Origin of the sequence: Streptomyces sp. NPDC058812 (genome assembly GCF_042744565.1) — a bacterium.
Lineage (GTDB): Bacteria > Actinomycetota > Actinomycetes > Streptomycetales > Streptomycetaceae > Streptomyces > Streptomyces thinghirensis.
Genome location: NZ_JBHYOB010000022.1, coordinates 24,893 through 81,034, shown reverse-complemented (window position 1 = coordinate 81,034; position 56,142 = coordinate 24,893). Strand labels below are relative to the sequence as shown.

Here is a 56,142-nt window from a genome sequence, read left to right as displayed (position 1 = left end):
GCGCACACGGCGTCACCCGACCGCTGCGCCTCGATCTCGTCAGCGCCGGAACCTACGCCGTCACCCCCTCGGAGCCGGAACCGAACGCCGAACTCGTCTCCCTCGCCGTCGCCGCCCGTGTCATCGGCCAGGAGCACGGCAACATCGGCTGCCGCCACTTCGACCTCCCGGCTGCCCCGGACGAGGCGTCGCTGCGCACGCTCGCCGCCGAGCTCGTCGGCTTCCGCAGGCCCGAGGTCGCCGTCACACTGCGCGGCTCCACCCGCTGGGTGGCCGACATGGAACCGGTACGCGCCGACTGGTCGGCCCAGGCCCGTTCCCGGCTGCGGGACGGCGGCGCGTACCTCATCACCGGCGGCCTCGGCGAGATCGGCTCCACCATCGCGCGCTGGCTGCACCGGGAGTGCGGTGCCCGTCTCGCGCTGCTGACCCGCGAGGCCCTCCCCGCGCGCGAGGACTGGGACGGCTGGCTGGAGCGCCATGGCGAGGACGACGAGACCTCGCTGCGCATCACCCGGCTGCGGGCGCTGGAGGCCGACGGCGCGACACCCTTCCTGGTCAATGCCGACGTGGCCGACGAGCGGGGCCTGCGGGCGGCCGTCGAGCGGGTCGAGGAGCACTTCGGCGCGCTGCACGGTGTCGTGCACGCCGCGGGCCTGCCGAGCGAGCAGTGGGACCGGGCCATCACCTCCGCGAGCGTCGAGCAGTGCCAGTGGCACTTCGTCTCCAAGGCGCACGGGCAGATCGCCCTTGAGCGGGTGCTGGCCGGGCGGGACGTGGACTTCTGCCTGCTGCTGTCGTCGCTCGCCGGCGTGCTCGGCGGGCTGCGGCTGCTGGCGTACGGCGCCGCCAACCACTTCATGGACGCCGCCGCCGCGCGGGCCAACCGCGGCCTGGACCGCACGGTCTGGATCAGCGCGGCGTGGGACGTGTGGCAGCACCACCAGGACGAGAAGCGTGCCATCTCGGCCATCGGCCGGAGCATGGACGACAAGGCGATCCAGCCCGAGGAGGGTCTGGAGGCCATCCGCCGCCTGCTCAGCCTGCGCGACGTATCCCATGTGGCCGTGTCCACCTGGGACATCGGGTACCGGCTCGACCAGTGGGTGCGGGACGAGCGGATCGCCCGACCGACGGAGGCCACCCGGGCGGCCGCGTGGGAGGGCGACGACGGTGCCGGACAGGCCGGTGATCTGAGCGAGCAGGTGACCAGGCTGGTGCGGGACGCGCTAGGCGACGACGACATGCCTCCGGACGGGGACATCTTCGAGTACGGCGGCGACTCGCTGCTCATCGTCCGGCTGCTGTCGAACGTCCGCGAGTTCTTCTCCGCCGAGGTACCGCTGGCCGACGTGCTGGCGAACCCCACACCCGCCGCGCTCGCGGACCTCATCCGGGAACGCCTGGAGGACCGCGGGGACGACGGGGGACCGGCGGTACGGGACGGTGACGGCGTCGACGACCCCGCCGACGAACTGGCCGGTCTCAGCCCGGAGGACATCGAACGGCTGCTTTCCGAAGCGGAAGCAGCCGGGGAACAGGAGCGCTGACCGTGGATTTCAGCCTGATCTTCTTCTCCGGTGACGAGAAGAACAAGTACCGGTTCGTCTTCGACGCCGCCAAATACGCGGACGAGAACGGCTTCACCGCGATCTGGACACCGGAGCGGCACTTCCACCGCTTCGGGGGCCTCTACCCCAACCCCTCCGTGCTGGGCGCGGCGCTGGCGACGGCCACGCAGCGGCTCCAGATCAGGGCGGGCAGCGTCATCCTGCCGCTGCACAGCCCGATCCGGGTGGCGGAGGAGTGGTCGGTGGTCGACAACCTGTCCCGGGGCCGCGCGGGCCTCGCACTGGCCACCGGATTCAGCCCCCTTGACTTCGCCATCAATCCGGCGGGCTGGGAGGACCGCAGGCAGCGCACCTTCGAGGCCGTGGAGACGATCCGCGAGCTGTGGCAGGGAGCGCCCGTCTACGTCCAGGACGGCCTGGGCAACCACGTCGAGGTGGAGCTGCATCCCCAGCCCGTCCAGCCCGAGCTGCCCATCTGGCTCACCTGCTCGAAGAGCCCGGAGACCTTCGAGACGGCGGGCCGTCTCGGCTGCAACGTACTGACCGCCCTCATCGACATGACCAACGAAGAGCTGGAGGAGAAGCTCGACCTGTACTACCGGACCCTGGAGAAGTACGGGCACGACCGCGAGGACGCGACGGTCACGCTGATGCTCCACACCTTCATCGGCACCGACCTGGAGGAGGTGCGCCAGACGGTCTGGCCTCCCTTCAGCAGCTACCTGCGCTCCTTCCTCACCGTCATCGACTCGCAGAAGAAGACCCTCGCGCCGGGCGCGGGCGTCCGGGATATGTCACAGGGCGACCAGGACCAGCTGATCCGGTTCGCCTTCGACAAGTACTTCGAGAAGGGCGCGTTGCTCGGTACCCCCGACTCCTGCGTCTCGGTGGTCGACCGGTTCAAGGGCATGGGAGTGACCGAGATCGCCTGTCTGATCGACTTCGGAGTGGACGAGGAACTGGTCGTCCAGAGCCTTAGCCACCTCGATGAGCTCAGGAGGCGGTACGCGTGAGCGCCGACCTCGCCGCCCGCCTGGCGGCCCTCGGTCCCGAGCAGCGCGCCCGGCTGCTCGCCAGAGCGCGGGAGACCCGGTTCGCCCGGGAGCGGCCGGCCCCCGGCCAACTCCGGCTCTGGGAGGCGCACCACGGCACGGGGGGCCGGCCGGTGGACGTGGTCTGCCAGGCCGTGCACCTCACCGGTGCCCGCGTCGACCTGGACCTGCTCGAAGAGCGGATCGTGGGCTTCGCACGCACCCACGAGGCGCTGCGTACGACGTTCGAGCAGACCGGCACGGAGGGCCCCCGGCCCGTCGTCCACGCCGAACTGCCGCCCCGGGTGTCCCGGGCCCGGTGCGGGAACGAGGAGGAGGCGCACGGGCTCGCCCGGGCCCTGGCCAACGAGCCGTTCGACCTGGCCAACGGGCCGCTGCTGAAGGTCGTCCTCGCCCAGGGCCCCTCCGCCGAGGAGGCGTGGCTGCTGGTCGTCGTCCACAACCTGGTCTTCGACGCCTGGTCCTTCGAACTGCTGCTGGACGAACTCGCCCGGAACCCCGATGAGCGGCCGGCCGCCGCCGTACCGTTCAGCCGGTTCGCCCACGAACAGCGCGCATGGATCGAGAGTGCCCCGGGGCGCGCGGCCGCCGGCTACTGGGCCGGTGAGGTCGCGGACGCACCGCCGCCGCTGCCCACGGACCGCCCGCGGAAGCAGGACACCTCCCGTCCGGGCCGCCATGTGGAGTTTTCGCTGCCCCCCGAGGTCGCCCGGGGTGTCGCCGGCGCCGCCCAGCGGGAGGCGGCCACCGCGTACACGGCGTGGCTCGCCGTCGCCTGGGCCGCCCTGGCCGAGTTCGGCGGCCGCGACGACGTCCTGCTCGGCACCTTCACGGCCGGCCGGAACCGGTCGCAGTACGCCGGTGTCGTCGGCTACCTCCTCAATGTGCTGCCGGTACGCCTGCGGTCGCCCGGAGACGGCACCCACCGCTCCCGCATCCGGGCAGCCCGCGACGCGACCCGGGCCGGCCTGGCCCACGCGGCCTACCCCGGGGAACTGATCGGCACCGCACGCCGGGTGCCGGGCACCCACCCGCTGCTGGACGCCGTCTTCGTCTTCGACAACCTCGGTGAGAGCACCCGGACCGTGCAGGGGGCCCGGGTGACCACCACCGACCTGGACAAGGGCACCGCGCGCTACGACCTGACGCTCGCCGTCTATCCCGGCCCGGACGGGGTGGCGGGCTGGATCGAGTACGACACCGATCTCTACGAGGAGGCGACCGCGCGCCGGCTGGCGGAGCGCTTCGGTGTGCTGGCCGCGGCCATGGCCGAGGAGGGAGCGCAGTGATCACCCCGCGCCTCTGCGCCCCCGCGTACGAACTGGGCGAACACGCCGAGTCCGTGGCCGGTCTGCCGGAACTCCAGGACGCTCCGGAGGACGCCGTCGCGCTGAGGGACTTCGACACCTATCACTGGTCCGAGGTACCCGTCGTCGACCTGATGGCCACCGCCGTGCACCGCACACTGTCGAAGTCCGGGGTGCCCGCCGACCGGATCGACATGGTGTTGCTGGCGACCGAATCCCTGCCGCCCGGCCCGGCCGGACACCGCGAGGTGGCCGAGCTCCTGGAGGCGACCGGTATGGCCGGGGCCACCGTCACCTCGGTGGGGCTGATGGACTGCGCCACGGCCGTGGCCGCCGTGGGAACCGCCGCCTCCCTCGTACGGGACGGCACCGCGCGCAACGTCCTGGTCGTCGGCGGCGACCTGGCGGATCTGTCCACCGGAGGCGAGCGCGTCGTCGCGGGCGGTGCGGCGATCGCCAGCGACGGTGCGGCGGCGGCCCTGCTGTCCGCGACGGCCCCGGGGCTTCCGGTGCTGGCCATGGCCCATCACTCCGCTCCCCGGCTCCTCCGCGCGGACGAGTCGGCGCAACGACAGCTGATGTCCCGTGTCGACGCCTACCGCGAGCTGTTCGCCCGCCTGACCGCCCTGCACCCGGTCTCGCCGCGCCATGTGTCGGTCCTGCCCAGCAACTTCGCGCCCGATGTGATGCGCATGTACCTCTCCGGTGCGGGCTTCGGCGCCGACCGCATCGACCTGGCCAATGTGGCGCGGGTGGCCCACTGCCAGGGCAGCGATCCGCTGATCAGCCTCGCGGACCGCCTCGGCGAGGGCGGCTCCGCCGCCCCGGAAGGGGCCCGTGACGAAGTGCTCATGCTGCTCGGTGCGGGCGTCTCGCACCTGGCGGCGGTCCTCCTGGGCGCGTCACCGCTGCCGCCCGCAGAGGAGGGGTCCAGCTGAACACCCCCCTCAGCGAGGTGCACGGCGTCTCCTCCGGCGCTCTGCGTGCCGCGGCCCGCTCCCTGCCGACCGGAGTCACCGTCGTGACGAGCGGCCGGGGCGACGAGGTCCACGGAATGACGGTGAACTCGTTCGCGACGCTCTCCCTCTCCCCGCCGCTGGTGACCTTCTCCGTACAGGACGGGGCCCGCATCGAGCGGCTCATCGAGAGCTGCGCGGGGTTCGTCGTCAACATCCTCTCCACGAAGCAGGTGGGGCTGGCCCGCTGGTTCGCGTCCCGCGACCGCCCGTGGGGTATCGAGAGCTTCTCCGCGGTCGAGACCGCGGGGAACGCCGCGACCGGCGGTGTGCGCCTCGCGGGCACGGTGGGATGGTTCGTCTGCACGGTGGTGCAGCTCACCAGGGTGGGCGACCACACCCTCGTCATCGGCGCGGTGACCGACTGCGGCGCCGCGATGGGGGAGGCGGAACCCCTGGTCTTCGGAGGAGGCGGTTTCCACGCGCTGGGGTCCCCCGTACCGGAGACAGCAGAGAGAACAGCGAAAGCACAGGACAGGTGACATGAGATTCCGTCAACTCAGGGAAGACGACTACCCGGTGCTCATCGGACGGGTCGACGAGTGGTGGGGGCGGCCCATCGCGTACATGTTGCCGCGCCTCTTCCTGCGCCACTTCCATGCCACGAGCCTCGCGGCGGTCGACGACCACGGCGACGTCGTCGGCTTCCTGGTCGGGATCGTCTCGCCGTCCGAACCCGGCGAGGCCCACACCCATTTCATCGCGGTCTCCCCCGACAGGCGCCGTGACGGTCTGGGCAGGGAGTTGTACGAGGCGTTCTTCGCCCTGGCCCGGGACCGGGGGTGCCGGACCGTCACGGCGGTGGTGTCCCCGGTGAACACCCGTTCCCAGCGATTCCATCTGGCGGTCGGGTTCCTCCCCGTGTCGCTGCCGGACACGAACGACGCGCAGGACCCCACGAGCGGCACCGGACGGGAGCTGCCCGTCTGGCAGGACTGGGACGGTCCCGGCGAGGACCGCATCAGGTTCAGGTACGCCCTGTGAGCCCCGTCGTCGCACCCCACCACCGAACGTGCCGGAGACCATCACGATGAACATCCTGACCAGGGAGAGGGCCGTGCTCGACCAGGCCCTCCCCGGATTCGACAGCCGGCTCGCCGAGCTGGGCACGACCGCGGCCGAGGACCCGGAGTCCGGCGTCATCGAGGCCTTCCGCACGGCGGGCGGAGGCAACCTGCTGATCCCGGCGAAGTCCGGCGGCGGCGGCCTGGACTGTCTGGCGGGTGCACGCGTGCAGCGGGCGATCGGCAGCCGCGCGCCCTCGCTCGCCGTCGCCTCCACCATGCACCACTACAAGGTGGCCTGGCTGGCGCAGATCCTGGACGACCCCGACTCCGAGGTGCTCCGCCGGATCGTCGGTGAGCGGCATCTGGTCGCCTCGTGTGGAGCCGAGGGCCGTTCCGGCAAGCAGCTGTTCGCGCCGGGGATCGAGGTCACGGCGGCCGACGGAGGCGGCCTGCGGGTGTCCGGCGCCAAACGCCCTTGCTCCCTGGTGCGTTCGATGGGCCTGCTGTCGCTGCTGACACCGGGTCCGGACGGCTCCCCGTACGCGGGACAGCTGCTGATCGTGCTGGTTCCCGCTTCCGCCGAGGGGGTCGGGTGGGAGCCGCTGTGGGCCAACGGCGCGCTGCGCGCCGCCGAGACGGACTCCGTCGTCCTGAGCGACGTCCAGGTGCCGGACGACATGATCATCCCGCTGGGGGACCCCACGCGGTCGACCCCCCGGATCAGCTCCATCATGATCTGGTTTCTTCCGCTCATCACCGCCGCGTATCTGGGTATCGCCACCGGCCAGGTCGAGCGGCTGTTCCTGGAGGACCGCGGCTCGGCCGCCGACCGCGTCGCCGCTCTCAGCCCGCTGGAGACGGCGTTCGCCGCTGTGGAGGCGCTCGCCCGCGACGTGGACACGGAGCCGCACGGTGACAATCTGCTCGGCCGGCTGCTCATGGTGCGCTACACGGCGCAGCGCGCCATCGCCGAGGCTACCGACCGGGCGCTGGAGCTCATGGGCGGCATGTCCTTCGTCACCGGTGGGCACGGAGTGGAGATGCTGGCGGCCAGCCGTGCGCTGGCCTTCCACCCACCAGCGGAGGGCGCCATGCGCGAGCGCATGGATTCCTGGCTGAAGGGCGGCGAGCTGCGTCTGACCTGAGTCCGTCTCACCGTGCCCGGCCGACCCTCGGGCCGGCCGGGCCGATCCTCAACGGGAGTCACCCATGTACGCACGACCGGAGTACCGGACCGGCAGCCTCGACGTACAGCTCGACCTGATCGAGCGAGTCCGCTTCGGGCTGGTCACCGTGGTGCTGGACGGGGCACTCAAGGGTGCCCACCTGCCCTTCCTCCTCGACCGGGGCCCCGAGCACGGTCCCCGGGGACGACTGCGCGCGCACCTCGCCACGGCGAACCCCGTGACCGAGGCGCTGCGCCGGGGCGGTGAGGTCATGGTCGCGTTCCTCGGCGCACACGCCTACCTGTCCCCGAACGACTACGCCTCCGGCCCGTACTTCCCGACCTGGGACTACGAGGCGGCCCATGTCTACGGACGCCCCCGGATGCTCGACCGGGAAGGCCAGCTCCAGCTGTTGCGCGACCTGATAGGCCGCCAGGAGTCCGAGCGGCTCCCCGAGGAACCGTGGGCCCTGGAGCGCATGCCGCGGCAGCGCACCGAGGACTTCCTGACGAGGATCTCCGCCTTCGAGCTGCCGATCGACCGCATCGAGGCCATCGGCAAGTTCAGCCAGGAGAAGTCGGCAGCGGACATCCAGGCGCAGATCAGCGCTTTCCGAGCGCGCGGTGAAGGGCTGCCGCAGGAGATGGCGGACCTCATCGAGAGGTACAACCCGGACAAGACGGCGGTGAGCGACGAGCGCCCCTCCTGATCCGGTCCGTTCTCGGTGCGGCGGTCGACTCCCTTGACAGGGGCATGTATTCGCACCATGATCCAAACGCAATCGCGTACAAAGAGCAGGTGGATGCAACGAAATCTGTTGTGTCAGACGCCAGTTACAGCTCAATCCGCACATTGTCGATGGCTGGAGGCACGCCGCATGCTGATCCGTCCGGTGACCGACCACGAGCTTGTCGACGCGTACGGCATCCGTTTCCAGCAGGTGTATCCCGGCGGCGGCGAAGAGCTCGCCCCCTGGGGTTTCGGCCGCGCGGTCGTCGAGCCCGGCGGAGTGACGGACCCGCACGCGCACGAGGAGAACGAGGTCTTCCTCATCCTGGAAGGCACCGCCGAGATGACCATCAACGACGAGCAGCGCCCCGTCGGCCCGAACTCGGCCGTCTTCATTCCGGGTGAGAGCCGCCACCACATCAGGAACACCAGCAGCACCGAGCCGCTGGTCTTCCTGTCGATCTACTGGCCCCAGGAGCAGGGGCGCATCGACCTCTGACACCTCCGAGGAGCAGCACACACCATGGCCACGTTCAGCATTGTCACCGCGGCTCCCCCCACCCCCAACGGGGACCTCCACCTCGGGCACCTCGCGGGCCCCTACTCGGGCGCCGACATCTACGCCCGCGCCTGCCGGCTGCGGGGCGAACGCAGCGTGTACGCCACCGGCTCGGACGTCCACCAGAGCTATGTGCCGGTCAAGGCGCGTTCGATGGGTCGCGAGCCGCTGGAGATGGCGCAGGGGTTCGCGGACGAGATCGCCGCGATCTTCTCCTCAGCCGAATTCACCACGGATTCCTACGTACGCCCCCAGCACTCGCCGCGCCATCGGGACAACGTCCGGGAGTTCGTGCGCGTCCTCCACGAGAACGGCCGCCTGGAGCGGCGTACCGAGGAGTGCCTGTACTGCGAGACCTGCCGGCGCTACCTCTTCGAGGCCCACGTCACGGGCACATGCGACCGGTGCGGAGCGGTCAGCGACGGCAACTCCTGCGAGAACTGCGCCTGGCCCAACGTCTGCACCGACCTGACGGATCCGCACTGCAACGCCTGCGGTGCCACGCCCTCACTCCGCTCCTTCGAACGGCTGGTCTTCCCGCTGAGCCGGTACGCGCCGAGGCTGGCCGAGTACCACGAGAAGACCGTGCTCAGCCCGCAACTCGAAGCGGTCTGCCGGGACATGACGGAAGGAGGCCTGCCGGACATACCGATCAGCCACCCCACCGACTGGGGCATACCCGTACCCGTGGAGGGCTTCGAGGATCAGCGTGTCTACGTCTGGGCCGAGATGGTGCCCGGCTACCTCACCTCGTTCGCCGAGGCACTGGACGCCACGAGTGCCGCGGCCGGGGACTGGCGGCAGGTCTGGAACGACCCCGGTACCGACGTGGTGCAGTTCTTCGGTTTCGACAACGGGTACTTCCACGCCGTGCTGTTCCCCGCCCTCCTCATGGCGTACGACGAGTCGCTCCGGCTGCCGACCGCCCTGCTGACCAACGAGTTCTACGAGCTGGAGGCGGCCAAGTTCTCCACCAGCCGCCGGCACGCGATATGGGCGGTGGATCTGCTCGCCCAGGTCCCCGCCGACGTCGTACGGTTCGTCCTCGCGCTCGACCGCCCCGAGGACCGGCGCACCAACTTCACCTGGGACCGTTTCCGCGCCCTGGCCGACCGGGAACTCGCCGGCACGTGGCAGCCGTGGCTCGACGCCCTCTTCGCCCGGCTGGAGACCCTGGGCTCCGGGCGCGTCCCGGACGCCGCGGGCGCCACGCGCTCCCACCGCCGCTTCCTGACCGAACTGGCCGGTCTCGCCGACCGCGGCGACCGCGCGTACCGGGCCGATGGCTTCTCACCCCGCCTCGCGACCCGCGTCCTGTGCGACATCGTCAGCGGCGCCCGCGACTTCTCCGCCGCCCAGAGCAGGCTGTACGCCTCAAGGCCCGGGTCTCCGGAAGCCGCGGCGGCCCTCGCGGCCGAGGTGGCGGCCGCCCATGTCCTCGCGCAGCTCGCCCATCCCGTCATGCCGGAGTTCGCCGAGCGGCTGTGGCAGGCGCTGGGCTGCCAGGGTACGCCGGTCCGGCGGAGCGCCGAGCTGCTGCCGGCGGGGCAGCGGACGTCGGCCGGGCCGACGTTCTTCACCGCGCTGCCCGCGGACCTGGAGGTGAAGGTGATGGGCTCGTGACCGGACGGCACCCTCGCCGTCCGGTCCGGCCCGCGCTCCGATGAGGAGCGCACTCGTCGTCGGGGCCGGCGTGTTCGGGCTGTCGATCGCACGGGAGCTGGCCCGCAGGGGCCGGCGGGTGATCGTTGCCGACCGCCACCCGCCCGGCCACACCGGCCCCTCGACGGCGGAATCACGCATTCTGCGTTGTGCCTACGGAAACCGGCACTGGTACTCCGCGATGGCCCGGGCGTCCACCCGGCACTGGCAGGACCTCGAAACAGAGTCGGGACGGAACCTGCTGATTCCGTGCGGAGTCCTCAGCTTCGCCTCGCGCACCCGTTCCGGACCGGACGGCACGGACTGGGAGGAGGTGTCCCTCGCCACCCTGCGCGACCTCGGCATCCCGGCCGAGAAGCTGGTGTCGCGGGAGGTGGAACGCCGCTTTCCCGGCGTGGGCGCCGCGGACCTGGACTTCGCACTCCACGAACCCGAGTCGGGCGTGCTCCGGGCGAAGGAGGCCGTCCGGGCGCTGGCGGACTCGGCACGGCGTCACGGGTGCCGGCTGGTACGCGGCACCGCCACGCCCGAGGGCGCCGGGGTGCGGATCGACGGCACGCCCCACACCGCGGACGTGGTCGTCTGGGCGGTCGGAGCCGCCCTGCCCGGTCTGTTCCCCGGACTGACCTCGGCCCGCGAGGCACGGCAGCTCAGCTACTTCCTGGACTCGCCGCGCATGCCGTGCGCCCCGGGCGCCCCGGCATGGATCGACCGCGGCCGGGGGCTCTACGGGGTCGGGTCGCTGAGCGGCCTGGGCGTCAAGGTCGTCCCCGACGTGGAAACACCGGCCCGCCGGCCCGCGCCGGCCGCGCCACCGGACGTTCCGGCGGCCACCAGGGCGTATCTCCGGCGGCGGTTCCCCGCCCTGGGCGCCGCCCCGGTGACCGCGGTGGAGACCTGCGCCTACGCGGTGATGGCGGACGAGGAGTTCCTGCTGGGCCGGCACCCGGCCCACGACGGCGTCTGGCTGGTCGGCGGGGACTCGGGACACGGCTTCAAAAACGCTCCTGCTTGGGGGAAGTACGTATGCGACGTGGTGGACGGAACGAGAGCGGCACACCCCCGGTGGGGCCTGCGCTAGGACACGACGGGCCCCCTGGGGCGGACCGGCGGACAGGGCCCGGTGACGATCCGCTCCTGGACGCCCTCGGGCGGCTCGTCCCCGGCGATCCGCGCAGGAGCTTCGGCGCGGACATCGACGAGGCACACGACGTACTCCTGTCCGGGGCACCACGGGAGCAGAAGGAAGCCGCGTTGCTGCGGTGGTTCGGGCGCCATCAGCCGTGCGTCTTCGCCCGGGTCGCGGTGCGCCCGCACGCCCGTCCGGCGCTCGACGTGTGCTGGATCGACGACGCCGACCTGGACCGCGGAGCCCGCCACGTCCAGGAGCGGCTTCAGCAGGCCAGGACCGGGTGGAAGCGCCGGGCGGCCGACGGCCTCACCAGCAGCCTGCAGGTCATGTTCAACAGCGAGCGCCTCGCGCACGCCGTCCCGGGCCCCGAACTCGTCGAGGTCCTCCTCGTGCTGACCGGCCTGTACCTGCCCGACTGGGCGCCGGTCGAAGCCGACACCATCTGCCTCGACGGCATTCCACTGCGGCGGCCGGGCGGACAACTGGAGCTGTACGCCGCCAGCATGACCACGTTCTTCACCGGCGCGCACCTGACCCGGGCACACGACCACCGGATCCCGGGCGGCATGCTGCTGAACGTCAACGCCGTGGGGCACCACACCCGGGCGAGCTACGACGCCGGGCAGTTCACCTGCCCGGCGGCGGCTGTGGAACGCTCGCACCAGACGGCCCTGCGCTCGGTCGGCAACGGAGGCATCGGCCACCCGGACGGCCACAGCAGCACCTGGCACATCCGAGCGGGCCGGCCGAACGGCTACGGGTTCGACGGTCGACGGCGTCCCGGTTACGTACCGCCCGACGCCGACCCCGAGCGGTACGGGTCGCTCTACCACATCGACGTCACCGTGAGCTCTCAGTACGCCGACCCGGATCCCTGTACGCGGCCCGTGCCCCCCGCCGTACCCGAGGAATGGACCATGATGCTCGACTACTTCACCGCCGAGGAGACACCCGGCTACCACAACCCGGCCCTGATGCGCGGGCTGCCGATCTCGCCCGACGAGGCACATGACGCGCCGTGGAAGCCGGAAAGCCGGCCGAGCCACCGCCGCGAGTTCTGATGGCCGGCGCACCGCTGTCCGTGCCCGGACGAGAGCACGCGCTGCTGACCCTTGAGCCGGGCGCGCGGCTGCCGGCCGACGGAACACCCGGCACCGTCCGGGCGGCCATCCAGGTCCGCGGCGCCACCCAGCGCTGGGCCGAATACCTGCTGGAAGGGGGAGAACGCTCCCTGTGGCTGGCCGTCGAGCAGCTGCCCGACGGGGGCGTACGCCTCTCCCGGTGGAGCCGGACCACCGCGGACGCGGCGGGGTTCGATCCGTCGCGACCGGTGCTGCGGGGCGTCCGCCTCGCCGAAACGGAGCGAGGCCACGCCGATTTCGAGGCCACCGGAGCCTTCGACGGGGTGAAGGGCATCACCCCGGGGCGCGGACGGCTCCATTACATCGACTACGCCGGTCCCGGAGTCCGCACCTCCCTGGAGCGGTTCGCCCCCGACGCCCCCGGGCTCCTCGGCATCGGAACCGAACCGGGCACACCGGGCGACAGAACGGAAGAGCGACATGACTGACAGCCGCGCCGGCTGGCTGGACACCTTCTTCACCCACGTCTACACCGACTCCGACCTGGAGCTGCGCGACCCCGCCACCACTGAGGCCATGGTCCGCTGCGTCTCCTCCGCCCTGGACCTGTCTCCGGGCGCGGCCGTCATGGACCTGGCGTGCGGCACCGGGCGGCACAGCGTCCCGCTCAGCGCGGCCGGGTATCGCGTCACCGGCGTGGACCTCATGGAGCACTACCTCCGCCAGGCCCGCGCCCGTACCCGCGACGCCGGACAGCACGTCGAGTTCGTCCAGGCCGACATGAGGGACCTCGGGGCCCTGCCGCAGGGCTCCTTCGACGCGGTCGTGAGCCTGCACACCAGCTTCGGCTTCTTCGACACCGAGGACGAGAACCTCTCGGTCCTCACCCAGATCCGGCGGGTGCTGGCCCCTGGCGGGAGGTTCCTCATCGACGTGATGAACCGCGACTGGTTCCTGAGTCAGAGCGGCGAGTCGTTCGGGGTCGGCGCGGACGAGTTCGTCGTGCGGAACTTCGACTCCAGCGATGGGGTCACCTATCTGTACGAGGAGCGCTTCTCCCCGCTGACCAGCAGAATCCGGTGGCACATCCGATCCGCGGACGCCTCCGTGAGCGCGACCGCCGACTACCGGGTCTACAGCGCGCACGAACTCACCTCGATGCTGGCCCGCGCGGGCTTCGACGTCCTGGGCCTCCACGGCGACTACGACCTCTCCCCCTTCCACGTCCACTCCCCGCACCTCATCTGCACCGCCGCCGCCACTCCACGAGAGAAGTGAAAGACATGCAGCACACAGCCGCACACACCGCGCTGCACCGAATGATCCACATGCAGGCCGAGGCCGTGGAACGCATGGCCGGAGCGGACCTGGCCGCCCCCGCCGAGAAGCTGGCGGGCGCCCACCGCGTCCTCCTCCTGGGCACCGGTACCAGCCAGCACGCGGCCGAGCTGGGCGCGATGATGCTCGCCGACGCGGGTGTGGACGCCCGCTGGGCCTCCGCCGCCCACTTCGCCCGCTGGGGCGCGCCGTTGCGCACGGGCGACGCCGTGGTCGTCATCACCCACACCGCCGAGACGGCGTTCGCCTTGCGCTGCCGCGAGCAGGCGCGTGCCGAGGGAGTGCCCCTGGTCTCCGTCACCGGCATCGGCAGCGGCTGGCCCGACGCCGTCGAAACGGTCGAACGCGAGCAGTCCGAGACCTACACCGTCAGCTACACCGCGGCCCTCATCGTGCTCGCGGGACTCGCCCACCGGCTGGGAGCGGGACAGTACAGCCCCGAACAGCTTCACCGCACCGCCTCGGCCATCCGCTCGGTGTACGACGACGCGGGCATCGAGCGGATCGGACTGCCGGCCCGGGCGCTCGCCGTGATCGGCGCCGGCCCCTGGGCCGTCACCGCGCGCGAGGGCGCGCTGAAGATCCGGGAGGCCTCACGCACCCTCGCCGAGGGCTTCGAGGCGGAGAACTACCTCCACGGTTCGGCCGTACCCTTCGGCGCGGCCGACAGCCTCCTGCTGTTGGAACCCGGTGCCGATCCCGACGGCCTGGTCGCCGCGCTCGGCGAGGCCGCGCGGGAGGAGGGCATCGCCGTGAGCACGTTGGAGGACACCGGCGAGCCCCTTCCCCCGCTGCTGGCGCAGCTGCCCATGACCGTGCGCCTTCAGATGCTGGCCGACCGCTTCGCGGGTCTCCGGCGGCAGAACCCCGATGTGGCGATCGTCGGCGCCTGGGCCAAGACGGAACTCTGGTCCCTCGGCGCGCCCACGAGCTGACCGCACCCGGCGGCTGCGGAGCCCGACCGGACCCGCGGCCGCTCTCGGCGTACGTGGGCAGTGCCGCCATCGACGTGATCATCGCGTAGCCGTGGCCGGTCCGCAGAACCTGTGGAGCGCCCGGGGGGCCCAAAGCCCCAGAGAATCGCAGAGATACCGCCGCATCCCCTCTTGACCTGCATCAGCGCAGGTCAAGAGGGGATGCGGCACTCGCCAGTCGGACGGGGGTCCAGGGCCGAGAGGGCCCGGTGGACGAGGCAGCTCGAAGTCGCTGCCGCTGTGCGGGTGAGCGAGCGGTCGGTCCAGCGGTGGTGCCGGCCTCCCCTCGATTGTTCTCCCTGCGGCGTGGCTGGGCGCCCGGGCGAGATGCCCGATATATCACTGTTGGGTGTCCGCGCTCATCCTCTGCCACTTCGCGCTCGCGCTGTTCGCCGCGCCGCTGGTGAGGTGGTGGGGAACCCGTGCCTTCCTCGTGCTGGCCCTGCCGCCCGCCGCGACGGCCGTCTGGGCGGCCACCCGGTGGAGCACGACGGCCGCGGGCGGCGCCGACACCGCCGAGTGGGCCTGGCTGCCGGCCTACCACGTGGACTGGGCGCTGCGGCTGGACGCCCTCGCCGAACTCATGGTGCTGCTCGCCGCGGGAGTGGGCGCCCTCGTCCTGGTCTACTGCGTCTCCTACTTCGACGACCGGTCGCGGCAACTGGGCAGGTTCGCCGGAAACCTCCTCGCCTTCGCCGGGGCGATGCTCGGCCTGGTCCTCGCCGACGACCTCGTCCTGCTCTACATCTTCTGGGAACTGACGACCGTCTTCTCCTACCTGCTGATCGGCCAGACCAGTGACCACAAACGCAACCGGCGCAGCGCTCTGCAGGCCCTGACGGTCACCACGCTCGGCGGACTGACCATGCTCGTCGGCTTCCTGATCCTGGGTCACGAGGCGGGCACCTACCGGATCTCGGCGATCCTCGCCGACCCGCCGTCCGCGTCGGCGGCGCTGTCCACGGCGATCGTGCTGATCCTCGCCGGCGCCCTCGCCAAGTCCGCGATCTGGCCGTTCAGTCTGTGGCTGCCCAACGCCATGGCCGCTCCCACCCCGGTCAGCGCCTATCTGCACGCCGCCGCGATGGTCAAGGCCGGCGTCTACCTCATCGCCCGGCTCGCTCCCGCGTTCGCGGACGTCGCACCCTGGCGGCCGCTCCTGCTCGTCCTGGGCTCCGCGACGATGCTGCTGGGCGGCTGGCGGGCGCTGCGCCTGAACGACCTGAAACTCGTCCTCGCCCACGGCACCGTCAGCCAGCTCGGCTTCCTCACCGTCCTCACCGGCGCGGGCCGACACGACACCGGCGTCGCCGCCACCGCCATGATCCTCGGCCACGCCCTGTTCAAGGCCCCGCTCTTCCTGGTCACCGGGATCATCGACCACGCCACCGGCACCCGCGACCTGCGAAGACTCTCCGGGGTCGGGCGCCGGCTGCCCGCCGTGTGCGCCGTCGCCGTGGTCGCCGGACTGTCCATGGCCGCCGTACCACCGCTGCTCGGCTTCACCGCCAAGGAGGCCGCCTTCCAGTCCCTCCTGGACGGGGACACCGCCGACCGCTGGGCGCTCGCCATGACCGTCGTCGGCTCGGCCCTGACCACCGCCTACACCCTGCGCTACCTCTGGGGCGCCTTCGCCCGCAAGCCCGGTGTCCCGGACACCGGCGCGCACGCCGTCCCGCCGGCCTTCCTCGCGCCGCCCGCCGTGCTGGCCCTGGCCTGCCTCGTCCTCGGACCCGGCGTGCCCTGGCTCCAGGGGCTCCTCGGCAGCTACGCCGGGCAGTTCCCCGTACCCGCCCACCCGTACCACCTGGCGCTGTGGCACGGGGCGGGTCTGGCACTCGGCCTGTCCTGCGCGGCCTGGGCGGGCGGTGTCCTGCTGTTCCTCGCCGCGAGCCCCGTCCAGCGTGTCGGGCAGGCCCTGGCCTGGCGCTCCGCCGACCGGATCTTCGGGCGGTTCCTGCTCGGCCTGGAACGCACCGCCCTGCAGTGCACCGGTTTCGTGCAGCGCGGCTCGCTGTCGGTGTACCTCGTGACGACCATGAGCGTGGTCCTCGCCGGGCAGATCGCCGTGCTCCTCGCGGACGAACCCTGGGCCGGAGTACCCGCCCCACGGCTGTGGGACCACCCGGCCCAGGCCGGTGTCGCGCTGCTGACCGGCGCCGCCGCCGTGCTGTGCCTGGGCGTGCGGCGCCGGATGAAGGCCGTCGTGCTCGCCGGGCTCACCGGATACGGCACCGCGCTGCTCTTCGTCGTGCAGGGCGCACCCGACCTCGCGCTGACCCAGTTCTGCGTGGAGACCGTCTCGATGATCGTCTTCGTGCTCGTGCTGCGCCGGATGCCGGTGCACTTCGAGGAGAACTACAGCCGGTTGCGACGCGCACTGCGGATGCCGGTGGCGCTCGCGGGCGGCGCCGCCGTCGCCCTCGTCGTCTGGATCATGGCGGGGCACCGCCGGGCCGACAGCGCCGGGGCGGCGATGGTCGAGGAGACCGCCCACCACGGCCTGAAGGACGTCGTCGCGACGATCCTCGTCGACCTGCGGGCCTGGGACACGATGGGGGAGTCCGCGGTGCTCGCCGCCGCCGCGATCGGCGTCACCAGCCTCATCTACCTGCACCGCCGCACCGACAGCGCCGAGCAGCCCGTACTGCCGCTGCCCGGGGACCACCCGCACGCCGGCCTGCGCACCGCCTGGCGGGCGACCTCGTACGAATCGGCGGGCCTGCCCAGCGGCGACGAGGGCGCGCCGGAGCGGACCTGGCTCGCGGCCAGCTCCACCCTCGCCCCCGAGCGCCGCTCCGTGGTCCTGGAAGTCGTCGCGAGCCTCATCTTCCACCCCATCCTCGTCCTCTCCGTCTACCTGCTGATGTGCGCGGAGAACCTGCCGGGCGGCGGCTTCGTCGCGGGCCTGACCGCAGGTGTCGCCTTCATCGCCCGCTATCTCGCGGGCGGGCGGCACGAACTCGCCGACGCCGTGCCCTTCAAAGCGGGCCTGTTCACCGGGCTCGGCATGTTCCTGTCCACCGGGGTCGCCCTGGGCGGCCTGGTCGAGGGCACCGTGCTGCACGGCTGGACCTGGCACGGCCACCTGCCCGTGTGGGGCGACGCCCACCTGTCCACCGCCGTCCTCTTCGACTGCGGCGTCTACCTCCTCGTCCTCGGCGTGGTCCTGGACATCGTGCGGGCCCTCGGCGCCCGCATCGACCGGCAGATCGAACGGGCTGCCGACCGGCACGTCCCGCGCGGCGAGGCGGGCCCCGCATGACCGTGAGCCTCTCCCTCCTGGTGGCCGCGGCCGTCCTCAGCGCCGTCGGCGCCACCCTGCTACTGACCCGGTCCCTGACCCGGATCCTGCTCGGCGCGGTCGTCCTCGGCAACGGCGTCAACCTGCTGATCCTCGCCTCGACGGGCAGCGCGGGCGCCCCGCCGCTGCTCTACCCGCACGTCATCCGCAACCGGGTCACCGACCCGCTGCCCCAGGCCATCGCCCTCACCGCGATCGTCATCACGCTCGCCACCACCGCGTTCCTGCTCGCCATGGCCTACCGCAGCCACCAGGTCACCGGCTCCGACGAGATCAGCGACGACACCGAGGACCGACTGGTCGCCCTGCGCGCCGAGTTCCTCGACCGGCGCGGCGAACTGCGGGACCGCTACCGCGAGGCGCGCGCCGATCACGGTACCGACCCCGAACTCGGCGCCCGCTACCGCGCCGCACGCAGACGGCTGCGCCGGCGGGTCCGCGAGGAACGCGCCTACCAGGCCCGCGCCAACGACGTCTCCGGGAACCTGTGGAACGACATCCTCGGCGCCGACCCCGAGGACTACCGCGAGGGCCGGGAGCTGGGCACGACCGACCCGTCGGGCCGGCCGGGACCGGCACCGGCCCGCGTCGCCGGGCCCTCCAACGACCCCGAGGAGACCGGCCGCGAGCCCGACTCGCACCCCGGCGAGGACTCCGGCCACCCGCCGCCCGACCAGCCCGACGACCCCGGGGGCGCCGGCACGGAAGGAACCAGGTGAACGCGCTCGTCCCCCTCCCCGTCCTGCTGCCCCTGTGCGTCACGGGCCTGAAACTGGCCATCGGCCCCCGGCTCCAGCGGCTCCAGCGCTTCATCACCCTCGCCGTGCTCGGCGCGGTCCTCGTGCTCTCCGTGCTCCTCATGGTGGCCGCCGACCGCCACGGTCCGCTCAGCGTGCACCTCGGTGACTTCGCGCCGCCGGTCGGTATCACCCTCGTCGCCGACCGGCTCGCGGGCCTGATGCTCACCGTGTCCAGCGCCGTCACGCTGCTCGTCAACCTGTACTCGCTGGGCCAGGGCATGGCCGACCGCGACGACCGGACGCCGGTCGGCGTCTTCCATCCCGCCTACCTCATCCTCGTGGCGGGCGTCTCCTGCACCTTCCTGGCCGGAGACCTCGTCAACCTCTACGTCGGCTTCGAGATCATGCTCGTCGCGAGCTTCGTCCTGCTCACCATCGGCGGCACCGCGACCCGGATCCGGGCCGGGTCGACGTACGTGATCATCTCGCTGTTCTCCTCGGTGCTCTTCCTCGTCGCCATCGCCATGACCTACTCGGTCGCGGGGACCGTCAACTTCGCCCAGCTCGCGGGGCGGCTGCAGGACGTCCCGGTCGGTGTGCGCACTCTGCTGGAGGCCATGCTGCTGACGGTCTTCGCCATCAAGGCGGCGGTGTTCCCGCTCGCGGCCTGGCTGCCCGACTCCTACCCGACCGCGCCCGCACCGGTCACCGCGGTCTTCGCCGGCCTGCTGACCAAGGTCGGCGTGTACTCGATGCTGCGCACCCAGACCCTGCTCTTCCCCGGCCACCGCCTCGGCGACCTGCTGATGCTCGCCGCGCTCGCCTCCATGGTCATCGGCATCCTCGGCGCGGTCGCCCAGACCGACCTGAAGCGGGTGCTCTCCTTCACTCTCATCAGCCACATCGGCTACATGGTCTTCGGCATCGCGCTCGCCGGGCGCGGCTCGATCGCCGGGGCGATCGTGTACGTGGCCCACCACATCACGGTGCAGACCACCCTCTTCCTCGTCGCCGGGCTCATCGAGCGGCGCGACGGCACCACGGAACTCACCCGCCTCGGCGGCCTGGCGAAGACGGCGCCACTGCTCGCCGTGCTGTTCTTCGTGCCCGCCATGAACCTCGCGGGCATCCCGCCGTTCTCCGGGTTCATCGGCAAGCTCGGCCTGATGCGGGCGGGCGTCGACAACGGCGGCGGCTGGGCCTGGGCGCTGGTCGCCGGGTCCGCCGCCACCAGTCTGCTCACCCTCTATGTCATGGCGAAGGTCTGGAACCTCGCGTTCTGGCGCGACGCTCCGCCCGGGTCCGAGGGCGAGGGGAGGGTGCTGGAATCCGCCGAGGACGAGCCCGGCGACGACGCGAATGACGAAGACGGGGCGGACGGGACGGGCGGGGAGGACGGGGCGGAGACCGGCGCCGGGCGCGGCCTGCCGGTGCCGGCGGGTGCCGTGGTCCCGGCCGGTTTCCTGGGCCAGACCATCACCACCACCAAGCGGCTGCCCTGGCCGATGCTGGTGGCGACCGGCGCCGCCGTCGCCCTCGGCCTGCTCTACACCGTGCTCGGCGGCCCCCTCACCACCTTCACCGAGGCCGCCGCCACCGAACTCCTCGCCCGTACCCCCTACATCGAGGCGGTGCTCGGCCGATGAGCGACCTCTTCCGCGACCGTTCCCCCTACAGCTGGTCCTTCCGCGTCGGCAGCGGCAGACGCGTTCTCGACCTGCCGCTCACCGCCTGGCTCACGGTCATCTGGACTCTGCTGTGGGGCACCCTGTCCTGGGCCAACCTCGTCAACGGCGTCATCGTCGCGGTGTGCCTGTGCCTCGCCTTCCCGCTGCCCGCCGTCGACCTCGGCCTGCGACTGCGTCCGCTGGGCATCCTGCGGCTCACGGCCTACCTGCTGTACGACATGTTCTCCTCGAGCGTCGAGGTCACCCGGCAGATCTTCGCCAAGGGCCCGTACCCCGCCGCGGTCGTCGCCGTCCCGCTGCGGGTGCGCAGCGACCTCATGCTCACGGCCACCGCCGTCGCCGTCTCCAACGTCCCCGGCGGCTCCGTGATCGAGGTGCGCCGGTCGACGGCCACCTTGTTCCTGCACGTCCTCGACGCCGACGACCCCGGCGAGATCGAGAGCGCCCAGCGGTCGGTGTGGCGCATGGAGGAACTCGTGGCCCGCGCTTTCGGCACCGCCGAGGACATCGCCCTCGCCGCCCAGCCCGTACCGGAAGGGGACCCCTCGCCGTGACCACCCTGCGCGCCGTCGAAGAGGCCGTGCTGGCCGCCTCGGTCGTGATGATCCTCGTCGCGGGCGCCCTGCTGCTGTACCGCATCTGGTACGGGCCCTCGATGCTGGACCGCGCGGTCGCCCTGGACGTGGCGGCGGCGCTCATCATCGCCGGCCTCGGCGTCAAGGCCGCCCACGACGGCGACTCCTTCTACTTCCCGGTGATGCTGGTGCTCGCCTTCCTCGGCTTCACGGGCTCGGTGGGCATCGCCAGGTTCATCGCCGTACGCGACCGGCCCTCGGTACGCGGGGACGGCAAGGAGGACCACCGGTGAACGCCTGGGCCGAGGCCGCCGATCTGATCGGGGCGGTCCTCCTGTTCCTCGGCTGCCTGCAGTGCCTGCTCGGCGTGATCGGGATGCTCCGCTTCCCCGACGTGCTCTCCCGCAGTCACGCCGCCACCAAGCCGCAGACCCTCGGGATGCTTCTCGTCCTCGTCGGGGTGGCGCTCCGGCTGCGCCACGGCATCGACATGGGCACCCTCGCCCTCATCCTCTTCTTCCAGTTCCTCACCGGTCCGGTCGCCTCACACCTGGTGGCCCGCTCCGCCTACCGCACCGGCCAGACGGGGTCCCGGGGTCTGCTCCGGGACGACCTGGACCCGCAGTTGAGTGACGGGGAGCGGCCCGGGGAGTAGCCCCGCGGGGGCCGGCCGGCCACCGGGCCCTCAGACCACGCAGCCCACATGCGCCAGCGCCTGCTTCAGCAGCACCCCGTGCCCGCCCGGCATCTCGCTCTGCACCGCCGGTGACAGTGCCTCCTGCGGGCTGAACCAGACCAGGTCCAGCGCGTCCTGCCGCGGCCGGCAGTCGCCGGTCACCGGCACGACGTAGGCGAGGGAGACCGCGTGCTGCCGGGGATCGTGGTACGGCGTGACGCCGTGCGTGGGGAAGTATTCGGCCACCGTGAAGGGCTGGAGCGAGGACGGCACCCGGGGCAGCGCCACCGGGCCGAGGTCCTTCTCCAGGTGACGCAGCAGGGCGTCCCGGACCCGCTCGTGATGCAGCACCCGGCCGGAGACCAGCGTCCGGCTGACCGTCCCGTCGGGACCGATGCGCAGGAGCAGGCCGACGCTGGTGACTTCCCCGCTGTCGTCGACGCGCACGGGCACGGCCTCGACATAGAGGATCGGCATGCGGGCGCGTGCCATCTCGAGTTCGTCGGTCGACAGCCAGCCCGGCGTGGTTTCGGTCATGTCAGACATCGCTTGATCATACTTTCAGCCGTTCCTGCTTCCCGGGCGGCGCTCCGGGACTGTGACCGGTCCCACGCCGCTCAGCCGTCGTCCACCAGACCGTCCGGCAGCCGGTGGACCCGGCGCGCGTCGTCCCGCCCCGCCCAGCGCACGATGCGCAGCGCGTCCGGCAGGGCCAGTTCGTCGGCGTCCACCCGCTCCTGCGACAGCCCGGCCGGCCCCTGCCGGAAGGCCAGTGCCCCGAGGTGGTGGAACTCGGCCACACCGTAGGCGTCGGAGCTGTACAGCAGCTTGCGGAACGGAGTGATCTCCAGCGCCTCCGCGAGCTCTCGATGGCGGCGTGGAACGTGACGCCGTACCGCTCGGCGGCGTCGGCCACGGTCCGGCGCAGGACGGTGCGCCCGCACGCCGGATGCGGCTCGCCCTCCTGCGTGATCCGGTCGCCCGGCGCCCCGCCGGGCCGCGCCGTCGGGCCGCGCCGTCGGCACGACCAGCCGGTCCAGGTCGGGACAGAGGCGCAGATCGCCGTCGGGGGAGCCGAGGACGTCCGGGGCGACGATCGTGTCGTCGGCGAGAAGCGTGTCGCACACCGGCGACATGCCGACGCCCCAGGCCGCGGCCGCGGCGAGCTTCGCGGTGGGAACGGTCTTCACCCTGCCGATCCCCGTCGTGTCGACGTAGGACAGCACGGCTCCGGGCACTCCCCGGCCGGACAGCGCCCCGCAGTGCGGTGGCCCGCTCGACCTCACCCGGACGCCCGCCGGGGACGGGGTCGCTCTCGCTCACGTCTCGGCTCCTTCGCGCGTGCGCTGTCCGTCCCGCACCATTGTGCCGCCCGGTGATCACGCTGTCCGGGTTTCGCCCGAGGTGTGCAGGAGGCGGGGAGCCCTTGCGGTCAGTACTGGTTGGTGGGCCGCGGAGAAGGGGTCCCGCCGTCCAGGACGGTCTTCAGGCGCTCGGTTCCCTGCCGCACCGCCTGCTCCACGGAGGCGGCCTCGGCGCCGTCGAGGCCGCCTCCGGTGACGGTGAGGGCGGAGGTGCCGACGCGTACGGCGACGAGGTCCAGGGTGAGCGTGGCCGGATTGTCCGCGGCGGTTCCCCGCACGGTCACGTGCAGGCCTTCACGCGCGTCGCCGACCTCGGGCACCGAGGCCTCGGTGACCTGGACCGTGCGCTTCTCGCCCGCGTCGTCGGTCGCGGTGAACTGATCGCATTTCTGCGGCAGGGAGTCCATCCACTTCAGGCTGTCGTCCAGTCCGGCGCGGTCGTAGGCGGCGACCTGCTCCAGCAGACGGGAGTCGCCCTGCTCGAAACCGGTGAGCGCCGACGGCCCCGACGGTTCGCCCAGCAGACTGTCGCGGTAGAGGCCGTCGAGGAGTTTCTGGCAGTCGGCCGCGTCGGTCTTGGCGGTGAGGAAGTCGGAGACGTCGACCTCGCCGACGAGCAGCCGGTCGCGCCACTTGTCCGCGTCCTGGACCTGGTTCCAGCCGCCCTCCAGGTCGGCCTCGGTGAGCAGGGCGGCCTGCGCGCCGGACTCGGTGAGGGCGGAGGGGGAGGCGGTGGGCGAACCCGTGGGCGACGTCGCGGCGGAGCCCGTGGGCTGCTTCTTCGCCGCGTCCCTCTCGGCGGCGCGGGCCTGTGCGGCGGCGGTGTCCGAGGCAGCCCCCGGCCCGCCGCCGTCGTCCGAGCAGGCCGCCGTGGTCAGCAGCGCGCCCGCCGCCAGGGCGGCGGCCATGAGACGGACGGGGTGGGACGGACGACGGCTCATCGCGGATGCCTCCTGGGACGTGACACGGTGTCCTCAGCGCATCACCGCACCCGCGGACGCACCAGCGCACGGGGTTGTTCGGGTGACCGGCAGCCAGCGCCGGGAAGGCTCACCCGGCGCGTTCGAGGGTGTCCCGCGCGACCTCCTTGTCCACCGACGCGCGCACCAGCGCCGCCGCGAGGACGGCCGGTTCCGTCGTCCCGGCGAGGTCGAGGAGCCGGTCGGGGTCGCCAGGTAGACCGAGGTGTTCCGCGCCCTGGAGGGCCTTGCGGTCCAGGTAGGGAGCCGCCCGCGGCCAGACGCGCTGGACCTCGCGCAGGAAGATGTCCGCGCCGGTCGGGCCCACCCCGGGGAACTCCTGGAGCAGCCGCCGCACTTCGGACACCTCGCCGTCCGCCTCCTTCCGGAGCCGGCGCAGATCCCCGCCCCAGCGCTCGGTCAGCAGTTCGGCGGCGTCGCCGAGCTGGGTGGCGGTGCGCTCGTCGTAGCGCCGGTAGCCGCCCCGGCCGAGCGCGTCCACCCGCTCCTGCCAGTCGGCGGCGGCCATGCGGCGCGGGTCGCGCAGCCCGGCCTCGTGCAGGGCACGGGCGGTGGCCACGGCGACCGAGCCGCGGATGCGGGCACTGAGCAGATGGGAGAGGACCAGCAGCCGGTACAGCGGCTGCGGGGTGTCCTTCAGCCGGATGCCCGCCTCCTCGGCGTACGTCTGCCCGTGCGCGTCGACGAGTTCCCGTACGACCCGCCGTTGGTCACGGCCCACGGCTACGGTTTCAGCGGGTCGTGACCGACCGTCATCAGCCGGTGCCTGAGCCGGGTGTCCTCGGACCGGGGCTCGTTCTCCAGGTCGGTCTGCGACGTCACGGTGTCCACGACCTTGCGCATCGCGCGGAGGTCGTCCTCCGTCAGGTCCGTGCGCCGCTTCTGCAGGATCGCGAGGACGTGCTGCCCCAGTGGTGAGCCGGCGTCGTCCGGCAGCGGCTCGGTCAGCTCGCCGGAGTCGCGCACCCGGAGCCAGTCCGAGAGTTCCGCGGAGGTCATGTTCACCACGCGGTGGAAGTCCTCCCACAGCGCGTCGAGTTCGAGGGCGTCGGCCATGGGTTGCCCCTCATTTCGTCGTGCGTATGTGCGTAGTCGTGCGCATGTGCGTACTGCGCGGTCGTACGGAGCAGGGCGACGCGCTCCTCCTCGCCGGTGCCTCCCCACACACCCGACGCCTGCCCCAGTTCCAGGGCGAACGCCAGGCACTGGGCGCTCGCCGGGCACCGGGCACAGACGCCCTTGGCGGCCTCGGCGTCCCGGAGAGCCGGTCCGGCCGTGCCCACCGGGAAGAACAGTTCGGGGTCCTCATCCACGCAGGCGGCGCGGCGCAACCACTCCATGGGGGCGCGGGTGCCCATGGGGCTCCAGGGCAAACGCCCCCGCCGGGGCGCCAGGGCCGAACGCCCGTCCGCTCAGCGGGCGAGTACGCCGTCCAGGAAGCGCGTGACGTCGGCGAACACCTCCGCCCGGTTCGTCTCGTTGAAGATCTCGTGCCGGGCGCCCGGGTAGATCCGCTCGGTCAGGTCGCCGCCGCTGAGCTGTTCGACACCGACGCGGCTGCCGGGCAGCGGTACCAGCCGGTCGTCGTCGCCGTGCGCCCACAGCAGCGGGAGCCGGCCGACGTCGCCGCCCTTGGCCACGGTGTCCAGGGTCCGTACGAACGCCTCCGCCGTCGGCCGCTTCATGGGGCCGTGCCACACCAGCGGGTCCGCCGCGTACGCCGCGCCGACCGCCGGGTCCCGGGAGAGCGAGGACGGGCTGACCGGGGTGTCCGGGATCTCCTGAAGGGCGAGCAGCGTGCGCGGCAGCTCCCAGTCGCCGATGACCGGCCCGGACAGCACCAGTGCGGTCAGCTCGCCGGGGTGGCGCTGGGCGTAGCGGGACGCGATCAGGCCGCCCATGGAGTGCCCGACCATGACCACCGGAAGGCCGGGACGGGCGGTCCGGGCCAGCTCGGCCACGGTGTGCACGTCGGTGACCACGTCCTCGAAGTCCTCGATCAGCACCCGTTCGCCGTCCGACCGCCCGTGCCCGACGTGGTCGGCGCCGTACACCGCCGCACCGTGCCGCGTCAGGACGCCGGCCACCTCGTCGTAGCGGCCGATGTGCTCGCCGTACCCGTGTACCAGCAGCGCCACGTACGTGGGCCGCTCGGCGGGCCACTCGCGGGCGGTGAGCCGTCCCCGCGTTCCGGTCAGGACGTGCTCCCGGGCCTCGGCCATCTCTCCTCCAGCAGCGTCGGTGAAGGTCACCGGAGGATCTTCCCAGGGAGCCGCTCGGCGGTCTATAGTCCAAAACTAGCAGCGCTAATTAAGTGTTCGTTCGCCGCCCGGCGACCGAGTGACGGTCAGGAGTCCCCTCGTGCGTCCCGTCCACTTCGCGGCCGCCCGCCGCACCCCGATCGGCAAGCTGCGCGGCGCCCTGTCCACCGTGCGGCCCGACGACCTCGCCGCCGCGGTGATCCGGGGCCTGGTCGCCGACGTGCCCGCACTCGACCCCGCCCGCGTCGACGACGTCTACTGGGGCGCCGCCAACCAGGCCGGCGAGGACAACCGCAACGTCGCCCGCATGGCCGCCCTGCTGGCGGGCCTGCCCGAATCCGTGCCCGGCGCCACGGTGAACCGGCTGTGCGCCTCCGGCCTGGAGGCCGTCACCACCGCCGCCCGCACCATCGCCGCCGGCGAGGCCGACATCGTGCTCGCCGGCGGCTCGGAGTCCATGAGCCGTGCCCCCTTCGTGCTGCCCCGCCCCGACGAGGCCCTGCCGCACCGCATCGAGACCGCCGACACCCGGCTCGGCTGGCGCCTGGTCAACCCGGCGATGAAGGGCCTCCACGGTCTGCTGGCCATGGGCGAGACCGCGGAGGAGGTCGCCGAGCGGTACGGCATCCCGCGCGAACGCCAGGACGAGTTCGCCCTGCGCAGCCACCGCCTCGCCGCCGAGGCCCGGAAGAACGGCCACTTCGACGACGAGCTGCTCCCCGTCGAGCGCCCCGACGGCGTGGTCGTCGACACCGACGAGTGCGTCCGCGAGGACACCTCCGTCGAGAAGCTGGGCCGCCTCAAGCCGGTCTTCCGCGCCGGCGGCACCGTCACGGCGGGCAACGCCTCCCCGATGAACGACGGCGCCGCCGGCCTCCTCCTGGTCAGTGAGGAGGCCCTGAACGACCTGGGCCTGGAGTCCCTCGGCCGCTACGTCGCGGGCGGCTCGGCCGGCGTCCACCCGGACGTCATGGGCATCGGCCCGGTCCCCGCCACCCGCAAGGTCCTCGGCCGCGTCGGGTGGAGCATCGACGACCTCACGGCGGCCGAGTTCAACGAGGCCTTCGCGGCCCAGGCCCTCGCCTGCGTGGACCAGCTCGGCATCGACCCCGACCTCGTCAACCCCAGCGGCGGCGCCATCGCGCTGGGCCACCCGCTCGGCTGCTCCGGCGCCCGCATCCTCACCACCCTGCTCCACCGCATGCGCCGCACGGGAGCGGCCCGCGGGCTCGCCACGATGTGCGTCGGCGTGGGGCAGGGCAGCGCGGTGCTGGTCGAACGGCGCTAGGGCCTGTCCGGCGGATCAGGTCGCAGGAAAGGCGCGGCGACTGATCGGCGCAGGTGGGCGTGCCAGACCCCGCGTCTGCGGCATGATCCGCCGGGCAGGCCCCAGGGCCGGCCGGACGCACATCATCCGCCCCTGCTGCGGAGCCGCAGCAAGGAAGCCGCAAGGAAACGGAGCAACACCCCATGGCAACCCTCTCCGTCGCCGCCATCCTCGCCGAGAACGCCCGGCGCCGACCCGACAAGGAGGCGCTGGTCGAGGGCGACCTGCGGCTGACCTTCGCCGAGGTGTGGCAGCGGGCCCGGGCCCAGGCCGGCGCCCTCACCGGCCTGGGCGTCCGGCCGGGGGACCGGGTCGCGCTGATGGCGCCGAACACCGCCGACTTCCCGCAGGCGTACTACGCGATCGCCGCGACCGGTGGCGTCGTCGTCCCGGTCCACCTGCTGCTGTCAGCGGCGGAGGTCGAGCACGTCCTGCGCGACAGCGGCGCCACCCTGCTGCTGTGCCACCCGGCACAGGCGGAGACCGGAGCGGCCGCCGCGCGCGAGGCGGGCGTACGGGTCATCGCCCTCGGCGACGAGCTCGACGAGCTCGCGGCCGACGCCGAGCCACTGTCCTCCTACGTCACCCGCGACGCCGACGACCCGGCCGTCGTCTTCTACACCAGCGGCACCACCGGCGTCCCCAAGGGTGCCGTGCTCAGCCACTTCAACCTGGTGATGAACGCGACCGTCAACGCCTTCGACGCCAACGACACCCGACCCGACGACGTCGCACTCGGCGCGCTGCCGCTGTTCCACGCCTTCGGCCAGACCGTCTCCCTGAACTCCACCTGGCGCGCCGGAGCCACCCTCGTCCTGCTGCCGCGCTTCGACGCGGCACGCGCGATCGAGCTGATGGTGCGGGAGAAGGTCAACACCTTCCACGGCGTCCCGACCATGTTCGTCGCCCTCGCCGCCGCGGCCGCCGGGGCCGACGCCCTGCCCGGCCTGCGGGTGTGCATCTCCGGCGGTGCCTCGCTGCCGATGGCCGTCCTGGAGCGGTTCGAGGAGGCTTTCGGCACGAAGATCTACGAGGGGTACGGGCTGTCGGAGACCTCCCCGGCGGCGGCCGTGAACCAGCCGGTGTTCGGCGCCAAGCCCGGCACCGTCGGCCACCCCCTGTGGGGCGTGGACGTGGAGATCGCCCGCGCGGAGGCCGAGGGCCGCGTCGAGCTGCTGCCGCCCGGTGAGCTGGGCGAGGTCGTCGTACGCGGCCACAACGTCTTCTCCGGCTACCTGGGCCGCCCGGAGGCCACCGCCGAGGCGCTCGTCGACGGCTGGTTCCGCACCGGGGACCTCGGCACCAAGGACGACGAGGGCTTCCTCCGGATCGTCGACCGCAAGAAGGACATCATCATCCGGGGCGGATACAACGTCTATCCGCGCGAGGTCGAGGAGGTGCTGATGCGCCACCCCGGCATCGCGCAGGTGGCCGTCATCGGCCTCCCGGACGAACTGCACGGCGAGGAGGTGTGCGCCGTCGTCGTCCCGGCCCCCGAAGCGACGCCGGACGCCGCCGAGGTCACCGAGTGGTCCAAGCAGTACCTCGGCAAGTACAAGTACCCGCGCCGCGTGGAGTTCGCGGACGCGCTGCCGCTGGGCCCGAGCATGAAGGTGCTGAAGCGGGAACTGCGGGTGCGGTACGCGGCCGACTAGCCGGCTAAGGGGCCATCTGGCGAGACGGTGCTTACGGGCACCGGACAGGCGCACATAGCATCGGTGCCCGCAATGGACACCATGACGCTGTGGCACCTCACCGGCTGGGAATTCGCCGCACTCGCCTTCGCGGCCCTGCTCGTCGGCTTCTCCAAGACCGCCGTGAGCGGGGCCAACACGGTCAGCCTCGCGATCTTCGCGGCGGTCCTGCCGGCCCGCGCCTCCACCGGCATCCTGCTGCCGGTGCTGATCGCCGGTGACATCCTGGCCGTGCTCACCTACCGGCGCCACGCGCACTGGCCCACGCTGTGGCGGCTGTTCCCGGCGGTGGCGGTCGGCGTGGTCGCGGGCACGGTGTTCCTGGTGTGGGCGGACGACGCGATCGTCCGGACGTCGATCGGCGCGATCCTGCTGTTCATGGCCGGGGTGACGCTGTGGCGCCGGCGGCAGGCTGCCGACGCGGACGGGCAGCCCGACGAGGTCACCTCACGGACCGGCCGCGTGAAGGCCCGCTCGTACGGCGTCCTCGGCGGCTTCACCACGATGGTCGCCAACGCGGGCGGCCCCGTGATGTCGATGTATCTCCTCTCCGCGGGCTTCCGCAAGCTCGGCTTCCTGGGCACGTCGGCCTTCTTCTTCCTGATCGTCAACGTCTCCAAGCTGCCCTTCAGCGCCGGACTCGGCCTGATCGACGGCCGCTCGCTGCTCCTTGACGCCGCGCTCGTGGTCTTCGTGGTGCCCGGGGCGTTCATCGGCAAATGGGCTGTGAACCGGATCAATCAACGTCTGTTCGAGCGGCTGGTGATCGCGGCGACGGTGGTGGGGGGCCTCCAGCTCCTGCTGCCCTGACGGACGTAGGGCCTGTCCGGCGGATCATGCCGCGGACGCGGGCTCTGGCACGCCCACCTGCGGCGTTGTCGTCACTCGCCGACTGCCCCACGCTCGACCGCGCTCGCGCGGGGGGACCCCCTCGCGTCGACTCCCTCCTCCGCCTTGCGTCTGGACGCACCAGACCCCGCTCACCCGCGCCGATCAGGCGCCGTGCCCTTCCTGCGACCTGATCCGCCGGACAGGCCCTACTCTCGACGCCATGTCCCGCCTGCCTCCGTCCCCGCACGTGCTGATCCTCGGCGGCACCACCGAGGCCCGCCGCCTGGCCGCCGATCTGGCGGCGCGATCCGGCGTCCGCGTCACCACATCCCTCGCGGGACGCGTGACCCGGCCGGGCTCCCTCGCCGGGAAGGTGCGGACCGGCGGCTTCGGCGGACCCGAAGGGCTCGCCGCCTGGCTGCGCGAGCAGCACGTGGACGCCCTCGTCGACGCGACCCACCCGTTCGCCGAGACGATCACGGGAAACGCGGTCCGCGCCGCGGCGGCCACCGGCACCCCCGCGGTGATCCTGCGCCGCCCCGGCTGGCAGGCCGGACCCGGTGACCACTGGCACCCGGTCGCCTCCCTCGCCGAGGCGGCCGACCTGCTGCCGGGCCTCGGCCGCCGCGTCTTCCTGACCACCGGCCGACTGGGCCTGGCGGCCTTCGCGCACCTGCCCGACCACCACTTCGTCGCCCGCTCGGTGGAGCCCCCCGAGCCACCCCTGCCACCGGACACACGCGTGCTGCTGGCCCGCGGCCCGTTCACGGAGGCCGACGAGACGGCCCTCCTGCGCGACCACCGCATCGACGTACTGGTGACCAAGGACAGCGGGGGAGCGGCCACCGCGGCCAAACTCACGGCGGCCCGGAAGCTGGCTCTTCCGGTGGTGGTCGTCCGCAGGCCCCCGCTGCCGCAGGGCGCGGACGCGGTGTCCGACGTGCCGGCGGTTCTGGAGCGGCTGGAGCGGCTGGGGCTCAGCGGGCCGTGACCGGCTGCCGCACACGGTCCGGCAGGCCGCTGCTCAGGTCCTCGACCAGCAGCCGCTTGGCGATCGAGTCGACCACGGCACGCAGGTCCGTGTCCGAGGGCCGGCCGATGTCCTGCTCCACCCGGTCCTCCAGCCACGCCGACCAGGCCCGGCCGATGACCAGGGCCTCGCGGGCGCCCGCGTCGGTATGGGAGAGCAGGGAGCCGTGGCGGGTCAGGAAACCCTCCTCGGCCATGCGGTCGAAGACCGGCAGCAGCACTTCCGGCGGCAGCCGGCGGCGAGCGGCGATCAGACCGAGGCTGGCGTGCCCGACCAGCCGCGTGAACAGGTCGACCTGCATGACGGCCCAGGCGCCGGCGACGTCGAGCCGGGTGTCGCTGTCCGCGATGATCCGGCGCGCGGTGTCCAGCTCCGTACTGCCGATGATCTTTCCGACGGAGGCCTCCAGCGCCCGCCTGTTGTCGGCGTCGTGCGGTGAGGCGAAGCCCTCGCCCATGTCGGTGGAACCCAACCGGGCGCTGTCGCGAAGCTGGACCTGCTTGAGGAACAGCGCGACGAGGAAGCCGAGCGCCGCGACCGGGACCGTCCACAGGAACACGGTCTGGATGGTGTCCGTGTACGCGCCGACGATGGGTACCGACGCGTCCGGCGGCAGCCGGTGCACGCCCTCCGGACTGGTCGCCGCCCTGCTGATCGCCGCCGGATCGGCGGCGCCGGTCTCCGCGGCGGCGGACACGCCGTCCCGCAGGTTGGGGCCGAGTGCGTTGGCGTAGATGGTGCCGAAGACGGCGGTGCCGAAGGAACTGCCCAGTGTGCGGAAGAAGGTGACGCCGGAGGTCGCGGTGCCGAGGTCGGCGTAGTCGACGGTGTTCTGCACCGCGATGGTCAGCACCTGCATGGACAGGCCGATGCCCGTGCCGAGCACGAACATGTACAGCGACTCCAGCCAGGCACCCGTGGACGGCCCCATGAGCGACATCAGATACAGGCCGACGCCCATCACCAGGGTGCCCGCGATCGGGAACAGCCGGTACCGTCCGGTCCTGCTGACCACGCTCCCGCTGAAGACCGAGGCGATCAGCAGCCCGGCCACCATCGGCAGCGTGCGGACGCCCGAGACGGTGGCCGAGTCGCCGTCGACGTACTGCAGATAGGTCGGCAGATACGTCAGCGCGCCCAGCATCGCGAAGCCGACGACGAAGCTGAGGATCGAGCAGACGGTGAACACCGGGTTGGAGAACAGCCGCATCGGCAGCATCGGTTCGGCCGCCCGGGTCTCCACCCAGCAGAACAGCCCGAGCGCGATCAGCCCGCCCGCGAACAGACCGATGATCACGGCCGAGCCCCACGCGTACTGGTTGCCGCCCCAACTGCTGGCCAGGATCAGCGCGCTCGCGCCGACCGCGACCAGCGCGATGCCCAGGTAGTCGATGACGGGCCGGGCGGCCGACTTCACCACCGGGATGGTGCGCGCGGCGGCGATGGCGACGACGATCGCGATGGGCACGTTGACGTAGAAGGCCCAGCGCCAGGACAGGTGGTCGGTGAACAGCCCGCCCAGCAGCGGGCCGATGACCGTCGCCACCCCGAACACCGCGCCGATGGCGCCCTGGTACTTGCCGCGCTCCCGCAGCGGGATGACGTCCGCGATCAGCGCCATCGACGTGACCATCAGGCCGCCCGCGCCGATGCCCTGCATCGCCCGCCAGATGATCAGCAGCGGCATGCTCGTGGCCAGCCCGCACAGGAACGAGCCCGTGATGAACACGATCGCCGAGACCTGGAAGACGACCTTGCGGCCGAACATGTCGCCGAACTTGCCGACCAGCACCGTGGCCACGGTCTCGGCGAGCAGGTACGAGGTCACCACCCACGACATGTGCTCGCCGCCGCCCAGGTCCGACACGATCGTCGGCAGCGCGGTGCCGACGATCGTCTGGTCGAGGGCCGCGAGCAGCATGCCCAGCATGATCGTGACGAAGACGACGTTGCGGCGGCGCTTGTCGAGCACGGGCGGCTGGGCGGTGGCGTTCCGTGGGGTTTCCTCGGCGACTGTCACACGGTCACGATCACACCGGTGCACCGGCCACGCATGCGGGGACGGTCCGCCCGGGTGCGGCCCTCGGGGTGGCCGGCGGTCGGTCCGGCTAGCCGTCGCCCGGGTTGCGCCGCAGCAGATACGTGTCCATGATCCAGCCCTTGCGCTCCCGCGCCTCGGCGCGCAGCCGCTCGATGCGGGGCGCGGCCTCGGCGATCGGGCCGGAGGCGAGGATCTCGTCCGGGGTACCTATGTAGGCGCCCCAGTAGATGTCGATGTCCTGGTCCGCGTACCGCCGGAATGTCTGGTGGGCGTCGAGCATCACCACGACGTCGTCCACCCCCTCCGGGAAGCCCTCCGCGAGCCGCCGCCCGGTGGTGATCTGCACCGGCCGCGCCACCCGGTTCAGCCCTGTCCGGTGCCGGGCGACGAGTGAGGAGACGCTGCTGATGCCCGGTACGACGTCGTACTCGAAGGCCACCGCGCCGCGCTCCAGGATCTCCTCCAGGATGCCCAGCGTGCTGTCGTAGAGCGCAGGGTCGCCCCACACCAGGAAGGCACCGCTCTCGTCCTCGCCCAGCTCCTCGGCGATCAGCCGCTCGTAGATGCCGGCGCGGGCACTGCGCCAGTCGCCGACGGCGGGGGAGTACGCCGTGCCGCCCGCGCTCCGGTCCCGCTCGGGGTCGCGCGCCTCGACGATCCGGTACGTCCCCTCCGGTATGTGCGTCTCCAGCATGTCCCGGCGCAGCCGCACCAGGTCGGCCTTCACCTCGCCCTTGTCCAGGACGAAGAACACGTCCGTGCCGCGCAGCGCCCTGACCGCCTGCAAGGTGAGCTGGTCGGGGTCGCCCGCGCCGATACCGATCACATGAATCTTCCGCACGCCACGAGTCTGCCGTACGCCACTGACAACGTTCTGGCCGGGCTGCCCCCAGCACCGCGGCGGGGCTGCCCGCAGCGCTCCGGCGCGACTTCCCCCAGCCCTGCGGCGAGGCCGGCTTCAGCCCCGCAGCCGAGGTGCCCGCGCCCCCGCGTCCACGCTCGCGCCGCCCTCCACGTCCTCCGCCAGCTCCCGGGCCCACCCGGCGACCCGGTCCAGGTCCATCCCGTAAGGCCGCCCCCGCCCGGACGCCGAAGCCGCCCACTCGGTCACCGCGCCGGCCCCGCGCCGCAGCAGCCTGGCCCCGCCGGTGACGTTGCCGCGAGCCGCGTGCGTGAGTCCCACGGCCAGCTGGGCCATCCCCCGCCACAGCTCCCGCTCCTCCTCGGGACCAGACTTCCAGGCGTCCTCGAACACCTCGTGCGCGTGGAACGGCCGCCCCGCGTCCAGCAGCCGCTGCGCCTCGGCGACCGTCTCCCCGGGGGCCCGTACGACGCCTTCCGGCTGGCGGGGGACGCCGTCCGCGCCGTACGGCAAGGGGCGGCCGAGGCCGTCCCGGGGCCGGGCGTTGCGCGCCCGGCCCTCGTCGTCGCGGTCCCGCGCGTCCACCGGCCGGTTCGGGGCTGTGCTGTCCATGGGGCTGTCGGCAGGGCTGTCCATGGGACCGATTGTCCCCCGTCCGTGCCCGCTTAGGAGTGGCCCGGGGTGTGAGGTAAAGTTCTGACCGCGTGATCGTGCGGTTCGCCGCGTGTCAGCAGACCGGGACGTGGCGCAGCTTGGTAGCGCACTTGACTGGGGGTCAAGGGGTCGCAGGTTCAAATCCTGTCGTCCCGACGGTCTGAAGGGCCTTCACGGGCGAGAATCCGTGGGGGCCCTTCTGCTGTGCCGCCTCGTGCCGCCCCGGGTGCCGCCGGGGTCACGACCGCGGGCGTGCCCCCGCCGCGACGAGCAGGTCCACCGTCTCCGGATGCGGCCCCTTCGACGCCCAGTCGAGCGGTGCCCAGCCCGTGCCGTGGTCCTCCCGGAGGTTCGGGTCGGCGCCGTGTTCGAGGAGTGCGCGCACGGCCTCGGTGTGTCCCCAGCAGGCAGCCCCGCACAGCGGTGTGCCCTCCGAGCCGATCCCGCTCTCCGTGTCGGGCGAGGCGCCGGCCGCCAGCAGCACGCGGACGATGTCGGCGGCGCCGTTCACGGAGGCCAGGTACAGCGGCGTGGTGCCCGCGGTGTCGGCCGTCTCGGCCGGCGCTCCGGCTCGCAGCGCCGCTCTCACCCGCGTGATGTCGCCGACCAGCGCCGCGTCGACGAGACGCCGGGACAGCTTCTTGTGCCGGCGCCTGTTCACGGGGCCTCCACGACCGGCGGCTCGCCGCGCGGCAGGGTCAGGGCGGTCCGCAGTGCCGTGGCCTGCGCGACGCCGATGCGGTCGGCCAGGACGTCCTCGATGACGTCGAGGGTCGCCTGGGCACGTCGGTGGACGCGGGTGCCCTCCGTGGTGATACGGATCAGGCGGTTGCGTGCCGAGGAGGGGTCCGGCACCTGTTCCAGCAGTCCCAGGGCGAGCAGCCCGTGCACGGCCTGGTGGGCGGTCTGCCGGGTGACGCCGAGGCGGCGGGCCAGCTCGGCGACCGTGGTGCCCTCCGCGTCCAGGAGGGCGAAGATCTGCCCCTGGGCGCTGCTCAGCGGCTGTTCGCCGGCCGCCCGCATGCTCGCCGTCAGCGCGTCGTCGAGCCAGCGCTTGGCTCCGGCCAGCAGCAGGGGCAGGTTCTGTACGGCTTCCGTCATGTCTCCTCGGGCTCCTCCGGCTCCGAGCATACGGGGAGCCGCGCCAGGCGTTCGGGCGGACCGCGGGGCGCCGTCCGACTCTGCGTGGAGGATCTCCAGGGCGAGCAGGAGGAGAAGCCGCTCACCGCCGGCGGCTTCGGCTTCGTACCGGAGAACTACTTCGTGCGCGGCCGGACCGGGTGATAGAAGCGGGCATGACCAACTTGCCCCACCCCGTGCCGCCGAAGCGTCCGAGTCCGGACGGCCGCCGATGACCGCCGGCATCGACACCCCGGACCGCCGGGGCCGCACCGGACTCGACCGGGCCGGCCGGGACCTGACCGGCAACCCCCGGGTCAAGGTCCGGGACGTACGACTCCTCTCCAGCCACTGGTACGTCGAACGCACCACGACCTTCGACTTCCGGCGAGCCGACGGCACCTGGAGCACCCAGGAGCGCGAGACCCACGACCGCGGCAACGGCGCCACCGTCCTGCTCTACGACACGGAACGCGAAACCGTGCTGCTCACCCGCCAGTTCCGCCTCCCCGCCTACGTCAACGGCCATCCCGACGGCATGCTGATCGAGACCCCCGGCGGGCTGCTCGACGACGAGGGCGAGCACCCCGAGGTCGCGGTGCGGCGCGAGGTCGTCGAGGAGACCGGGCACACCGTCGGAGAGGTCCGGCACGTCTTCGACGTCTACATGAGCCCCGGCTCGGTCACCGAACGCGTCAGCTTCTACGCCGCCGCCTACGACCCCGCCACCCGCACCCACGAGGGCGGCGGCCTGGACGAGGAGGGCGAGGACATCGAGACCCTCGCACTGCCCTTCCGCCGAGCCCTGGAGATGATCCGCACCGGCGAGATCGCCGACGCGAAGACCATCATGCTGCTGCAGTGGGCGGCGCTGGAGGGCCCGTTCGCCCGCCCTGCCGGAAAGGGCTGACACCGAAGCCGCTTGACTTGAAGCGCACTTCAAACTGAAGACTCCCTCTCGTGCCCGGACGACCGGGTACGAAGGGGAGGAACACCATGAAGTACCGCACCCTCGGCACCGACCCGGCCCACCGCCGTGAGGTGAGCGTGCTCGCGCTCGGCGCGATGCTGTTCGGCTCGCTGACCGACGAGAAGACCTCCTTCGCCGTCCTCGACCGCTATGTCGAGGCCGGCGGGAACTTCATCGACACGTCCGACAACTACGCCTTCTGGACGGACGGCGGTCAGGGCGGCCAGAGCGAGGAACTCCTCGGCCGCTGGCGGCGCAGCCGCGGTATCGGCGAGGAGATCGTCATCGCCACCAAGCTCGGCGCCCGCCCCCTGGCCCCCGGCACCAGCTACACCGACAACCCCGAGGGCCTGTCGGCCAAGGTGATCCGCGAGGCCGCGGACCGCAGCCGGGACCGGCTCGGCGTCGACAAGCTGGACCTGCTGTACGCGCACATCGACGACCACACCGTGCCGCAGCGCGATACCGTCGAGGCGTTCGGTGGACTGGTGACGGAGGGCACGGTCGGACTGCTCGGCGTCAGCAACCAGGCGATGTGGCGCGTGGAGCGGGCCCGCGCCCTCGCCGCCGCGGCCTCACTGCCCGGCTACGAGGTTCTCCAGTACCAGCACAGCCACCTGCGGCCCCGCTTCGACGTGCCCGGCGACTTCTCCCCGGACGGCAGCCTCGGCCACGCCGGCCCCGAACTGCTCGGCTACCTGCGGGCCGAGCCCGCCCTGACCCTGGTCGCCTACTCACCCCTCCTGGCCGGCGCCTACGACCGCGACGACAAGCCGCTGCCCCCGGACTACGACCACCCGGGCACCCCGGCCCGGCTCGCGGTGCTCCGTGACGTCGCCCGGGAGACCGGCGCCACCATGGGCCAGGTCGTCCTCGCCTGGCAGATCGGCGCCGCGCTGCCGATCGTCCCGCTGGCCGGAGCCTCGTCGGTGGCGCAGCTGGAGGAGAACCTCGCCGCCGTGGACCTGGACCTCACCCCGGAGCAGCGGGCCCGGCTGGACACGGTCCACTGACCCCGGGAAAAGCACTGGCCCGGTCCGACCCCGGCTGACTAGCCTCGCCGACGTGGACCCCAAAGACCCCAAGGACGTCGTGCGGCGCGGATACGACGCCGTGGCGGCGCGCTACGACGAGGCGTACGGCGGCGGCACCAAGTACGGGCCCTGGCTCGACGACCTGCGTCGGCGACTCCCGGCCGGTGGCACGGTCCTGGACCTCGGCTGCGGAGGCGGCGTACCGGTCGCCCGAGTGCTGACCGACGCCGGGCACCCGGTGACCGGCGTCGACATCAGCGAGGTGCAGATCCGCCGGGCGCGCGAGCGGGTGCCCGGCGCCGTGTTCCACCGCGCCGACCTCACGGACGTCGGCTTCGAACCCGGCTCCTTCGACGCGGTGGTCTGCTTCTACGCCCTCATCCACCTCCCGCTCGCCGAACAGCCGCCGCTGCTGCGCCGGATCGCGGGCTGGCTGCGGCCCGGAGGCAGGTTCGTCGCCACCACCGGGCACGGGGCGTGGACCGGCGTCGAGGAGGACTGGCTCGGTGGCGGCGCCCCCATGTGGTGGAGTCACACGGACGCCGCCGGATACCGGGAGTGGATCGTCCGGGCCGGGTTGACCGTCGAACACGAGGAGTACGTCCCGGAGGGCGACGCGGGGCACACCCTGTTCCGGGCCCGCCGACCGCTCGGGTCGGCACCTAACCCCTGACCAGCAGCTGGAAGTCGAACGCGTACCGGGACGCGCGGTATATGTGCGTCCCGTACTCGACCGGCCGCCCGGTGTCATCGTACGCCGTGCGCTGCATGGTCAGCAGTGCGGCGCCCTCCTCCTCGTCCAGGCGCTCCGCCTCCTCGCGGGTGGCCGAGCGGGCGCCCACGGTCTGGCGGGCGCTGTGCAGGGTGATGCCGGACGCGCGCATCATCCGGTACAGGCCGGTCGACTCCAGCCGGGCGTCGTCGAGGTCCAGCAGCGTCGCAGGCAGGTAGTTGCACAGCAGCGCCACCGGCTGGCCGTGGGTGAGGCGCAGCCGCTCCAGGACGGTGACCTCTCCGCCCTCCGCGACGCCGAGGGCCGCCGCCACGCCGGCCGAGGCGGGCACGCCCTCGTTGCGCACCACCCGTGTGGTGGGTCCCTGCCCGGCCGCCTCCAGGTCGTCGTAGAGACTGCTCAGCTCCAGGGGGCGTTTGACCTGGCTGTGCACCACCTGGGTGCCGACCCCGCGCCGTCGGACCAGCAGCCCCTTGTCGACCAGGGACTGGATGGCCTGACGGACGGTCGGCCGGGACAGGCCGAGGCGGACGGAGAGGTCCACCTCGTTGCCCAACAGGTTCCCGGGGGCGAGGACGCCCTGCTCGATCGCCGCCTCCAACTGCTGGGCGAGCTGGTAGTACAGCGGCACCGGACTGCTCCGGTCCAGGGCGAAGTCCAGGGTGCTGAGCGCGGGTGGGGTCACGGCACGTGCGGGGCCGCCGGTCTTCGCCATGGACGTACCTCCCTTGCGTAGGTGACGGGCTGTCAGAGGTGGCGGCGGCGGTCGGCGACGGCGCGTTCGTACTCCGCGCGGGCGCCGGTCGCGGCCTCGCGGGCGGACACCTCGGCCACCGGCACGTCCCACCAGGCCTCGGCCGGGGGAGCGGTCGGCGGCGCCGGGTCGGTCTCCACGTACACGCAGGTCGGACGGTCCGCCGCGCGGGCCGCCCGCAGGGCCTCGCGCAGTTCCCCCACCGTCTTGGCGCGCAGGACGTCCATGCCGAGGCTGGCCGCGTTGGCGGCGAGGTCGACGGGGAGCGGGGCGCCGGTGAAGGTGCCGTCGGCGGCGCGGTGGCGGTAGTCGGTGCCGAAGCGCTCGGCGCCGACCGACTCGGACAGGCCGCCGATGGAGGCGTAGCCGTGGTTCTGGACCAGGACCAGCTTGACCGGCAGGTTCTCCTGCACGGCGGTGACGATCTCCGTCGGGTTCATCAGGTACGTGCCGTCGCCGACCAGGGCCCACACCGGCGTGCCGGGCGCGGCCTGCTGGACGCCGAGCGCGGCCGGGATCTCGTAACCCATGCACGAGTAGCCGTACTCCAGGTGGTACTGGCGAGGCGAGCGGGCCCGCCACAGCTTGTGCAGGTCGCCGGGGAGCGAGCCGGCCGCGTTGATCACCACGTCCTCGTCGCCGACGACCGCGTCGAGCGCGCCCAGCACCTGCGTCTGGGTCGGCACGGCGCTGTCGTCGCCGGCGCGGTAGGCCGCCTCCACCGTCTCGTCCCAGCGTGCCTTGCCGGCGCGGTACTCGGCCTCGTACGACGCGTCCACCCGGTGGCCGGACAGCGCCTCCGTCAGCGCCGTGAGCCCCGTCCGGGCATCGCAGACCAGGGTGCGGGCGGCGAGCTTGTGGGCGTCGAAGGCGGTGATGTTGAGGTTCAGGAAGCGGACGTCCGGGTGCTGGAAGAGGGTGCCGGAGGCCGTGGTGAAGTCCGAGTAGCGGGTGCCGACCCCGATCACCAGGTCCGCTGCGCGGGCGAGGTCGTCGCTGACGGCGGTGCCGGTGTGGCCGACGCCGCCCAGGTCGGCCGGGTGGTCGTGGCGCAGCGCGCCCTTGCCGGCCTGGGTGGAGGCGACGGGGATGCCGGTGGCGTCGACCAGTGCCTTCAGCGCCTCCTCGGCCTCGCTGTGGTGAACGCCGCCGCCCGCGACGATCAGCGGGCGCTCGGCGGCCCGGACCGCCCGCACCGCCTCGGTCAGCTCCACCGGGTCGGGCGCCGGACGCCGTACGCGCCAGACCCGGTCGGCGAAGAACTCCTCCGGCCAGTCGTACGCCTCCGCCTGCACGTCCTGGGGCAGCGCGAGGGTGACCGCGCCGGTCTCGGCCGGGTCGGTGAGCACGCGCATCGCCTGGAGGGCGGAGGCGACGAGGGCCTCGGGGCGGGTGACGCGGTCGAAGTAGCGGGAGACGGGGCGCAGGGTGTCGTTGACGGAGACGTCGGCCTCGATCGGGTGCTCCAGCTGCTGGAGCAGCGGGTCGGCGGCGTGCGAGGCGAAGTAGTCGCCGGGGAGCAGGAGGACCGGCAGGCGGTTGATCGTGGCCAGGGCGGCGCCGGTGACCAGGTTGGTGGCGCCGGGGCCGATGGACGTCGTCACCGCCTGCGCGGACAGCCGGTTGAGCTGCCGGGCGTGGCCGACGGCCGCGTGGACCATCGCCTGCTCGTTGCGTCCCTGGTGGTACGGCATGACGTCGGCGTACTCGACGAGGGCCTGGCCGAGGCCGGCCACGTTGCCGTGGCCGAAGATGCCCCAGGTGCCCGCGATCAGGCGGTGCCGTACACCGTCGCGTTCGGTGTACTGGGCGGTCAGGAAGCGCACCAGGGCCTGGGCGGTCGTCAGTCGGCGGGTGGCGCTCATGCGGACCTCTCCGGTGCGGTGTAGAGGGGGAGTCGGGGGTCGACGGGCCGGCCCGCCCAGGTGTCGCGGACCCAGGCGTGGTCGGGGTGGTCGCAGATCAGCCAGGCGCGTTCGGCCTCCGGGCCGGCCATGACGTTGAGGTAGTACATGTGGTGGCCGGGGACGGCCATCGACGGTCCGTGCCAGCCGTCGGGGATGAGGACCACGTCGCCGTCGCGGACCTCGGCCAGCACGTCCGTGCCCCGCCCCCGCCCGGACGGGGAGACCCGCTGGTAGCCGAGGCCGGGGGTGCCTTCGTGGTCCGCGAACTCGAAGTAGTAGATCTCCTCCAGCACCGACTCCTCGCCGGGGCGGTGCTCGTCGTGCTTGTGCGGCGGGAAGGAGGACCAGTTGCCGGCCGGGGTGATGACCTCGACCGCGATGAGCTTGTCGCACTCGAACACCCCGGCCGCACCGAAGTTGTTGACCTGCCGCGAGCAGTTCCCCGTGCCCCTCAGCTCCACCGGAACCGACGACGCCGGGCCGTAGCGGCTGGGCAGGCGGCGGGTGCAGCGGGCGCCGGTGAGGGCGAAGCGGCCGCCGCCGGCGGAGGTCACGGTCGCGCGGGCGTCGCGCGGTACGTACGCGAAGTCGCTGACGCCGCTGAACACGTCGGCGCGGCCGGTGAGTTCGAAGGTGTCCTGGCCGAAGTCGTCGGCGGTGGCGACCGTGCAGCCACCGCTGAGCGGCAGGACGATCCACTCGCTGTCGCCGCTGTCGAAGGTGTGGCCGCCGCCGGGCGGCAGGTGCAGGACGCGCAGGCCGGCGTGGCCCCAGCCCGCCACCTCGGGGGTGACCTCCACGGCGTACGGGCCACTCGCGGCCTTGCCGGCGGAAAGGTGATACGTCAACGGATCCTCCTCTGTCACAGCAGTCCGACGGCCGTGTCCACCGCCTGCTCCACGCTGCCCTCGGCCGGGTAGAGCAGCGAGCGGCCCACGACCATGCCCTGCACGGTGGGCAGCCTGAGTGCCTTGCGCCAGCGTTCGTAGGCGGCGACCTGGTCCGCGGGGGAGCCCCCTATGTCACCGCCGAGCAGGACGGCGGGCAGTGTGGAGGTCTCCAGGACCTCGCCCATGTCGTCCGGGTCGTGGGTGACGGGCAGTTTCAGCCAGGTGTAGGCGGAGGTGCCGCCCAGGCCTGATGCGATGGCGACGGACCGGGTGACCGCCTCGGCGGACAGGTCGTTGCGGACCCGGCCCTCGACGCGGCGCGAGATGAACGGCTCCACGAAGACCGGCAGTTCACGCTCGGCCATGGCGTCGACCGCGCGCGCGGTGGCCTCCATGGTGGCCAGCGAACCGGGGTCGTCGTAGTCGATGCGCAGCAGCAGCTTGCCCGCGTCGAAGCGCAGGCGGGCGATGTCCTCGGCGCGGTGGCCGGTGAAGCGGTCGTCCATCTCGAAGGCGGCGCCCGCGAGGCCGCCGCGGTTCATCGAGCCCATGACGACCTTGTTCTCCAGCACCCCGAGGAGCAGCAGGTCCTCCAGCACGTCGGCGGTGGCGAGCACCCCGTCGACGCCGGGCCGGGACAGCGCGGTGCACAGGCGTTCCAGCAGGTCGGCCCGGTTGGCCATGGCGTGCCGGCGGTCGCCGACGCCGAGCGCGCCGCGCGCCGGGTGGTCGGCGGCGACGATCATCAGGCGGCCGGAGTCGCCGATCAGCGGTCGGCGTACCCGGCGGGCCGCCGCCTCGGCGATCGCCTCCGGGTGCCGGGCTCTGACCACGGTGAGGTCGGGGATGCTGAGGGACAAGACGAAGCTCCGTTCAGGGAGTGGCTCGCGCGAGGAGGCCGTCGACCTCGGCCTCGGTGGGCATCGCGGAGGAGCAGGCGAGTCGGGAGGCGACGAGGGCGCCGGCCGCGTTGGCGTACCGCATGGTCCGCTCCAGCTCCCAGCCGGAGAGCAGACCGTGGCAGAGCGAGCCGCCGAACGCGTCGCCCGCGCCGAGGCCGTTGACCACCTCGACCGGCACCGGCTCCACCTCGGCCGTCCGGCCGTCGCGGTGCACGGCGAGGACGCCCTTCGGACCCTGCTTGACGACGGCCAGCTCCACACCGGCCGCCAGGAGCGCCTCGGCGCAGGCGTGCGGCTCGCGTACGCCCGTGGCGATCTCGCACTCGTCGAGGTTGCCGACCGCGACGGTCGCGTGCCGCAGCGCCTCGGTGTAGTACGGGCGGGCCTGGTCGGGGTCGGCCCAGAACATCGGCCGCCAGTCCAGGTCGAAGACCGTGGTGCCGGCCTTGGCGCGGTGGGCGAGGGCGGCCAGGGTCGCCGTACGGCTCGGTTCCTCGCTGAGCCCGGTGCCGGTGATCCAGAAGACGGCGGCCGCCCGGATCGCGTCGAGGTCCAGCTCCTCCGGGTGGATCTCCAGGTCGGGGGCCTTGGGGCGGCGGTAGAAGTACAGGGGGAAGTCGTCCGGCGGGAAGATCTCGCAGAAGGTGACGGGGGTCGGGTACGCGGCGACCGGGGTGACCCAGCGGTCGTCGACACCGAACTCCTTGAGCGCCTGGTGCAGATAGCCGCCGAACGGGTCGTCGCCCGTGCGGGTGATGACGGCCGCGGCGCGGCCCAGACGCGCGGCGGCGACCGCCACGTTGGCGGCGGAACCGCCGAGAAACTTTCCGAAGGTCTCAACCTCCGCCAGGGGTACACCCGTCTGCAAGGGATAGAGATCGACTCCGATGCGGCCCATCGTGATCAGATCGAAACGCGGGACTGACTCGGCCATGTGCGACGCTCCTCGGGCTGGGCGGGGGCCTGCCGCCTCCCAGGTGTATGACTCCGAGGCGACCGTGTCAATACTTTGTACTTACATTCGGACCTGCAAGTGAAATGATGTCTTGACAAAGTATTGACAGCGGGCGTCCCAAGGACTTGTATCCGGTCCCAGCGCAACAGCCGTTCTTCTCTGGTCTGGCACACGGCTCCCCCGTCGCACAGTCGCACAGTGAGGTGCAGGAAAGATGGACCGCTCTTCGCACGCCCGCTCCCGCGGATTCGCCCCCGCCGTGGCCCTCGCCGCCGCCGCGGCCCTGACCCTCGCCGGCTGCTCCAGCGGCTCCGGGGGCAAGAAGGCCGACGAGGAAGGGGACTCGGGTGCCTCCGCGGGCAAGGCGAGCACCCCCCGTATGACCGTCGCCCTGGTCACCCACCAGGCACCCGGCGACACCTTCTGGGACATCGTCCGCAAGGGCGCGGAGGCCGCCGCTGCCAAGGACAACATCAAGCTCGTCTACTCCGCCGAACCGAACGCGGGCAACCAGGCCAACCTGGTGCAGAACGCGATCGACCAGAAGGTCGACGGCATCGCCGTCACCCTCGCCAAGCCGGACGCCCTCCGCAGCGTGCTCGGCAAGGCCGAGAAGGCCGGCATACCCGTCGTGGGCCTCAACTCCGGCCTGGCGGACTGGAAGAAGCTCGGCCTGATGTCGTTCTTCGGACAGGACGAGACCGTGGCCGGCGAGGCGCTCGGGAAGCGGCTGAACGAGGACGGCGCCAAGAAGGCCGTCTGTGTGATCCACGAGCAGGGAAACGTCGGTCTCACCCAGCGCTGCGACGGCGTGAAGAAGACCTTCGAGGGCTCGATCGAGAACCTGTACGTCAACGGCACCGACATGCCCTCGGTGAAGTCGACCATCACCGCCAAGCTCAAGCAGGACGGCGACATCGACCGCCTCGTCACGCTCGGCGCCCCGTTCGCCATGACCGCCGTGCAGTCGGTGGACGAGACCGGCAGCGAGGCGAAGGTCGCGACCTTCGACCTCAACAAGCAGCTCACCGGCGCCATCGAGAAGGGCGACATCGAGTTCGCCGTCGACCAGCAGCCCTACCTCCAGGGCTACCTGGCGGTCGACGGCATGTGGCTCTACAAGAACAACGGCAACTACAGCGGCGGCGGTGAGCAGCCGGTGCTGACCGGCCCCGCCTTCGTCGACAAGTCCAACGTGAAGGCCGTCGCCGAGTTCGCCGCGAAGGGCACCCGGTGATGAGCGTGACCCAACAGGCTGAGCCGGCGGTGACCACACCGCCGGCCCCCGGCCCGGGGCAGACCGACGGGCGGACCCGGCAGCGCTCGCTGGCGCTGCGTCTGCTCGCCCGTCCGGAGGTCGGGGTCTTCCTCGGCGCCGTCGCCGTGTTCGTCTTCTTCCTGATCGCCGCCCCCTCGCTTCGCGAGGGCGGCTCCATGGCGACGGTGCTGTACCAGTCGTCCACCATCGGCATCATGGCGCTGCCCGTCGCCCTGCTGATGATCGGCGGCGAGTTCGACCTGTCCGCCGGTGTCGCCGTGATCACCTCGGCGCTCACCGCCAGCATGCTCAGCTACCAGCTGACCATGAACATCTGGGTGGGCGTCATCGTCGCCCTCGCCGTCTCCCTCGGTGTCGGCGCGTTCAACGGCTGGGTGCTGATGAAGACCGGCCTGCCGAGCTTCCTGGTGACGCTCGGCACCTTCCTGATCCTCCAGGGCGTCAATCTCGCGGTCACCAAGCTGGTCACCGGCAACGTCGCCACCGACGACATCAGCGACATGGACGGCTTCGACCAGGCCAAGGCCCTCTTCGCCTCGTCCTTCGACGTCGGCGGCGTCCAGGTGAAGATCACGGTCGTGTGGTGGCTCGTCTTCGCCGCCCTGGCCACGTGGGTGCTGCTGCGCACCAAGTACGGCAACTGGATCTTCGCGGTCGGCGGCAACAAGGACAGCGCCCGCGCGGTGGGCGTCCCCGTCGCCTTCACGAAGATCACGCTCTTCATGCTGGTCGGCTTCGGCGCGTGGTTCGTCGGCATGCACCAGCTGTTCTCCTTCAACACCGTGCAGTCCGGCGAGGGCGTCGGCCAGGAGCTGATCTACATCGCCGCGGCGGTGATCGGCGGCTGTCTGCTCACCGGTGGCTACGGCTCCGCCATCGGCCCGGTCTTCGGCGCCTTCATGTTCGGCATGGTGAACCAGGGCATCGTCTTCGCCGGCTGGAACCCCGACTGGTTCAAGGCATTCCTCGGCGTGATGCTTCTCGGCGCAGTCCTCATCAATCTGTGGGTCCGCCGCGCGGCGACCCGGAGGTGATCGGAAATGACCAGCAAGACCGCCGGCACCCACGGGGCCGTCCTCGCGGACACCGCGCCCGAGGCGGACCGGCCGATCGTCCAACTCCGCGCCGCCGGCAAGGCCTACGGGAACATCCGCGCCCTGCACGGCGTCGACCTCGCGGTCCAGCCCGGCCGGGTGACCTGCGTGCTCGGCGACAACGGCGCCGGCAAGTCCACCCTCATCAAGATCATCTCCGGGCTGCACCAGCACACCGAGGGCGAGTTCCTCGTCGACGGCGAGGCCGTGCGCTTCACCACCCCGCGTGACGCCCTCGCCCGGGGCATAGCCACCGTCTACCAGGACCTCGCCACCGTGCCCCTGATGCCGGTGTGGCGCAACTTCTTCCTCGGCTCCGAGATGACCAAGGGCCCCTGGCCCGTGCGCCGCCTCGACATCGCCCGCATGAAGCGGACCGCCGACGAGGAACTGCGCAACATGGGCATCGTCCTGGACGACCTGGAACAGCCCATCGGCACCCTCTCCGGCGGCCAGCGCCAGTGTGTCGCCATCGCCCGCGCCGTCTACTTCGGCGCCCGCGTCCTCATCCTCGACGAGCCCACCGCAGCCCTCGGCGTCAAGCAGTCCGGCGTGGTCCTCAAGTACATCGCCGCCGCCCGCGAACGCGGCCTCGGCGTCATCTTCATCACCCACAACCCCCACCACGCGTACATGGTCGGCGACCACTTCAGCGTGCTGCGCCTGGGCACCCTGGAACTCAGCGCCGCCCGCGCCGACATCACCCTCGAGGAACTCACCAACCACATGGCGGGCGGTGCCGAACTCGCCGCCCTCAAGCACGAACTGGCGCAGGTCGGCGGGGTCGACGTGGACGCGCTTCCGGGCGCGGAGCCGCAGGTTACCGCGGCCGACACCGTCGCGCCCGATTCCGCGGCCCCGGACTCCACGGCCTCGGACTCCGCAGCGCCCGATTCCGCCGCATCCGCCGAAGGGAAGGTCTGACATGCCCGCTGCCCTCGACCGCATCCGCGTCGGCTCGGCCCCCGACTCCTGGGGCGTCTGGTTCCCCGACGACCCCCGGCAGGTGCCCTGGGAGCGTTTCCTGGACGAGGTCACCGAGGCCGGCTACGAGTGGGTCGAGCTGGGCCCCTACGGCTATCTCCCCACCGACCCGGCCCGGCTCACCGACGAGGTGGCCCGGCGTGGCCTCAAGGTCTCCGCGGGCACCATCTTCTGCGGCCTCCACCGCGGCCCCTCGGAATGGGACGCCACCTGGGAGCAGGTCAGCCGCGTCGCCGCCCTGACCCGGGACATGGACGCGAAGCACCTCGTCGTCATCCCGTCCTTCTGGCGCGACGACAAGACCGCCGAGCTCCTGGAACCGCCGGAGCTGACCGGCGAGCAGTGGGCGCACCTGACCAAGGGCATGGAACGCCTCGGCCACGAGGTGCGGGAGACCTATGGCCTCGACATCGTCGTCCACCCGCACGCCGACACCCACATCGACACCGAGGAGCACGTCGAGCGCTTCCTCGACTCCACCGACTCCGACCTGGTCAACCTCTGCCTGGACACCGGCCACTACGCCTACTGCGGCGGCGACAGCGTCAAGCTGATCGAGACGTACGCCGAGCGCATCGGCTACCTGCACCTCAAGCAGGTCGACCCGGAGATCCTCGCCGAGGTACGGGCGGGAGGGGTGCCGTTCGGGCCGGCCGTGCAGCGCGGTGTGATGTGCGAACCGCCCACCGGCGTACCCGAGCTGGGCCCGGTGCTCACGGCGGCCCAGAAACTGGGCGTGGACCTGTTCGCCATCGTCGAGCAGGACATGTACCCCTGCGAGCCCGACAAGCCCCTGCCCATCGCCGTCCGTACCCGCAGGTTCCTGCGCTCCTGCGGCGCCTGAGACGCCTGAGACGCCGGAGACGCCTGAGACGTCTGAGAGGGCGCCTGAGACCCTGCGACCTCCGAGACTGCGGCTGCTGACGGCGCCGGCGGGCGGGTCCCGCCGGCGCGCCGCTCGGCGGGCCGTTGTCAGTGGCGCGCGCTAGCGTGCACAGCACTGGCACTTCGTCCCGTTCCGGGAGGCAGTCATGTCCTCACGTCTCAACCCCTACCTCAGCTTCGACGGCGATGCCCGACAGGCGATGGAGTTCTACGAGCAGGTGTTCGGCGGCACGCTGGCGCTGAACACCTTCGGCGCGTCCGGCATGGCCGACAGCCCTGACGCCGACAAGATCATGCACGGCATGCTGGAGACACCGAGCGGCTTCACCCTGATGGGCGCCGACACCCCGCCCGGGATGGAGCACAGCCCGGGGAACACCTTCTCGGTGAGTCTCAGCGGCGACGACGAGACCGAGCTGCGCGGCTACTGGGAGCAGCTCTCCGCCGGCGGCTCCGTCGCCGTGCCGCTGGAGAAGCAGATGTGGGGCGATGTCTTCGGCATGTGCACGGACCGGTTCGGCGTCCCCTGGATGGTGAACATCAGCGAGCCGGCGAGCTGATCGCGCGGCCCGCCGGCCCCCACGCCCGGCTCATCCCCGCCGTACCTCCTCGATCGTCACCGGCCGGTGCTCGTGCAGCGACAGCGTGCAGGCCTCGGCGATCCAGCCCGCCTCCAGCGCGTCCTCGATCGTGCAGGGGGAGGTGCGGTGACCGGCGACGACCTCGGTGAACGCGATGAGTTCGGCGCGGTAGGCGGCGGTGAAGCGGTCCATGAAGAAGTCGTGCGGAGTGCCGGCCGGGAAGGTCACGCCGGGCTCGACCGAGCGCAGCGGCAGCTTGTCCTCCAGGCCGACGGCGATGGAGTCCGCGAAACCGTGGATCTCCATGCGGACGTCGTAACCACGCGCGTTGTGGCGGCTGTTGGAGACCACGGCGATCGTGCCGTCGTCCAGGGTGAGAACCGCCCCGGTGGTGTCGGCGTCGCCCGCGTCCTTGATGAAGTCGGCGCCGCGGTTGCCGCCGACCGCGTACACCTCGGTCACCTCGCGGCCGGTCACCCAGCGGATGATGTCGAAGTCGTGCACCGAGCAGTCGCGGAAGATGCCGCCGGACGCGGCGATGTACGCGGCGGGCGGCGGCGCCGGGTCCAGCGTGGTGGACCGCACGGTGTGCAGCTTGCCCAGCTCACCACCCTGCACGGCCGTCCGCGCGGCGACGAACCCGGCGTCGAAGCGACGGTTGTAGCCGATCTGGATCGGCACGTCATGACCGGCGACCGCCTTGAGCACCTCGACGCCCTCCGCCATGGTGCGGGCGACGGGCTTCTCGCAGAAGACGGGGACACCGGCCTCGACGGCGGCCAGGATCAGCCCCGGGTGGGCGTCGGTCGCCGCCGCGACCACCACCGCGTCCACCCCGGCGGCCAGCACCGCCTCGGGTGAGTCCGCGACCTCGGCGCCGAAGCGCTCGGCGGCGGCCTTCGCGGCGTCCGCGAACGGGTCGGCGACGACCAGCGAGTCGACGGACTCGAGTCCGGAGAGGGTCTCGGCGTGAAAGGCGCCGATGCGGCCGAGGCCGAGGATTCCGATACGCATGTGCTCCGCTGCTCCCTGTGTGTGGTTGCGGTGGTGAGGACTCAGTCCAGGCCACCGAGGACGTTCTGGTCCCAGTCGATCACCGAGCCCGTGACCACCCCGGACCGGTCAGACAGCAGCAGGACCACGAAGTCGGCGATCTCGTCCGGTTGCCCGAGCTTGCCCATCGGCAGCCGGGCGGCGGCCTCCTCGCGCCAGTCGTCCCCGGCACCGTGGAAGGCGCGCTGGGTCGCGTCCTCGCCCTCGGTCGCCGTCCAGCCGATGTTCAGGCCGTTGACCCGCACCCGGTCCCAGCGGTGCGCGTGCGCGGCGTTCCTGGTGAGACCCACGAGCCCCGCCTTCGCGGCGACGTACGGCGCGAGGAACGGCTGCCCGCCGTGCGCCGAGGACGTGATGATGTTGACGACGCTGCCGGGCGCGCCCCGGCCCACCATGTCCGCGACCGCGGCCTGCATCGCGAAGAACGGCGCCTTGAGGTTGATCGCGATGTGCTGGTCGAACAGCTCGGGAGTCGTGTCCAGCAGCGTCCCCCGCGAGGTCAGCCCCGCCGAGTTCACCAGGCAGTCGACACGGCCGTACGCCTCCACCACCCGGGCCACGCAGGTCTTCGCCTGCTCCGCGTCCGCCAGGTCGGCCCGCACGAACATCGCCCTGCCGCCCGCCGCCGCCAACTCGGCCACCAGGGCGTCACCGGGTTCCGGGCGCCGCCCCGTGACGGCCACGACCGCGCCCTCGCGGACGGCGGCCCGCGCGATGGCGGCCCCGACGCCCTGACTTCCGCCGTTGACCAGGACGACCTTGTCGTCGAGAAGTCCCCTCACGCCCGTCACCTCCCTCAGCTCTCCCGGCCGGCCCGCAGTACCTCGCGCAGTGCCTCCGGCGTCCACCTTTCGCGCAGCGCCCGCCGTACGACATCCGTGGGTGCCTGCGGGTGTCTACAGGTGTTACAGGTGCCCCGCTCTCACCCCTCCGGCCGGACCTCGACCCAGGCCTCGCGCTCGGCCGACCTCGCGATCGCGTCCAGTACGGCCGCGCTGTGCACCGCGTCCGGCAGGGTGGCGCCGTGCGGGGTGCCCTCCGCGATCGACCGCAGGAAGCGGTGGGCCTCCACCACCTTGAGGTCGTCGTAGCCCATGGCGTTCGCGGCACCCGGCTGGAAGGCGGCGAACTCGCCGTGGGCGGGGCCGACGTAGACGGTGCTGACCGGCTGGTCCTGGTACGCCGTGCCGCGGCTGACGCCCAGTTCGTTCATGCGGCGGAAGTCCCAGAACACCGCGCCCTTGGTGCCGTGCACCTCGAAGCCGTAGTTGTTCTGCTCGCCGACCGAGACCCGGCAGGCCTCCAGGACACCGCGGGCGCCGGAGGAGAAGCGCAGCAGACAGCTGACGTAGTCCTCGTTCTCGACCGGGCCCGGTTCGCCGCCCGCGGCCCGGGAGTGACCGGCGGTGGCGACGGCCGGGCGGGCCCGCTCGGGCAGGAAGATCGCCGTGTCGGCGGTCAGCGACGCGATGTCGCCGAGCAGGAAGCGGGCCAGGTCGGCACCGTGCGAGGCCAGGTCGCCGAGCACCCCGCTGCCGCCGCGCTCCCGCTCGTAGCGCCAGGTCAGCGCGGACTCGGGATGGGCCGCGTAGTCGCTGAAGAGACGGATGCGGACATGCGTGACGGCGCCGATCTCCCCGGACGCGATCAGCTCGCGGGCGGCCTCGACGGCGGGCGCGTTGCGGTAGTTGAAGCCGACCGCGCCCTGGACACCGGCCTTGGCGACCGCGTCCGCCACCGCACGGGCGTCCCCGGCGGTCAGGCCGACCGGCTTCTCGATCCAGATGTGCTTGCCGGCCTCGGCCATCGCGACGGCGATCTCGCGGTGCAGGAAGTTCGGGGCGGTGATGCTGACCGCCCCCACCCTCGGGTCGGCGGCCACGTCGCGCCAGTCCCGGGTCGTCGACGCGAACCCGAACTGCGCGGCGGCCTCCTCCGCCCGCCCCGGCACCTCCTCGGCGACCGTCACGAGTTCCGGACGCAGGGCGAGCTGCGGATAGTGGTGCCGGACACGGGCGTACGCCTGGGTGTGCACCCGGCCCATCCAGCCGAAACCGACGACGGCGACACCCAGCGCGTCCACCATGAAAGCCCCTCTTCGGACCGGTCCCTGCTCTGTCCCGCCCACCCTCGGCGGAGCCGAGGCATCATGTCAACCTTTTGACAGGACAAAGGTACGGAGGGGAGCGGTCGACTCCGCATGCGATCACCCGAATCGCCCTGGCAGTCGGCATGTACATTGTCTCGTCGTGATCGAAAGAGTGGGCGGGCGAGTCGTCGCCGACAGGTACGTGCTCGCCGACCGGTTGGGCAGCGGCGGTATGGGCACGGTGTGGCGTGCCTGGGACCACCTGTTGCAGCGGACGGTGGCCGTCAAGGAACTCCATGCCGTCGGTGGCGGGTACGAGCAGCAGGCGTCGATGCGCCGTGTGCTGTCGGAGGCGCGGGCGATCGCCCGGGTGACGCACGCGCATGTCATCGACATCTACGATCTGGTGGAGTTCGACGGCGGTCTGTGGATCGTCATGGAACTGGTGCCGGGCGGCTCGCTGAGCGAGCGGGTGAGATCGAGCGGGCTCCTGTCACCGGTGGAGACAGCCCGCGTCGGCCTGGAGGTCCTGTCCGCGTTGGAGGCGGTGCACGCGGCCGGTGCGCTGCACCGTGACGTGAAACCGGCCAACGTGCTTCTGCGCGCCGACGGCAGCAGCGTGCTCACCGACTTCGGTATCGCCGCCCTGTCCGGTCACACAGGTCTCACGGGCACGGGGGGCGTGGTCGGCTCGGCCGAGTACATGGCCCCAGAACGCCTGCGCGATCAGCCCGCCGGGCCGGCCAGCGACTTGTTCTCCCTCGGCGTCACTCTGTGTTTCCTGGCCTCCGGCCAGACCCCCTTCGCCCGGGGGGACCTCACGGCCACTTCGTTCGCCGTCGCCTTCGAACCGCCCTCCGTCCATGTCCGGGGCCCGCTGGGCGACGTCATCGAGCAGTTGCTGGACAAGGACCCCGCCAAGCGCCCGTCCAGCGCACAACTCACAGACGCGCTGCAGTCGATAGTCGACGGCGTCCCCCCAACGGTGCGGGCGACACTGCGGCAGCCGGTGCAGCCCGCACGCGCGAACCGGCGCCGCACGGCGACCGCACGCGCGAACCGGCGCCGCACGGCGATCACAGGGGCGATCGCCGTGGTGGTGCTCCTCGCCGGAGCGGGCGTGACCGCGTACGTCGCCGGAGACGACCCCGGCTCTGGTTCGCCCGACCAGACCGGGCAGACGTCCACTGGTGCCCATGCGGTGTCGCGTGTGGACGCGGTGATGCCGGTTCCGGGTGTGCAGGGCAGGTTCTGGGTGTTCTCCGGCAGTGAGTACATGGTCGTCGAGGTGGGTGCGGACCCGGCGTCGGCGCGGCGGGTGAGCGGGCCTGCTCCGATCGCGCAGTGGCGCAAGACGTTCGGCGGCCTGGACCGCTTCACGAACAGGATCGACGCCGTCCTGCCGGTTCCCGGTGACGACCATCGCTTCTGGGTCTTCTCCGGCGACCAGTACCTGCTCGTCCACATCGCGGGTGACCGCTCCGGCAAGGGCCGCCTCCAGGAACCCCGCCCCCTCACCGACTGGAGCAACAGCATCGGCGAGGGGGCGGGCTTCTCGCGTCGTGTGGACGCGGTGATGCCGGTTCCGGGTGTGCAGGGCAGGTTCTGGGTGTTCTCCGGCAGTGAGTACATGGTCGTCGAGGTGGGTGCGGACCCGGCGTCGGCGCGGCGGGTGAGCGGGCCTGCTCCGATCGCGCAGTGGCGCAAGACGTTCGGCGGCCTGGACCGCTTCACGAACAGGATCGACGCCGTCCTGCCGGTTCCCGGTGACGACCATCGCTTCTGGGTCTTCTCCGGCGACCAGTACCTGCTCGTCCACATCGCGGGTGACCGCTCCGGCAAGGGCCGCCTCCAGGAACCCCGCTCCCTCACCGACTGGTCGTCATTGAGGCCGTTCCGAACGGACTGAACCAGCCAGGCTGGTCACTTGACCGGAACGCGGCGGTCACAACACCGCCGACACGGGAGGAAGAACGGGTGGAAGACCGGCCTCCGGGCGTTACCGACCGCCATCAATGATCAACCGGGCAGCTCCTGGCCGAGGTTGATCGCGTACGCCTTGCGCAGTGTCTCGTGCACCGTCCACGTCGTACGGTCACCCTCGCGCAGCACGGCCAGGTCACCCGGCCCCACCGTCAGCGTCGGGCCGCCCTCCACCTCGACCGTGGCCGACCCGCTGAGCACGACGAACATCTCGTCCGCCTCGGTGTCGGTGACGACGCCCGGGGTGATCTGCCAGATGCCGCGCACCTGCCGGCCGTCCGCCGACTCCCAGACCACCTTGCCGGTCACCTCCGGGGTGCCGGACACGATCTGCGCGGGGGAGAGGGGCTCGGGTACGAGTTCGGCGTCGGGGACGCGGACAACGAAGCTGTGGGTCATGCGGTGACGCTATCCGGGGCCGAGGAGGCTTCGGGGGCGACAAGGTGTGGCGTATCCGGTGGTGCGTGCGGACACTTCGTCGGGCCCGACCCACGGTCGACGGCGCGGTCATGACCCGCACCCTCGGTGGCATCGTGGGCATGCCGGTCGCCGGCCGGGCCTCGGACCTCCCCCACCGGCACCCTGCTCAACCGACGCAGGTCACCGCCCCCGGCGCGACAACCACGCCGCGGCGACCGCGCCGGAGACGTTGTGCCAGACGGAGAACACCGCGGCCGGCAGGGCCGCCAGCGGGCTGAAGTGTGCGGTGGCCAGGGATGCCGCGAGGCCGGAGTTCTGCATGCCGACCTCGAAGGCCATGGCACGGCTCGCCGGTTCGCCGAGCCGACCGATCCGCCCCGCGCCGTAACCGAGCGCCAGTCCGAGGCCGTTGTGCAGCACCACGGCGACGAACACCAGCCCCGCGGCCGACTTGATCGCGTCGGCGCTGCCCGCCACGACCACCGCCACGATCACCGAGATCGTCAGCGCGGACAGCCAGGGCAGCGCCGGCAGCGCCCGCTCCACGTACCGCCCCGCCAGCAGCCGTACGGCCAGGCCCGCGAGGACCGGGAGCAGCACCGTCTTGAGGATGTCGGTGACCATGGACCCGGCGTCCACCGGGAGGTACTCGCCCGCCAGCAGCAGCGTCAGCGGCGGGGTGACCAGTGGCGCGACGAGCGTCGAGACGGTGGCGACGGAGACCGACAGGGCGACGTCACCCCGGGCCAGGTACGTCACCACGTTGGAGGCCGTGCCGCTGGGCGCGCAGCCGACGAGGATCACGCCCGCGGCGAGTTGCGGGGGAAGGTCGAGCAGGTGGGCGATGGCCCAGCCGAGCCCCGGCATGATGACGTAGTGCGCGACCAGCCCGAGGGCCACCGCCCAGGGACGCTTGGCGACCCCGCGGAAGTCCTCCGGGGTCATCGTGATGCCCATGCAGAACATCACGACGCCCAGCAGGTACGGCACCGACTCGCTCCACCCGGTGAAACTCCCGGGGAGCAGCAGGCCGAGGGCGCCGGCCGCGAGGACGAGGATCGGGAAGACGGTCACGGCGCGCCGCGCGGAGCGGTCGCCGGTGGCGTCGTCGCTGAGGTGTTCGGGTCGTTCGGTTCGCACCGTGCGAGATAACGCCTGGTGGACGGCGTGACGCAAAGCCGTCTCGCGATGTGATCATCGGGAGGTTCCGCGGCGGTGACCGACGGCGCCGGTGCCCTGTCCTTCGAGGACGCCCTCGCGGTGGCGGCCCCGCCCCGCAGTGTGGATGAGGTAGTCTTGACCAGCGCGATCACACGAAACGTGGGACCGCGCACCGGGACGTGGCGCAGCTTGGTAGCGCACTTGACTGGGGGTCAAGGGGTCGCAGGTTCAAATCCTGTCGTCCCGACTTGCGTTTTCGCAGGTCATAGGCCGTTTCCGCGGAACAGCGGGAACGGCCTTTCTGTCGTTGCGCCGTTCACGACTCCGTCCGCTCGGCAACCAAAGTTGCCAACTCGTGTCCGCCGTTCGCTTCCGCGAGTCGGGGCTGTCCGAGGCCCGCATGTGGGTGGCGGACCCGGTCGACGTGACTCTGTCCGTCCTCGCCGCCTGGAAGGTGGTGGACGCGGAGGTCAAGCGGCTGACGGCGTTCCGGAACGCACGGTGCCTGCGTTGTATTCAGGTGCAGTAGTCGGGTGTCGCAGTCCGGTGTCGAGGGCCCGCGCACCCATCAGCGACCCGAAAGCGCGAGGCACTCCGCGCAGCGGTCGTCGGGGGGGGGGGGGGCCCCCCCCCCCCCCCCCCCCCCCCCCCCCCGCCCCCCGCGCCCCCCCCCCCCCCCCCCGCGCCCCCCCCCCCCCCCCCCCCCCCCCCGGGCCCCCCCCCCCCC

The 56,142-nt window shown here is 72.2% G+C and carries 54 protein-coding genes, 2 tRNA genes and 3 pseudogenes (1 of these 59 running past the window's edge); 36 read left to right on the top strand and 23 right to left on the bottom strand.

From position 1 onward, the window contains the following. From ACFW48_RS33050 to mnhG, 21 genes are all read left to right on the top strand, one after another. Positions 1-1,550, top strand: partial view of a beta-ketoacyl synthase N-terminal-like domain-containing protein gene (locus ACFW48_RS33050; protein ID WP_386321369.1) — the end only. The gene continues 3,172 nt to the left of window position 1, outside the view; 1,550 of the gene's 4,722 nt are visible here — the last part of the coding sequence; the start codon falls outside the window, past its left edge; its stop codon occupies positions 1,548-1,550. A gap of 2 nt (positions 1,551-1,552) precedes the next feature. Next, positions 1,553-2,584: a MupA/Atu3671 family FMN-dependent luciferase-like monooxygenase gene (locus tag ACFW48_RS33045; protein ID WP_386321366.1), complete on the top strand. Its 1,032-nt coding sequence runs from the start codon at positions 1,553-1,555 to the stop codon at positions 2,582-2,584. After that, complete coding sequence (locus ACFW48_RS33040; protein WP_386321364.1) at positions 2,581-3,912, top strand: condensation domain-containing protein; 1,332 nt, start codon at positions 2,581-2,583, stop codon at positions 3,910-3,912. The genes ACFW48_RS33045 and ACFW48_RS33040 overlap by 4 nt, the downstream gene beginning before the upstream one ends. Beyond that, positions 3,909-4,868: an acyl carrier protein gene (locus ACFW48_RS33035; RefSeq protein WP_386321362.1), complete on the top strand. Its 960-nt coding sequence runs from the start codon at positions 3,909-3,911 to the stop codon at positions 4,866-4,868. Before ACFW48_RS33040 ends, ACFW48_RS33035 begins: the two co-directional genes overlap by 4 nt. A 17-nt stretch (positions 4,869-4,885) precedes the next feature. Then, entirely contained in the window at positions 4,886-5,428 is a 543-nt protein-coding gene (locus tag ACFW48_RS33030) for a flavin reductase family protein (protein WP_386321360.1), read from the top strand. Between the two features lies 1 nt (position 5,429). Further along, complete coding sequence (locus tag ACFW48_RS33025; protein ID WP_386321358.1) at positions 5,430-5,930, top strand: GNAT family N-acetyltransferase; 501 nt, start codon at positions 5,430-5,432, stop codon at positions 5,928-5,930. Positions 5,931-5,958: 28 nt separating this feature from the next. Next, entirely contained in the window at positions 5,959-7,098 is a 1,140-nt protein-coding gene (locus tag ACFW48_RS33020; protein WP_386321356.1) for an acyl-CoA dehydrogenase, read from the top strand. A 64-nt stretch (positions 7,099-7,162) separates the two neighbouring features. Continuing rightward, on the top strand, positions 7,163-7,828 hold the full coding sequence (locus ACFW48_RS33015; RefSeq protein WP_386321354.1) for an FMN-binding negative transcriptional regulator: 666 nt from the start codon (positions 7,163-7,165) through the stop codon (positions 7,826-7,828). 168 nt (positions 7,829-7,996) lie between these two features. Next, positions 7,997-8,347 (top strand): cupin domain-containing protein, encoded by a 351-nt coding sequence (locus ACFW48_RS33010; RefSeq protein WP_386321351.1) that lies wholly within the window; start codon positions 7,997-7,999, stop codon positions 8,345-8,347. Positions 8,348-8,371: 24 nt separating this feature from the next. Then, a complete protein-coding gene (locus ACFW48_RS33005) occupies positions 8,372-10,030 on the top strand; it encodes a methionine--tRNA ligase (RefSeq protein WP_386321349.1) in 1,659 nt (552 codons plus the stop codon). Between the two features lie 40 nt (positions 10,031-10,070). Next, on the top strand, positions 10,071-11,150 hold the full coding sequence (locus ACFW48_RS33000; protein ID WP_386321347.1) for an FAD-dependent oxidoreductase: 1,080 nt from the start codon (positions 10,071-10,073) through the stop codon (positions 11,148-11,150). Then, positions 11,135-12,262, top strand: coding sequence for a hypothetical protein (locus tag ACFW48_RS32995; RefSeq protein WP_386321344.1), 1,128 nt, complete (start codon positions 11,135-11,137; stop codon positions 12,260-12,262). Before ACFW48_RS33000 ends, ACFW48_RS32995 begins: the two co-directional genes overlap by 16 nt. Beyond that, on the top strand, positions 12,262-12,771 hold the full coding sequence (locus tag ACFW48_RS32990) for a DUF4178 domain-containing protein (RefSeq protein WP_386321342.1): 510 nt from the start codon (positions 12,262-12,264) through the stop codon (positions 12,769-12,771). The genes ACFW48_RS32995 and ACFW48_RS32990 overlap by 1 nt, the downstream gene beginning before the upstream one ends. Beyond that, complete coding sequence (locus ACFW48_RS32985) at positions 12,764-13,561, top strand: class I SAM-dependent methyltransferase (RefSeq protein WP_386321339.1); 798 nt, start codon at positions 12,764-12,766, stop codon at positions 13,559-13,561. Before ACFW48_RS32990 ends, ACFW48_RS32985 begins: the two co-directional genes overlap by 8 nt. 5 nt (positions 13,562-13,566) lie before the next feature. Then, positions 13,567-14,556, top strand: coding sequence for an SIS domain-containing protein (locus ACFW48_RS32980; RefSeq protein ID WP_386321336.1), 990 nt, complete (start codon positions 13,567-13,569; stop codon positions 14,554-14,556). 388 nt (positions 14,557-14,944) lie between these two features. Beyond that, a complete protein-coding gene (locus ACFW48_RS32975; protein ID WP_386321333.1) occupies positions 14,945-17,860 on the top strand; it encodes a Na+/H+ antiporter subunit A in 2,916 nt (971 codons plus the stop codon). Continuing rightward, positions 17,857-18,618: a Na(+)/H(+) antiporter subunit C gene (locus ACFW48_RS32970; RefSeq protein ID WP_386321331.1), complete on the top strand. Its 762-nt coding sequence runs from the start codon at positions 17,857-17,859 to the stop codon at positions 18,616-18,618. Before ACFW48_RS32975 ends, ACFW48_RS32970 begins: the two co-directional genes overlap by 4 nt. Next, on the top strand, positions 18,615-20,285 hold the full coding sequence (locus tag ACFW48_RS32965; RefSeq protein ID WP_386321328.1) for a Na+/H+ antiporter subunit D: 1,671 nt from the start codon (positions 18,615-18,617) through the stop codon (positions 20,283-20,285). Before ACFW48_RS32970 ends, ACFW48_RS32965 begins: the two co-directional genes overlap by 4 nt. After that, positions 20,282-20,881 (top strand): Na+/H+ antiporter subunit E, encoded by a 600-nt coding sequence (locus tag ACFW48_RS32960; RefSeq protein WP_386321325.1) that lies wholly within the window; start codon positions 20,282-20,284, stop codon positions 20,879-20,881. The genes ACFW48_RS32965 and ACFW48_RS32960 overlap by 4 nt, the downstream gene beginning before the upstream one ends. Positions 20,882-20,928: 47 nt before the next feature. Further along, on the top strand, positions 20,929-21,195 hold the full coding sequence (locus tag ACFW48_RS32955; protein WP_386321493.1) for a monovalent cation/H+ antiporter complex subunit F: 267 nt from the start codon (positions 20,929-20,931) through the stop codon (positions 21,193-21,195). Beyond that, positions 21,192-21,557, top strand: a complete 366-nt coding sequence (gene mnhG / locus ACFW48_RS32950; RefSeq protein WP_386321322.1) for a monovalent cation/H(+) antiporter subunit G — start codon at positions 21,192-21,194, stop codon at positions 21,555-21,557. The genes ACFW48_RS32955 and mnhG overlap by 4 nt, the downstream gene beginning before the upstream one ends. A gap of 30 nt (positions 21,558-21,587) precedes the next feature. Here the strand turns inward: mnhG and ACFW48_RS32945 are convergent, their stop codons facing one another. From ACFW48_RS32945 to ACFW48_RS32910, 8 genes and pseudogenes are all read right to left on the bottom strand, one after another. Further along, positions 21,588-22,115 carry an NUDIX hydrolase family protein gene (locus tag ACFW48_RS32945; protein ID WP_386321491.1) on the bottom strand — a complete coding sequence of 176 codons (528 nt, stop codon included), beginning with the start codon at positions 22,113-22,115 and terminating at the stop codon, positions 21,588-21,590. Positions 22,116-22,195: 80 nt separating this feature from the next. Beyond that, positions 22,196-22,441 (bottom strand): annotated as a pseudogene (locus ACFW48_RS32940) (amidohydrolase); the annotation flags it as partial. Between the two features lie 2 nt (positions 22,442-22,443). Continuing rightward, positions 22,444-22,901 (bottom strand): annotated as a pseudogene (locus ACFW48_RS32935) (glutamine synthetase); the annotation flags it as partial. Between the two features lie 109 nt (positions 22,902-23,010). Then, a complete protein-coding gene (locus ACFW48_RS32930; RefSeq protein ID WP_386321319.1) occupies positions 23,011-23,883 on the bottom strand; it encodes a hypothetical protein in 873 nt (290 codons plus the stop codon). A gap of 109 nt (positions 23,884-23,992) precedes the next feature. Then, the gene (locus ACFW48_RS32925; RefSeq protein WP_386321317.1) at positions 23,993-24,643 is read right to left on the bottom strand and encodes an endonuclease; all 651 of its coding nucleotides are present in this window, start codon (positions 24,641-24,643) and stop codon (positions 23,993-23,995) included. Between the two features lie 2 nt (positions 24,644-24,645). Then, complete coding sequence (locus ACFW48_RS32920) at positions 24,646-24,978, bottom strand: DUF3140 domain-containing protein (protein WP_121745745.1); 333 nt, start codon at positions 24,976-24,978, stop codon at positions 24,646-24,648. Between the two features lie 56 nt (positions 24,979-25,034). Further along, positions 25,035-25,262: pseudogene (locus tag ACFW48_RS32915) on the bottom strand (WhiB family transcriptional regulator); the annotation flags it as partial. Between the two features lie 72 nt (positions 25,263-25,334). Then, the gene (locus tag ACFW48_RS32910; RefSeq protein ID WP_386321488.1) at positions 25,335-26,144 is read right to left on the bottom strand and encodes an alpha/beta hydrolase; all 810 of its coding nucleotides are present in this window, start codon (positions 26,142-26,144) and stop codon (positions 25,335-25,337) included. A 139-nt stretch (positions 26,145-26,283) separates the two neighbouring features. Between ACFW48_RS32910 and ACFW48_RS32905 the strand changes: the two genes are divergently transcribed. The 4 genes from ACFW48_RS32905 (at position 26,284) to ACFW48_RS32890 (ending at position 31,026) form a co-directional block, all read left to right on the top strand. Continuing rightward, on the top strand, positions 26,284-27,471 hold the full coding sequence (locus ACFW48_RS32905) for a thiolase family protein (protein ID WP_386321314.1): 1,188 nt from the start codon (positions 26,284-26,286) through the stop codon (positions 27,469-27,471). Positions 27,472-27,653: 182 nt separating this feature from the next. Then, positions 27,654-29,165: a long-chain fatty acid--CoA ligase gene (locus ACFW48_RS32900; protein WP_386321312.1), complete on the top strand. Its 1,512-nt coding sequence runs from the start codon at positions 27,654-27,656 to the stop codon at positions 29,163-29,165. Between the two features lie 72 nt (positions 29,166-29,237). Beyond that, complete coding sequence (locus tag ACFW48_RS32895; RefSeq protein WP_386321309.1) at positions 29,238-30,014, top strand: sulfite exporter TauE/SafE family protein; 777 nt, start codon at positions 29,238-29,240, stop codon at positions 30,012-30,014. A gap of 241 nt (positions 30,015-30,255) precedes the next feature. Continuing rightward, complete coding sequence (locus ACFW48_RS32890; RefSeq protein ID WP_386321306.1) at positions 30,256-31,026, top strand: cobalt-precorrin-6A reductase; 771 nt, start codon at positions 30,256-30,258, stop codon at positions 31,024-31,026. Here ACFW48_RS32890 and ACFW48_RS32885 read toward each other — a convergent pair. The 3 genes from ACFW48_RS32885 to ACFW48_RS32875 all read right to left on the bottom strand — a co-directional run bounded on the left by ACFW48_RS32885 (position 31,013) and on the right by ACFW48_RS32875 (position 34,604). Then, entirely contained in the window at positions 31,013-33,085 is a 2,073-nt protein-coding gene (locus ACFW48_RS32885) for an MDR family MFS transporter (protein ID WP_386321303.1), read from the bottom strand. The two genes, ACFW48_RS32890 and ACFW48_RS32885, sit on opposite strands and share 14 nt — an antisense overlap. A gap of 88 nt (positions 33,086-33,173) precedes the next feature. Beyond that, the gene (gene cobF / locus ACFW48_RS32880) at positions 33,174-33,947 is read right to left on the bottom strand and encodes a precorrin-6A synthase (deacetylating) (RefSeq protein WP_386321300.1); all 774 of its coding nucleotides are present in this window, start codon (positions 33,945-33,947) and stop codon (positions 33,174-33,176) included. Positions 33,948-34,064: 117 nt separating this feature from the next. Continuing rightward, positions 34,065-34,604, bottom strand: a complete 540-nt coding sequence (locus tag ACFW48_RS32875) for a DUF309 domain-containing protein (RefSeq protein WP_386321297.1) — start codon at positions 34,602-34,604, stop codon at positions 34,065-34,067. Between the two features lie 100 nt (positions 34,605-34,704). Here ACFW48_RS32875 and ACFW48_RS32870 point away from each other — a divergent pair. Beyond that, a tRNA-Pro gene (locus ACFW48_RS32870) sits at positions 34,705-34,778 on the top strand. An 82-nt stretch (positions 34,779-34,860) separates the two neighbouring features. On the opposite strand, the gene ACFW48_RS32865 is transcribed toward ACFW48_RS32870, so the two are convergent. Together ACFW48_RS32865 and ACFW48_RS32860 are read right to left on the bottom strand one after the other, a co-directional pair. Next, the gene (locus ACFW48_RS32865; RefSeq protein ID WP_386321294.1) at positions 34,861-35,283 is read right to left on the bottom strand and encodes an ankyrin repeat domain-containing protein; all 423 of its coding nucleotides are present in this window, start codon (positions 35,281-35,283) and stop codon (positions 34,861-34,863) included. Next, positions 35,280-35,723, bottom strand: coding sequence for a MarR family winged helix-turn-helix transcriptional regulator (locus ACFW48_RS32860; RefSeq protein WP_386321291.1), 444 nt, complete (start codon positions 35,721-35,723; stop codon positions 35,280-35,282). The genes ACFW48_RS32865 and ACFW48_RS32860 overlap by 4 nt, the downstream gene beginning before the upstream one ends. A 250-nt stretch (positions 35,724-35,973) precedes the next feature. Here ACFW48_RS32860 and ACFW48_RS32855 point away from each other — a divergent pair, with 250 nt between their 5' ends. The 3 genes from ACFW48_RS32855 (at position 35,974) to ACFW48_RS32845 (ending at position 38,418) form a co-directional block, all read left to right on the top strand. Beyond that, positions 35,974-36,651 carry an NUDIX domain-containing protein gene (locus tag ACFW48_RS32855; protein WP_386321289.1) on the top strand — a complete coding sequence of 226 codons (678 nt, stop codon included), beginning with the start codon at positions 35,974-35,976 and terminating at the stop codon, positions 36,649-36,651. Positions 36,652-36,737: 86 nt separating this feature from the next. Then, a complete protein-coding gene (locus tag ACFW48_RS32850) occupies positions 36,738-37,724 on the top strand; it encodes an aldo/keto reductase (RefSeq protein ID WP_386321286.1) in 987 nt (328 codons plus the stop codon). Between the two features lie 52 nt (positions 37,725-37,776). Next, on the top strand, positions 37,777-38,418 hold the full coding sequence (locus ACFW48_RS32845) for a class I SAM-dependent methyltransferase (protein ID WP_386321283.1): 642 nt from the start codon (positions 37,777-37,779) through the stop codon (positions 38,416-38,418). Here ACFW48_RS32845 and ACFW48_RS32840 read toward each other — a convergent pair. From ACFW48_RS32840 to iolC, 5 genes are read right to left on the bottom strand one after another with little or no spacing between them, the layout of a single operon-like run. Continuing rightward, on the bottom strand, positions 38,408-39,193 hold the full coding sequence (locus tag ACFW48_RS32840; RefSeq protein WP_386321280.1) for a GntR family transcriptional regulator: 786 nt from the start codon (positions 39,191-39,193) through the stop codon (positions 38,408-38,410). The genes ACFW48_RS32845 and ACFW48_RS32840 overlap by 11 nt on opposite strands. A gap of 32 nt (positions 39,194-39,225) precedes the next feature. Beyond that, entirely contained in the window at positions 39,226-41,097 is a 1,872-nt protein-coding gene (iolD, locus tag ACFW48_RS32835; protein ID WP_386321278.1) for a 3D-(3,5/4)-trihydroxycyclohexane-1,2-dione acylhydrolase (decyclizing), read from the bottom strand. After that, positions 41,094-41,987: a 5-deoxy-glucuronate isomerase gene (gene iolB / locus ACFW48_RS32830; protein ID WP_386321276.1), complete on the bottom strand. Its 894-nt coding sequence runs from the start codon at positions 41,985-41,987 to the stop codon at positions 41,094-41,096. The genes iolD and iolB overlap by 4 nt, the downstream gene beginning before the upstream one ends. Before the next feature lie 14 nt (positions 41,988-42,001). Beyond that, positions 42,002-42,889: a deoxyribose-phosphate aldolase gene (locus ACFW48_RS32825; protein WP_386321274.1), complete on the bottom strand. Its 888-nt coding sequence runs from the start codon at positions 42,887-42,889 to the stop codon at positions 42,002-42,004. A gap of 13 nt (positions 42,890-42,902) precedes the next feature. Beyond that, positions 42,903-43,865 carry a 5-dehydro-2-deoxygluconokinase gene (gene iolC, locus ACFW48_RS32820; RefSeq protein ID WP_386321271.1) on the bottom strand — a complete coding sequence of 321 codons (963 nt, stop codon included), beginning with the start codon at positions 43,863-43,865 and terminating at the stop codon, positions 42,903-42,905. Between the two features lie 235 nt (positions 43,866-44,100). Here iolC and ACFW48_RS32815 point away from each other — a divergent pair, with 235 nt between their 5' ends. The 5 genes from ACFW48_RS32815 (at position 44,101) to ACFW48_RS32795 (ending at position 48,688) form a co-directional block, all read left to right on the top strand. Continuing rightward, entirely contained in the window at positions 44,101-45,123 is a 1,023-nt protein-coding gene (locus tag ACFW48_RS32815) for a sugar ABC transporter substrate-binding protein (RefSeq protein WP_386321269.1), read from the top strand. Further along, positions 45,123-46,199, top strand: a complete 1,077-nt coding sequence (locus tag ACFW48_RS32810; RefSeq protein ID WP_386321266.1) for an ABC transporter permease — start codon at positions 45,123-45,125, stop codon at positions 46,197-46,199. The genes ACFW48_RS32815 and ACFW48_RS32810 overlap by 1 nt, the downstream gene beginning before the upstream one ends. 6 nt (positions 46,200-46,205) lie before the next feature. After that, positions 46,206-47,183, top strand: a complete 978-nt coding sequence (locus tag ACFW48_RS32805) for an ATP-binding cassette domain-containing protein (RefSeq protein WP_386321263.1) — start codon at positions 46,206-46,208, stop codon at positions 47,181-47,183. 1 nt (position 47,184) lies between these two features. Next, positions 47,185-48,087 carry a sugar phosphate isomerase/epimerase family protein gene (locus tag ACFW48_RS32800; protein ID WP_386321260.1) on the top strand — a complete coding sequence of 301 codons (903 nt, stop codon included), beginning with the start codon at positions 47,185-47,187 and terminating at the stop codon, positions 48,085-48,087. Positions 48,088-48,274: 187 nt separating this feature from the next. Beyond that, the gene (locus ACFW48_RS32795; protein WP_337307560.1) at positions 48,275-48,688 is read left to right on the top strand and encodes a VOC family protein; all 414 of its coding nucleotides are present in this window, start codon (positions 48,275-48,277) and stop codon (positions 48,686-48,688) included. A 30-nt stretch (positions 48,689-48,718) separates the two neighbouring features. Here the strand turns inward: ACFW48_RS32795 and ACFW48_RS32790 are convergent, their stop codons facing one another. From ACFW48_RS32790 to ACFW48_RS32780, 3 genes are all read right to left on the bottom strand, one after another. Then, positions 48,719-49,723 carry a Gfo/Idh/MocA family oxidoreductase gene (locus ACFW48_RS32790; protein WP_386321256.1) on the bottom strand — a complete coding sequence of 335 codons (1,005 nt, stop codon included), beginning with the start codon at positions 49,721-49,723 and terminating at the stop codon, positions 48,719-48,721. Between the two features lie 41 nt (positions 49,724-49,764). Further along, on the bottom strand, positions 49,765-50,544 hold the full coding sequence (locus ACFW48_RS32785; RefSeq protein WP_386321254.1) for an SDR family oxidoreductase: 780 nt from the start codon (positions 50,542-50,544) through the stop codon (positions 49,765-49,767). A 140-nt stretch (positions 50,545-50,684) separates the two neighbouring features. Continuing rightward, positions 50,685-51,848: a Gfo/Idh/MocA family protein gene (locus ACFW48_RS32780; protein WP_386321252.1), complete on the bottom strand. Its 1,164-nt coding sequence runs from the start codon at positions 51,846-51,848 to the stop codon at positions 50,685-50,687. Positions 51,849-52,011: 163 nt separating this feature from the next. Between ACFW48_RS32780 and ACFW48_RS32775 the strand changes: the two genes are divergently transcribed. Continuing rightward, positions 52,012-53,760 carry a protein kinase gene (locus ACFW48_RS32775; RefSeq protein ID WP_386321249.1) on the top strand — a complete coding sequence of 583 codons (1,749 nt, stop codon included), beginning with the start codon at positions 52,012-52,014 and terminating at the stop codon, positions 53,758-53,760. A 110-nt stretch (positions 53,761-53,870) separates the two neighbouring features. Here the strand turns inward: ACFW48_RS32775 and ACFW48_RS32770 are convergent, their stop codons facing one another. After that, on the bottom strand, positions 53,871-54,233 hold the full coding sequence (locus tag ACFW48_RS32770; protein WP_386321246.1) for a cupin domain-containing protein: 363 nt from the start codon (positions 54,231-54,233) through the stop codon (positions 53,871-53,873). 201 nt (positions 54,234-54,434) lie between these two features. After that, on the bottom strand, positions 54,435-55,394 hold the full coding sequence (locus ACFW48_RS32765; RefSeq protein ID WP_386321244.1) for a bile acid:sodium symporter family protein: 960 nt from the start codon (positions 55,392-55,394) through the stop codon (positions 54,435-54,437). 194 nt (positions 55,395-55,588) lie between these two features. On the opposite strand from ACFW48_RS32765, the gene ACFW48_RS32760 reads away from it, so the two are divergent. Continuing rightward, positions 55,589-55,662, top strand: a tRNA-Pro gene (locus tag ACFW48_RS32760). Positions 55,663-56,142: the final 480 nt, after the last annotated feature.

Bases quoted from the DNA above. Each gene is read 5' to 3' on its own strand.
- ACFW48_RS32895 (WP_386321309.1), top strand. From the start codon at position 29,238: ATGGACACCATGACGCTGTGGCACCTCACCGGCTGGGAATTCGCCGCA.
- ACFW48_RS32805 (WP_386321263.1), top strand. From the start codon at position 46,206: ATGACCAGCAAGACCGCCGGCACCCACGGGGCCGTCCTCGCGGACACC.
- ACFW48_RS32985 (WP_386321339.1), top strand. From the start codon at position 12,764: ATGACTGACAGCCGCGCCGGCTGGCTGGACACCTTCTTCACCCACGTC.
- ACFW48_RS32970 (WP_386321331.1), top strand. From the start codon at position 17,857: ATGACCGTGAGCCTCTCCCTCCTGGTGGCCGCGGCCGTCCTCAGCGCC.
- ACFW48_RS32930 (WP_386321319.1), bottom strand. From the start codon at position 23,883: ATGAGCCGTCGTCCGTCCCACCCCGTCCGTCTCATGGCCGCCGCCCTG.
- ACFW48_RS32810 (WP_386321266.1), top strand. From the start codon at position 45,123: ATGAGCGTGACCCAACAGGCTGAGCCGGCGGTGACCACACCGCCGGCC.
- ACFW48_RS32955 (WP_386321493.1), top strand. From the start codon at position 20,929: ATGATCCTCGTCGCGGGCGCCCTGCTGCTGTACCGCATCTGGTACGGG.
- ACFW48_RS33015 (WP_386321354.1), top strand. From the start codon at position 7,163: ATGTACGCACGACCGGAGTACCGGACCGGCAGCCTCGACGTACAGCTC.
- ACFW48_RS32860 (WP_386321291.1), bottom strand. From the start codon at position 35,723: ATGACGGAAGCCGTACAGAACCTGCCCCTGCTGCTGGCCGGAGCCAAG.
- ACFW48_RS33025 (WP_386321358.1), top strand. From the start codon at position 5,430: ATGAGATTCCGTCAACTCAGGGAAGACGACTACCCGGTGCTCATCGGA.
- ACFW48_RS32910 (WP_386321488.1), bottom strand. From the start codon at position 26,144: ATGGCCGAGGCCCGGGAGCACGTCCTGACCGGAACGCGGGGACGGCTC.
- ACFW48_RS32980 (WP_386321336.1), top strand. From the start codon at position 13,567: ATGCAGCACACAGCCGCACACACCGCGCTGCACCGAATGATCCACATG.
- ACFW48_RS32800 (WP_386321260.1), top strand. From the start codon at position 47,185: ATGCCCGCTGCCCTCGACCGCATCCGCGTCGGCTCGGCCCCCGACTCC.
- ACFW48_RS32900 (WP_386321312.1), top strand. From the start codon at position 27,654: ATGGCAACCCTCTCCGTCGCCGCCATCCTCGCCGAGAACGCCCGGCGC.
- ACFW48_RS33005 (WP_386321349.1), top strand. From the start codon at position 8,372: ATGGCCACGTTCAGCATTGTCACCGCGGCTCCCCCCACCCCCAACGGG.
- ACFW48_RS33010 (WP_386321351.1), top strand. From the start codon at position 7,997: ATGCTGATCCGTCCGGTGACCGACCACGAGCTTGTCGACGCGTACGGC.
- ACFW48_RS32850 (WP_386321286.1), top strand. From the start codon at position 36,738: ATGAAGTACCGCACCCTCGGCACCGACCCGGCCCACCGCCGTGAGGTG.
- ACFW48_RS32890 (WP_386321306.1), top strand. From the start codon at position 30,256: ATGTCCCGCCTGCCTCCGTCCCCGCACGTGCTGATCCTCGGCGGCACC.
- ACFW48_RS32815 (WP_386321269.1), top strand. From the start codon at position 44,101: ATGGACCGCTCTTCGCACGCCCGCTCCCGCGGATTCGCCCCCGCCGTG.
- iolD (WP_386321278.1), bottom strand. From the start codon at position 41,097: ATGAGCGCCACCCGCCGACTGACGACCGCCCAGGCCCTGGTGCGCTTC.
- ACFW48_RS32990 (WP_386321342.1), top strand. From the start codon at position 12,262: ATGGCCGGCGCACCGCTGTCCGTGCCCGGACGAGAGCACGCGCTGCTG.
- ACFW48_RS32780 (WP_386321252.1), bottom strand. From the start codon at position 51,848: ATGGTGGACGCGCTGGGTGTCGCCGTCGTCGGTTTCGGCTGGATGGGC.
- ACFW48_RS32840 (WP_386321280.1), bottom strand. From the start codon at position 39,193: ATGGCGAAGACCGGCGGCCCCGCACGTGCCGTGACCCCACCCGCGCTC.
- iolC (WP_386321271.1), bottom strand. From the start codon at position 43,865: ATGGCCGAGTCAGTCCCGCGTTTCGATCTGATCACGATGGGCCGCATC.
- ACFW48_RS32945 (WP_386321491.1), bottom strand. From the start codon at position 22,115: ATGACCGAAACCACGCCGGGCTGGCTGTCGACCGACGAACTCGAGATG.
- ACFW48_RS32855 (WP_386321289.1), top strand. From the start codon at position 35,974: ATGACCGCCGGCATCGACACCCCGGACCGCCGGGGCCGCACCGGACTC.
- ACFW48_RS32875 (WP_386321297.1), bottom strand. From the start codon at position 34,604: ATGGACAGCCCTGCCGACAGCCCCATGGACAGCACAGCCCCGAACCGG.
- ACFW48_RS32920 (WP_121745745.1), bottom strand. From the start codon at position 24,978: ATGGCCGACGCCCTCGAACTCGACGCGCTGTGGGAGGACTTCCACCGC.
- ACFW48_RS33000 (WP_386321347.1), top strand. From the start codon at position 10,071: ATGAGGAGCGCACTCGTCGTCGGGGCCGGCGTGTTCGGGCTGTCGATC.
- ACFW48_RS32790 (WP_386321256.1), bottom strand. From the start codon at position 49,723: ATGCGTATCGGAATCCTCGGCCTCGGCCGCATCGGCGCCTTTCACGCC.
- ACFW48_RS32770 (WP_386321246.1), bottom strand. From the start codon at position 54,233: ATGACCCACAGCTTCGTTGTCCGCGTCCCCGACGCCGAACTCGTACCC.
- ACFW48_RS32795 (WP_337307560.1), top strand. From the start codon at position 48,275: ATGTCCTCACGTCTCAACCCCTACCTCAGCTTCGACGGCGATGCCCGA.
- ACFW48_RS32960 (WP_386321325.1), top strand. From the start codon at position 20,282: ATGAGCGACCTCTTCCGCGACCGTTCCCCCTACAGCTGGTCCTTCCGC.